The organism is Kitasatospora sp. NPDC057015 (assembly GCF_042673745.1).
In the GTDB taxonomy this organism is placed as follows: domain Bacteria; phylum Actinomycetota; class Actinomycetes; order Streptomycetales; family Streptomycetaceae; genus Kitasatospora.
The window spans coordinates 57,304-112,880 of sequence record NZ_JBHUSG010000009.1; the positions used below are offsets into that span (position 1 = coordinate 57,304).

Annotated in this window: 52 protein-coding genes, 1 tRNA gene and 1 riboswitch (1 of these 54 running past the window's edge); of the genes, 37 read left to right on the forward strand and 16 right to left on the reverse strand. The window is 74.7% G+C overall.

What is annotated here, in order from left to right; all coding sequences use genetic code 11:
* Window positions 1-239: 239 nt before the first annotated feature.
* Window positions 240-1,580 carry a UDP-N-acetylglucosamine 1-carboxyvinyltransferase gene (gene murA, locus ACFTWP_RS11480; RefSeq protein ID WP_380264251.1) on the reverse strand — a complete coding sequence of 447 codons (1,341 nt, stop codon included), beginning with the start codon at window positions 1,578-1,580 and terminating at the stop codon, window positions 240-242.
* 296 nt (window positions 1,581-1,876) lie between these two features.
* Between murA and ACFTWP_RS11485 the strand changes: the two genes are divergently transcribed.
* The 6 genes from ACFTWP_RS11485 (at window position 1,877) to ACFTWP_RS11510 (ending at window position 9,560) form a co-directional block, all read left to right on the forward strand.
* Entirely contained in the window at window positions 1,877-2,446 is a 570-nt protein-coding gene (locus ACFTWP_RS11485) for a YqgE/AlgH family protein (RefSeq protein ID WP_380264252.1), read from the forward strand.
* A gap of 123 nt (window positions 2,447-2,569) precedes the next feature.
* Window positions 2,570-2,857 carry a DUF3039 domain-containing protein gene (locus tag ACFTWP_RS11490; protein ID WP_073923022.1) on the forward strand — a complete coding sequence of 96 codons (288 nt, stop codon included), beginning with the start codon at window positions 2,570-2,572 and terminating at the stop codon, window positions 2,855-2,857.
* Window positions 2,858-2,953: 96 nt separating this feature from the next.
* The gene (locus ACFTWP_RS11495; protein ID WP_380264253.1) at window positions 2,954-4,570 is read left to right on the forward strand and encodes a beta-N-acetylhexosaminidase; all 1,617 of its coding nucleotides are present in this window, start codon (window positions 2,954-2,956) and stop codon (window positions 4,568-4,570) included.
* 378 nt (window positions 4,571-4,948) lie between these two features.
* The gene (locus ACFTWP_RS11500; protein WP_380264411.1) at window positions 4,949-5,815 is read left to right on the forward strand and encodes an FAD binding domain-containing protein; all 867 of its coding nucleotides are present in this window, start codon (window positions 4,949-4,951) and stop codon (window positions 5,813-5,815) included.
* A complete protein-coding gene (locus tag ACFTWP_RS11505; RefSeq protein ID WP_380264254.1) occupies window positions 5,812-7,221 on the forward strand; it encodes a 2Fe-2S iron-sulfur cluster-binding protein in 1,410 nt (469 codons plus the stop codon). The genes ACFTWP_RS11500 and ACFTWP_RS11505 overlap by 4 nt, the downstream gene beginning before the upstream one ends.
* Before the next feature lie 23 nt (window positions 7,222-7,244).
* Window positions 7,245-9,560 carry a xanthine dehydrogenase family protein molybdopterin-binding subunit gene (locus ACFTWP_RS11510; RefSeq protein ID WP_380264412.1) on the forward strand — a complete coding sequence of 772 codons (2,316 nt, stop codon included), beginning with the start codon at window positions 7,245-7,247 and terminating at the stop codon, window positions 9,558-9,560.
* A 231-nt stretch (window positions 9,561-9,791) separates the two neighbouring features.
* Here ACFTWP_RS11510 and ACFTWP_RS11515 read toward each other — a convergent pair.
* Window positions 9,792-9,866: transfer RNA gene (locus tag ACFTWP_RS11515), tRNA-Cys, on the reverse strand.
* Between the two features lie 238 nt (window positions 9,867-10,104).
* Window positions 10,105-10,176: riboswitch (guanidine-III (ykkC-III) riboswitch) on the forward strand.
* Window positions 10,177-10,222: 46 nt separating this feature from the next.
* On the opposite strand from ACFTWP_RS11515, the gene ACFTWP_RS11520 reads away from it, so the two are divergent.
* Window positions 10,223-10,537 (forward strand): DMT family transporter, encoded by a 315-nt coding sequence (locus ACFTWP_RS11520; RefSeq protein WP_380264255.1) that lies wholly within the window; start codon window positions 10,223-10,225, stop codon window positions 10,535-10,537.
* Window positions 10,538-10,637: 100 nt separating this feature from the next.
* On the forward strand, window positions 10,638-12,104 hold the full coding sequence (locus ACFTWP_RS11525; RefSeq protein WP_380264256.1) for an MFS transporter: 1,467 nt from the start codon (window positions 10,638-10,640) through the stop codon (window positions 12,102-12,104).
* Between the two features lie 18 nt (window positions 12,105-12,122).
* Here ACFTWP_RS11525 and ACFTWP_RS11530 read toward each other — a convergent pair whose 3' ends face one another.
* Window positions 12,123-13,430 carry a hypothetical protein gene (locus tag ACFTWP_RS11530; RefSeq protein ID WP_380264413.1) on the reverse strand — a complete coding sequence of 436 codons (1,308 nt, stop codon included), beginning with the start codon at window positions 13,428-13,430 and terminating at the stop codon, window positions 12,123-12,125.
* Window positions 13,431-13,699: 269 nt separating this feature from the next.
* Between ACFTWP_RS11530 and ACFTWP_RS11535 the strand changes: the two genes are divergently transcribed.
* Window positions 13,700-16,303, forward strand: coding sequence for a phosphatidylglycerol lysyltransferase domain-containing protein (locus ACFTWP_RS11535; RefSeq protein WP_380264257.1), 2,604 nt, complete (start codon window positions 13,700-13,702; stop codon window positions 16,301-16,303).
* A 335-nt stretch (window positions 16,304-16,638) separates the two neighbouring features.
* The gene (locus ACFTWP_RS11540; RefSeq protein WP_380264414.1) at window positions 16,639-17,202 is read left to right on the forward strand and encodes a class F sortase; all 564 of its coding nucleotides are present in this window, start codon (window positions 16,639-16,641) and stop codon (window positions 17,200-17,202) included.
* Between the two features lie 65 nt (window positions 17,203-17,267).
* Here ACFTWP_RS11540 and ACFTWP_RS11545 read toward each other — a convergent pair whose 3' ends face one another.
* Window positions 17,268-17,705: an SsgA family sporulation/cell division regulator gene (locus tag ACFTWP_RS11545; protein ID WP_380264258.1), complete on the reverse strand. Its 438-nt coding sequence runs from the start codon at window positions 17,703-17,705 to the stop codon at window positions 17,268-17,270.
* 190 nt (window positions 17,706-17,895) lie between these two features.
* Here ACFTWP_RS11545 and ACFTWP_RS11550 point away from each other — a divergent pair, with 190 nt between their 5' ends.
* The 3 genes from ACFTWP_RS11550 to ACFTWP_RS11560 all read left to right on the forward strand — a co-directional run bounded on the left by ACFTWP_RS11550 (window position 17,896) and on the right by ACFTWP_RS11560 (window position 20,468).
* Complete coding sequence (locus ACFTWP_RS11550) at window positions 17,896-18,093, forward strand: Arc family DNA-binding protein (protein ID WP_380264415.1); 198 nt, start codon at window positions 17,896-17,898, stop codon at window positions 18,091-18,093.
* On the forward strand, window positions 18,090-18,476 hold the full coding sequence (locus ACFTWP_RS11555; RefSeq protein ID WP_380264259.1) for a type II toxin-antitoxin system death-on-curing family toxin: 387 nt from the start codon (window positions 18,090-18,092) through the stop codon (window positions 18,474-18,476). The genes ACFTWP_RS11550 and ACFTWP_RS11555 overlap by 4 nt, the downstream gene beginning before the upstream one ends.
* 162 nt (window positions 18,477-18,638) lie before the next feature.
* A complete protein-coding gene (locus ACFTWP_RS11560) occupies window positions 18,639-20,468 on the forward strand; it encodes a DEAD/DEAH box helicase (protein ID WP_380264260.1) in 1,830 nt (609 codons plus the stop codon).
* Window positions 20,469-20,631: 163 nt separating this feature from the next.
* On the opposite strand, the gene ACFTWP_RS11565 is transcribed toward ACFTWP_RS11560, so the two are convergent.
* On the reverse strand, window positions 20,632-21,072 hold the full coding sequence (locus ACFTWP_RS11565) for an SsgA family sporulation/cell division regulator (RefSeq protein ID WP_380264261.1): 441 nt from the start codon (window positions 21,070-21,072) through the stop codon (window positions 20,632-20,634).
* Window positions 21,073-21,236: 164 nt separating this feature from the next.
* On the opposite strand from ACFTWP_RS11565, the gene ACFTWP_RS11570 reads away from it, so the two are divergent.
* From ACFTWP_RS11570 to ACFTWP_RS11595, 6 genes are all read left to right on the forward strand, one after another.
* Window positions 21,237-22,106 (forward strand): sensor histidine kinase, encoded by an 870-nt coding sequence (locus tag ACFTWP_RS11570; RefSeq protein WP_380264262.1) that lies wholly within the window; start codon window positions 21,237-21,239, stop codon window positions 22,104-22,106.
* A gap of 277 nt (window positions 22,107-22,383) precedes the next feature.
* Window positions 22,384-23,157 carry a LuxR C-terminal-related transcriptional regulator gene (locus ACFTWP_RS11575; protein WP_380264263.1) on the forward strand — a complete coding sequence of 258 codons (774 nt, stop codon included), beginning with the start codon at window positions 22,384-22,386 and terminating at the stop codon, window positions 23,155-23,157.
* Between the two features lie 401 nt (window positions 23,158-23,558).
* Window positions 23,559-23,795, forward strand: coding sequence for a TM2 domain-containing protein (locus tag ACFTWP_RS11580; RefSeq protein WP_380264264.1), 237 nt, complete (start codon window positions 23,559-23,561; stop codon window positions 23,793-23,795).
* Between the two features lie 3 nt (window positions 23,796-23,798).
* A complete protein-coding gene (locus ACFTWP_RS11585; RefSeq protein WP_380264265.1) occupies window positions 23,799-24,263 on the forward strand; it encodes a DUF2752 domain-containing protein in 465 nt (154 codons plus the stop codon).
* Window positions 24,264-24,612: 349 nt separating this feature from the next.
* Entirely contained in the window at window positions 24,613-25,263 is a 651-nt protein-coding gene (locus tag ACFTWP_RS11590; protein WP_073923031.1) for an IclR family transcriptional regulator, read from the forward strand.
* A 65-nt stretch (window positions 25,264-25,328) separates the two neighbouring features.
* Window positions 25,329-26,129, forward strand: coding sequence for a S16 family serine protease (locus tag ACFTWP_RS11595; protein WP_380264267.1), 801 nt, complete (start codon window positions 25,329-25,331; stop codon window positions 26,127-26,129).
* 153 nt (window positions 26,130-26,282) lie between these two features.
* On the opposite strand, the gene ACFTWP_RS11600 is transcribed toward ACFTWP_RS11595, so the two are convergent.
* Both ACFTWP_RS11600 and ACFTWP_RS11605 read right to left on the reverse strand, forming a co-directional pair.
* Window positions 26,283-27,143 (reverse strand): IclR family transcriptional regulator, encoded by an 861-nt coding sequence (locus ACFTWP_RS11600; RefSeq protein WP_380264269.1) that lies wholly within the window; start codon window positions 27,141-27,143, stop codon window positions 26,283-26,285.
* Between the two features lie 119 nt (window positions 27,144-27,262).
* Window positions 27,263-27,829: an Lrp/AsnC family transcriptional regulator gene (locus ACFTWP_RS11605; protein WP_380264271.1), complete on the reverse strand. Its 567-nt coding sequence runs from the start codon at window positions 27,827-27,829 to the stop codon at window positions 27,263-27,265.
* Between the two features lie 197 nt (window positions 27,830-28,026).
* On the opposite strand from ACFTWP_RS11605, the gene ACFTWP_RS11610 reads away from it, so the two are divergent.
* Entirely contained in the window at window positions 28,027-28,746 is a 720-nt protein-coding gene (locus tag ACFTWP_RS11610) for a VOC family protein (RefSeq protein ID WP_380264273.1), read from the forward strand.
* Between the two features lie 7 nt (window positions 28,747-28,753).
* On the opposite strand, the gene ACFTWP_RS11615 is transcribed toward ACFTWP_RS11610, so the two are convergent.
* Window positions 28,754-29,296, reverse strand: coding sequence for a hypothetical protein (locus ACFTWP_RS11615; RefSeq protein WP_380264275.1), 543 nt, complete (start codon window positions 29,294-29,296; stop codon window positions 28,754-28,756).
* 214 nt (window positions 29,297-29,510) lie between these two features.
* Here ACFTWP_RS11615 and ACFTWP_RS11620 point away from each other — a divergent pair, with 214 nt between their 5' ends.
* From ACFTWP_RS11620 to ACFTWP_RS11645, 6 genes are all read left to right on the forward strand, one after another.
* Window positions 29,511-30,230, forward strand: coding sequence for a response regulator transcription factor (locus ACFTWP_RS11620; RefSeq protein ID WP_380264277.1), 720 nt, complete (start codon window positions 29,511-29,513; stop codon window positions 30,228-30,230).
* A gap of 53 nt (window positions 30,231-30,283) precedes the next feature.
* Entirely contained in the window at window positions 30,284-31,765 is a 1,482-nt protein-coding gene (locus ACFTWP_RS11625) for a sensor histidine kinase (RefSeq protein ID WP_380264416.1), read from the forward strand.
* A gap of 454 nt (window positions 31,766-32,219) precedes the next feature.
* A complete protein-coding gene (locus ACFTWP_RS11630) occupies window positions 32,220-33,779 on the forward strand; it encodes a cellulose binding domain-containing protein (RefSeq protein ID WP_380264279.1) in 1,560 nt (519 codons plus the stop codon).
* A 279-nt stretch (window positions 33,780-34,058) separates the two neighbouring features.
* Window positions 34,059-34,913, forward strand: a complete 855-nt coding sequence (locus ACFTWP_RS11635) for a hypothetical protein (RefSeq protein WP_380264281.1) — start codon at window positions 34,059-34,061, stop codon at window positions 34,911-34,913.
* 2 nt (window positions 34,914-34,915) lie between these two features.
* Entirely contained in the window at window positions 34,916-35,467 is a 552-nt protein-coding gene (locus ACFTWP_RS11640) for a WXG100 family type VII secretion target (RefSeq protein WP_380264283.1), read from the forward strand.
* A 183-nt stretch (window positions 35,468-35,650) separates the two neighbouring features.
* Entirely contained in the window at window positions 35,651-37,060 is a 1,410-nt protein-coding gene (locus ACFTWP_RS11645) for a glycosyltransferase 87 family protein (protein WP_380264285.1), read from the forward strand.
* A gap of 83 nt (window positions 37,061-37,143) precedes the next feature.
* Here the strand turns inward: ACFTWP_RS11645 and ACFTWP_RS11650 are convergent, their stop codons facing one another.
* Window positions 37,144-37,587, reverse strand: a complete 444-nt coding sequence (locus ACFTWP_RS11650; protein ID WP_380264287.1) for an SsgA family sporulation/cell division regulator — start codon at window positions 37,585-37,587, stop codon at window positions 37,144-37,146.
* 407 nt (window positions 37,588-37,994) lie between these two features.
* Here ACFTWP_RS11650 and ACFTWP_RS11655 point away from each other — a divergent pair, with 407 nt between their 5' ends.
* Entirely contained in the window at window positions 37,995-40,022 is a 2,028-nt protein-coding gene (locus tag ACFTWP_RS11655) for an RDD family protein (protein ID WP_380264289.1), read from the forward strand.
* 71 nt (window positions 40,023-40,093) lie between these two features.
* Window positions 40,094-40,813 carry an RDD family protein gene (locus ACFTWP_RS11660; protein ID WP_380264291.1) on the forward strand — a complete coding sequence of 240 codons (720 nt, stop codon included), beginning with the start codon at window positions 40,094-40,096 and terminating at the stop codon, window positions 40,811-40,813.
* A gap of 75 nt (window positions 40,814-40,888) precedes the next feature.
* On the opposite strand, the gene ACFTWP_RS11665 is transcribed toward ACFTWP_RS11660, so the two are convergent.
* Window positions 40,889-41,155: a hypothetical protein gene (locus tag ACFTWP_RS11665; RefSeq protein WP_380264293.1), complete on the reverse strand. Its 267-nt coding sequence runs from the start codon at window positions 41,153-41,155 to the stop codon at window positions 40,889-40,891.
* A 381-nt stretch (window positions 41,156-41,536) separates the two neighbouring features.
* On the opposite strand from ACFTWP_RS11665, the gene ACFTWP_RS11670 reads away from it, so the two are divergent.
* The 6 genes from ACFTWP_RS11670 (at window position 41,537) to ACFTWP_RS11695 (ending at window position 46,885) form a co-directional block, all read left to right on the forward strand.
* On the forward strand, window positions 41,537-42,253 hold the full coding sequence (locus tag ACFTWP_RS11670; protein ID WP_380264295.1) for an endonuclease V: 717 nt from the start codon (window positions 41,537-41,539) through the stop codon (window positions 42,251-42,253).
* A 227-nt stretch (window positions 42,254-42,480) separates the two neighbouring features.
* Window positions 42,481-42,966 carry a hypothetical protein gene (locus ACFTWP_RS11675; protein WP_380264296.1) on the forward strand — a complete coding sequence of 162 codons (486 nt, stop codon included), beginning with the start codon at window positions 42,481-42,483 and terminating at the stop codon, window positions 42,964-42,966.
* Between the two features lie 73 nt (window positions 42,967-43,039).
* Window positions 43,040-44,476, forward strand: a complete 1,437-nt coding sequence (locus ACFTWP_RS11680) for a WXG100 family type VII secretion target (protein WP_380264298.1) — start codon at window positions 43,040-43,042, stop codon at window positions 44,474-44,476.
* A gap of 120 nt (window positions 44,477-44,596) precedes the next feature.
* The gene (gene mycP, locus ACFTWP_RS11685) at window positions 44,597-46,051 is read left to right on the forward strand and encodes a type VII secretion-associated serine protease mycosin (RefSeq protein ID WP_380264300.1); all 1,455 of its coding nucleotides are present in this window, start codon (window positions 44,597-44,599) and stop codon (window positions 46,049-46,051) included.
* A 103-nt stretch (window positions 46,052-46,154) separates the two neighbouring features.
* A complete protein-coding gene (locus tag ACFTWP_RS11690) occupies window positions 46,155-46,406 on the forward strand; it encodes a hypothetical protein (RefSeq protein ID WP_380264301.1) in 252 nt (83 codons plus the stop codon).
* 44 nt (window positions 46,407-46,450) lie between these two features.
* Entirely contained in the window at window positions 46,451-46,885 is a 435-nt protein-coding gene (locus tag ACFTWP_RS11695; RefSeq protein WP_380264302.1) for an HIT family protein, read from the forward strand.
* Between the two features lie 48 nt (window positions 46,886-46,933).
* Here the strand turns inward: ACFTWP_RS11695 and ACFTWP_RS11700 are convergent, their stop codons facing one another.
* On the reverse strand, window positions 46,934-47,422 hold the full coding sequence (locus ACFTWP_RS11700) for a GNAT family N-acetyltransferase (protein ID WP_380264303.1): 489 nt from the start codon (window positions 47,420-47,422) through the stop codon (window positions 46,934-46,936).
* 184 nt (window positions 47,423-47,606) lie between these two features.
* On the opposite strand from ACFTWP_RS11700, the gene ACFTWP_RS11705 reads away from it, so the two are divergent.
* Window positions 47,607-48,263 carry a DinB family protein gene (locus ACFTWP_RS11705; RefSeq protein ID WP_380264304.1) on the forward strand — a complete coding sequence of 219 codons (657 nt, stop codon included), beginning with the start codon at window positions 47,607-47,609 and terminating at the stop codon, window positions 48,261-48,263.
* Between the two features lie 80 nt (window positions 48,264-48,343).
* Here ACFTWP_RS11705 and ACFTWP_RS11710 read toward each other — a convergent pair whose 3' ends face one another.
* Together ACFTWP_RS11710 and ACFTWP_RS11715 are read right to left on the reverse strand one after the other, a co-directional pair.
* A complete protein-coding gene (locus ACFTWP_RS11710) occupies window positions 48,344-49,585 on the reverse strand; it encodes a DUF2332 domain-containing protein (protein ID WP_380264305.1) in 1,242 nt (413 codons plus the stop codon).
* Window positions 49,586-49,697: 112 nt separating this feature from the next.
* Window positions 49,698-50,168, reverse strand: a complete 471-nt coding sequence (locus tag ACFTWP_RS11715; protein ID WP_380264306.1) for an RNA polymerase sigma factor — start codon at window positions 50,166-50,168, stop codon at window positions 49,698-49,700.
* A gap of 428 nt (window positions 50,169-50,596) precedes the next feature.
* Between ACFTWP_RS11715 and ACFTWP_RS11720 the strand changes: the two genes are divergently transcribed.
* A complete protein-coding gene (locus ACFTWP_RS11720) occupies window positions 50,597-51,838 on the forward strand; it encodes a cation diffusion facilitator family transporter (RefSeq protein ID WP_380264307.1) in 1,242 nt (413 codons plus the stop codon).
* Between the two features lie 264 nt (window positions 51,839-52,102).
* On the opposite strand, the gene ACFTWP_RS11725 is transcribed toward ACFTWP_RS11720, so the two are convergent.
* Window positions 52,103-52,750: a hypothetical protein gene (locus ACFTWP_RS11725; protein WP_380264308.1), complete on the reverse strand. Its 648-nt coding sequence runs from the start codon at window positions 52,748-52,750 to the stop codon at window positions 52,103-52,105.
* 322 nt (window positions 52,751-53,072) lie between these two features.
* Here ACFTWP_RS11725 and ACFTWP_RS11730 point away from each other — a divergent pair, with 322 nt between their 5' ends.
* Window positions 53,073-54,101 carry a hypothetical protein gene (locus ACFTWP_RS11730; RefSeq protein WP_380264309.1) on the forward strand — a complete coding sequence of 343 codons (1,029 nt, stop codon included), beginning with the start codon at window positions 53,073-53,075 and terminating at the stop codon, window positions 54,099-54,101.
* A gap of 12 nt (window positions 54,102-54,113) precedes the next feature.
* Here ACFTWP_RS11730 and ACFTWP_RS11735 read toward each other — a convergent pair whose 3' ends face one another.
* Together ACFTWP_RS11735 and ACFTWP_RS11740 are read right to left on the reverse strand one after the other, a co-directional pair.
* Window positions 54,114-54,704, reverse strand: coding sequence for an isochorismatase family protein (locus ACFTWP_RS11735; RefSeq protein ID WP_380264310.1), 591 nt, complete (start codon window positions 54,702-54,704; stop codon window positions 54,114-54,116).
* A 259-nt stretch (window positions 54,705-54,963) separates the two neighbouring features.
* Window positions 54,964-55,577: the 3' portion of a nicotinate phosphoribosyltransferase gene (locus tag ACFTWP_RS11740; RefSeq protein WP_380264311.1), read on the reverse strand. It continues 700 nt past the right edge of the window; the window shows 614 of its 1,314 coding nt (coding positions 701-1,314); its start codon lies beyond the right edge, outside the window; its stop codon occupies window positions 54,964-54,966.

Here is a 55,577-nt window from a genome sequence, read left to right on the forward strand (position 1 = left end):
ACTGGGGGCGTGGCCGCGGGGGGGGCGGGGGGGCCCGGGGCGGGCGGGAACCCGGGGGGGGGGGCCCCCTGGGGGGGGGCCCCCCCCCGGCGGCGTTCCGGGGCCCGTGGGGCGCGCGGTCGGGCGCAGTTCGGCGAACGCGTCCGGAACGGGGGCGCAACGGCGCCCGTACGGGCCCGCAACGGCCGGTGGCCGGACTCCCCGAGGGGAGCCCGGCCACCGGCCGTCGTCGTGGGCCGTCAGGCCGTCACCAGCTCCTCGCTGGGCAGCTCGACGTGGGCGCCGAGGTCACGGAGCTTCTCCATGAAGTTCTCGTAGCCGCGGTTGATCAGGTCGATGCCGTGCACGGTCGAGGTACCCTCGGCGGCCAGCGCCGCGATCAGGTACGAGAAGCCGCCGCGCAGGTCGGGGATGACCAGCTCGCCGCCGATCAGCTTGGACGGGCCGGAGACGACCGCCGAGTGCTGGAAGTTGCGCGCGCCGAAGCGGCACGGGGTGGAGCCCAGGCACTCGCGGTAGAGCTGGATGTGCGCGCCCATCTGGTTCAGCGCGCTGGTGAAGCCGAGCCGCGACTCGTAGACCGTCTCGTGCACGATGGACAGGCCGCTGGCCTGGGTCAGCGCGACCACCAGCGGCTGCTGCCAGTCGGTCTGGAAGCCGGGGTGCACGTCCGTCTCCAGGGCGATGGCCTTGAGCTCGCCGCCCGGGTGCCAGAAGCGGATGCCCTCGTCGTCGACCTCGAAGGCGCCGCCGACCTTCCGGAAGGTGTTGAGGAAGGTCATCATCGGGATCTGGTCGGCGCCGCGGACGTAGATGTCGCCCTTGGTGGCCAGCGCCGCGCAGGCCCAGGAGGCGGCCTCCAGGCGGTCCGACAGCGCGCGGTGGTTGTAGCCGCCGAGCTCGTCCACGCCGGTGATCAGGATGGTGCGGTCGGTGCCCAGCGAGATGATCGCGCCCATCTTCTGCAGCACGCAGATCAGGTCGACGATCTCCGGCTCGATGGCCGCGTTGCGCAGTTCGGTGACGCCCTCGGCGAGGACGGCGGTGAGCAGCACCTGCTCGGTCGCGCCGACCGACGGGTACGGCAGCTCGATCTTGGTGCCGCGCAGTCGCTGGGCGGCGACCAGGTAGGTGCCCTGCGGGTGCTTCTCGATGGTGGCGCCGAACTGGCGGAGCACCTCGAAGTGGAAGTCCACCGGCCGGCCGCCGATGTCGCAGCCGCCCAGGCCCGGGATGAACGCGTGGCCGAGGCGGTGCAGCAGCGGGCCGCAGAACAGGATCGGGATCCGCGAGGACCCGGCGTGCGCGTCGATGTCCGCGACGTTGGCGCTCTCCACGTGCGAGGGGTCGAGGATCAGCTCGCCGTCCTCGTCGCCGGTGCGCACGGTCACGCCGTGCAGCTGGAGCAGGCCGCGCACGACCTTGACGTCACGGATGTCCGGGACGTTGCGCAGCCGGCTGGGGCCCTGACCGAGCAGGGCGGCGACCATGGCCTTGGGGACCAGGTTCTTCGCACCCCGGACCCGGATCTCGCCTTCGAGCGGGTTTCCGCCGTGAACCAGCAGGACGTCGTCGGTCATCGTTCTCGCAATCCGGGGTGCCAGAGGTCGGGTCCGGGCTCCGCGGGAGAGCCTGGCGTGGTGGGGTCGTACGGGCGGCTGTGGGGCCCGGGCGAGCGAGTTTCCGCCGCGAAAGGGCGTCCACCATCAGTAGATGGTAGTAGGCGTGTGAATGGTTCCCGTCTGCTCCTGTGGTGATGGTGCTCTCTCCGGGTGGTGCCGCGCCCGCGTACTGGGCCGTACGGGTGTCCGGCGGGCCCGGCGGGGTTTCGTGTTGAGGTGCCCGTGGCGGGGTCTCCTGCGGGATCATGTGAGGCATGACCGCGGCGCAATCGCACACCGGCCGGCTGCTCGTGGCGACTCCCGTGCTCACCGATCCCAATTTCGCCCGGGCCGTCGTCCTCCTCCTCGACCACGACGCCGAGGGGGCGCTGGGCGTCGTCCTGAACCACCCGACGCCGATCGAGGTGGGGGCGGTGCTGGACGGCTGGGGCGCGATGGTGGGGCAGCCCGCCGTGGTCTTCCAGGGCGGCCCGGTGGCGCTGGACGCCGCGCTGGGCCTGGCCGTCGCGCCGGGCGAGCCGGGGCAGGCGGAGCCGCTCGGCTGGCGGCGGGTGCACGGCGCGATCGGCCTGGTCGACCTGGAGGCGCCGCCGGAGGTGCTGGCGGGGGAGCTCGGCGGCCTGCGGATCTTCGCCGGGTACGCGGGGTGGGCCCCGGGCCAGCTGGAGACGGAGATCGCCGAGGGCGCCTGGTACCTGGTCGACTGCGAGCCGGGCGACATCTCCAGTCCCGAGCCGGAGCGGCTGTGGCGCTCGGTGCTGCGGCGCCAGCGCGGGCCGCTCGCGCTGCTGGCGACCTATCCGGAGGACCCGACGCTGAACTGAGCGTGCCGACCGGCCCGGCCCCGCCGCCCGCCCACGCCTGCGGGCGCGCCCGCGCCGCCGCGCACCGGCCCGCGCCTGCGCACACTGGCCCGGTCTCGCGACGCCCCCATAGACTTGGCACTCATGAGCACTCTTGAGCCCGAGCGCGGCCTCGGCACCGGCACCCTGGTCGAGCCCGTCCCGCAGGTGTCCCACGGGGACGGCGACCACGAGCGCTTCGCGCACTACGTCCAGAAGGACAAGATCATGGAGAGCGCGCTCTCCGGGTCTCCCGTGGTGGCGCTGTGCGGCAAGGTCTGGGTGCCGGGGCGTGACCCGAAGAAGTACCCGGTGTGTCCGATGTGCAAGGAGATCTACGACGGCATCGGCCAGCCCGCCGATGGCAAGGGCGGCGGCAAGGACAACGGCTGACCTGCGCAGATCAAAGGCGGATCGATCCTGCGGCCCGGCCGAATCGATCCCACGATTGGTCTATGCCATTTGGGTTCGGCGGGGCAGGATGGCGGCATGGACCTCATCCCTGCCCCGCTGAGTTCCGTCCGCCTCGCGGACCAGGACTTCCCCCTCGACCAGGACACCACGCTCGCCTCCGCGCCCGGCCTGGAGTCGGTCGAGCAGTGGCTGCGCACCGCGCTCACCGGCGCGACCGGGCTGGCGCTGCGCCCGGCGCCGGCCGGCTCCCCGGCCGGCATCGAACTCGACCTCGACGACAGCCTGGACGCCGAGGCGTACCGGATCTCGGTGCGCCCCGGCCGGGCCCGGGTCACGGCCGGCGGCCCCGCCGGGGCGCTCTGGGGCGCGCAGACCCTGCGCCAGCTGCTCGGCCCGGACGCCTACCGGCGCGCCCCGCTGCGCCGCACCGGCTGGGTCCTGCCGGGCGGTGACGTCGAGGACTCGCCGCGGTTCGGCTGGCGCGGCGTCCTGCTGGACGTCTCCCGGCACTTCCTGCCCAAGTCGGACGTGCTGCGGTTCCTGGACCTGATGGCCGTCCACAAGCTCAACGTCCTGCACCTGCACCTGACCGACGACCAGGGCTGGCGGATCGAGATCAAGCGCCACCCGCGCCTCACCGAGGCCGGGTCCTGGCGGGAGCGCTCGATGACCGGCTACCGGGCCGGCGAGCGCCGTGACGACCGCCCGCACGGCGGCTTCTACACCCAGGACGACCTGCGCGAGATCGTCGCCTTCGCGGCGCAGCGCCACATCACCGTCGTCCCCGAGATCGAACTGCCGGGCCACGCCCAGGCCGCCGTCGCCGCCTACCCGGAGCTGGGCAACACCGACGTGGTGGACACCGCGGCCCTCGGCGTCTGGACGGACTGGGGCGTCAGCCCCAACGTCTTCAACGTGTCGGACGGGACCCTGCGCTTCCTGGAGGAGGTGCTGGAGGAGGTCCTGGAGATCTTCCCGTCCGAGTACGTCCACATCGGCGGCGACGAGTGCCCCAAGGAGCAGTGGCGGGCCAGCGCCGCCGCGCAGGCCCGGATCAAGGAGCTCGGGCTGGCCGACGAGGACGAGCTGCAGAGCTGGTTCGTCCGGCACTTCGACGGCTGGCTGGCCGAGCGGGGCCGCCGGCTGGTGGGCTGGGACGAGATCCTGGAGGGCGGGCTGGCGCCCCGCGCCACGGTGTCCTCCTGGCGCGGCTACGGCGGCGGGGTGGCGGCCGCGAAGGCCGGGCACGACGTGGTGATGTGCCCCGAGCAGCACGTCTACCTGGACCACCGGCAGGCGCCCGGCGACGACGAGCCGATCCCGGTCGGCTGGGTGCGCTCGCTGGAGGACGTCTACCGCTTCGAGCCGGTGCCCGCCGAGCTCGACGAGGACGCCGCCCGGCACGTGATCGGCACCCAGGCCAACCTCTGGACCGAGTTCATGGACAGCGCCCGGGACATCGACTACCGGGCCTTCCCCCGGCTGGCGGCCTTCGCCGAGGTGGCGTGGTCCCGGCTGCCGGCCGATCCCGCGGCCCGCGACTACGCCGGCTTCGAGCGGCGGATGACGGCGCACCTGGCCCGGCTGGACGCCCTCGGGGTGGAGTACCGCCCGGCCGCGGGCCCGCACCCGTGGCAGCGCTGGCCCGGGGTGATGGGCCGCCCGATCGAGGGCGCGCCCCCGCAGGTGTGACCCGGGTGGCCGCGGGCGTGACCGGCCCACCCCGGGTGGGCCGGTCCACCGCGGCCGTCACCCGGGGGCACCGCGGGTGTCACCGGGGCGCGGCGGGTGTGACGCCCGGGCAGGGAACTTCCACCCGGTCGTCGTGCGTCAAGAAAAGGTGAACAATCGGCTCCGGTTCGTACCGGACCGGAGCTGATACCGGCTGGTTTCGGCCACAATCGGGCACACCCGTCCACCGGCCCAGAAGTGATCATTGAGCATTGTGTGCCAGAGTTGCCCAACCCTGCCCGATCGCCCGTACCCTACGGGCCAGGCCGTGCTGCCAGACGGGGGCGGGTCGTCGATGAGCAAGTGGAGCACGGTGGGACCCAGGTGAACCGGACGATCATGCTGCCGGCCTCCCTCGACGAGGCCGTCGAGGCGCTTGCCGCCACCCCGGCCGCGGTACCGGTGGCCGGCGCCACCGACCTGATGGAGGCCGTCAACGCCGGACGGCTGCGCCCCGCCGCCCTGATCGGCCTGGGCCGGATCACCGAGCTGCGCGGCTGGCGCTACGAGGACGGCGGCACCGCCGTCCTCGGCGCCGGCCTCACCCACGCGCGGATGGACCGCCCCGACTTCGCCGCCCTCATCCCCGCCCTCGCCGACGCCGCCCGCACCGCCGGCCCCCCGCAGGTGCGCAACGTCGGCACCCTCGGCGGCAACATCGCCACCGCGTCCCCGGCCGGCGACACCCTCCCGGTGCTCGCCGCCCTGGAGGCCACCGCCACCCTCGCCCGGCCCGGCGCCACCCGCGAGGTTCCGATCAGCCACCTGCTGACCGGTCTCGACCCGCTGCGCCCCGGCGAACTGCTCACCTGGGTGCGGGTGCCGCTGCTGCACGCCCCCCAGGTCTTCCTCAAGGCCACCGGCCGCAGCGGCCCGGCCCGGGCCACCGCCTCCGTCGCCGTCGTGCTGGACCCGGCCCGCCGCGCCGTGCGCTGCGCCGTCGGCGCCGTCGCCCCCGTGCCGCTGCGCCCGCTGGAGGCCGAGACCTGGGTCGCGAGCTGCATCGACTGGGAGGGCTCGCGCGAGATCGACCCCGCCGCGACGGCCGCCTTCGGCGAGTACGTGGCCGCCGCCTGCGTCCCCGACGGCTACGCCGCGGAGGGCCCCTGGGAGGCCGTGACCGAGGGGCCGACCGCCGCCGCCGTCCGGCTGCGGCGTACCGTATCGGTGCTGGCCCGCCGGGCACTGGGAAGGGCGCTGAAGTGACCACCGAATCTCTCGACTCCGGCCCGCTCGACCCGGCCCCGCCGGTGAGCGCGGAGATGCGCCCGTGCGCCTCGTACACCCTGCGGGTCAACGGCTTCGAGCGCCCCGTCACCGACGCCTGGATCGGCGAGAGCCTGCTCTACGTGCTGCGCGAGCGGCTCGGCCTGGCCGGCGCCAAGGACGGCTGCGAGCAGGGCGAGTGCGGCGCCTGCTCGGTGCAGGTGGACGGCCAGCTGGTGGCCGGCTGCCTGGTGCCGGCCGCGCTGGCCGCGGACAGCGAGATCAACACCGTCGAGGGCCTGTCGGCCGGCGGCGCCGCCAGCGACGTCCAGCAGGCGCTGGCCGAGTCGGGCGCGGTGCAGTGCGGCTACTGCACCCCCGGCATGGCGATGGCCGTGCACGACCTGCTGCAGCGCAACCACCGCCCCAGCGACGTCGAGGCCCGCCAGGCGCTCTGCGGCAACCTCTGCCGCTGCACCGGCTACCGGGGCGTGCTGACGGCCGTCCAGAGCGTCGCCGAGGCCCGCGCGGTCGAGGCCGAGCAGGCCGAGGAGAGCACGGAGCAGGCCGAGGAGGGCGGCGCCCAGCAGCCCGCCCCGGCCCCGGTGGTCACCGAGCAGTCCGCGGCCGACGTGCCGCTGGCCGGCGAGCTGCCGGTGTACGCGGACTCCGAGGCCTGGGTGGAGCACGACCCGCAGCCGCTCGTCCAGGCGCCGCACCCGGTGCCCGACGGGCAGCCCGGACCGGCCGCCCCGGGCCACCCGAACGGTTCTTACGGCATCGACCACCAGGCCCGGCCCACCGCGGCCGGCACCGGCCTGGGCATGGACCTGGGCGCCGGCCCCGGCCCGGCCTACGGCGCCCCCGGCGAGGGCCGGCCCGGCGCGGCGTACGACAGCAGCGTGTACGACACCGCCGTCATGCCGCCCGTGCCGTCCATCCCCGCCCAGCAGGGGACCACCGGCCAGGGCGCGGGCCAGGGCTACTTCCACCACAACGGCTTCGCCGAGACGCCCTACCCCGGCACCCCGGCGCACGGGACGTACGCGCCCGGCGCGCCCGGCTACCCGGGCGCCGGCTACGAGGGCGCGCCCTACCAGGCACCCGCGGCACCGGACCCCGCCTACCCCGGCCCGGCCTACCGCAGCGGCGAGTACGACACCGCGGACTTCGAGCACGCCCCGTACGACGGGCCGGTCTACGAGAGCACCCCCGCCCACGGCATCGCCTACGACGGCCCCGGCTACGACGGCACCCCCGCCCAGGGCACCCCGTACATCCCCACGCCCCCGCACGGCGTCCCGACCGACGGCGCCCAGGCGGGCCACCCGTACGGCGGCGACCCCGCGCACGGCATCGTCCCCCAGCCTTCGGGGACCTCCATTCCCGAGGACCGCCACGCATGACCTCGCCCAGCGACATCGCGGCAATGCCGCCGGCGGACAGCGCCCGGCCGGACGGCGCGGAGAGCGAGCAGCCCGAGCCGTTCGGCCTCGGCAGCTCACCGCTGCGCACCGACGCGCTCCCCAAGGCGCTCGGCATCTACCCGTACGCCTCCGACCTGTGGGCCGAGGGCCTGCTCTGGGGCGCGGTGCTGCGGGCCCCGCACCCGCACGCGCGGATCGTCTCGATCGACACCTCCGCGGCGCTCGCACTGCCCGGCGTCCGCGCCGTGGTCACCGCGGAGGACCTGCCGGCCGGGCCGGACGGCAGCCGGGACGGCGCCCCGCACGGCCCGGTGGTCGCCGACCGCCCGATCCTGGCCGCCGGCGTGGTCCGCCACCACGGCGAGCCGGTCGCCGCCGTCGCCGCCGAGCACCCCGACACCGCACGGCTGGCCGCCGCCTCGATCGTGGTCGAGTACGAGCTGCTGGAGCCCGTCACCGATCCCGAGCAGTCCTTCACCGCCCCGCCGCTGCACCCCGACGGCAACCTCTTCCGCCACCTGCCGCTGCGCACCGGCGACCCGGAGGCGATCGGCGAGGTCATCGTCGAGGGCCTCTACCAGGTCGGCCGGCAGGACCCGGCCCCGCTCGGCGCCGAGGCCGGCCTCGCCGTGCCCCGGCCGGACGGCGGCGTCGAGCTGCACCTGTCCTCCACCGACCCGCACGGCGACCGCGACCGCACCGCCGCCTGCCTCGGGCTGGAACCCGACCGGGTGCGGCTGGTCGTCACCGGCGTCCCCGGTGCCACCGCCGACCGCGAGGACCTCTCCTTCCAGGTCACCCTCGCCCTGCTCGCCCTGCGCACCGGCCGCCCGGTGAAGATGACCCTCACCCGCGAGGAGTCCTTCCACACCCACACCACCCGCCACCCGGCCCTGCTGCGCTACCGCCACCACGCGGACGCCGAGGGCCGCCTGGTCAAGGTCGAGGCGCAGATCCTGCTGGACGGCGGCGCCTACGCCGACGTCTCCGCCGAGGCGCTGGCCGCCGCCACCGCCTTCTCGGTCGGCCCGTACGTCTGCCCGAACGTCTTCGTGGACGCCTGGGCGGTGCGCACCAACAACCCGCCGGCCGGCCGGATGCGCGGCGAGGGCGCCCTGCAGACCTGCTTCGCGTACGAGTCCCAGCTCGACCAGCTCGCCGTCCGCCTGGGCCTGGACCCGGTGGAGATCCGCCGCCGCAACGCGCTCGCCACCGGCGACTCGATGCCCACCGGCCAGGCCGTCACCTGCCCGGCGCCGGTCACCGCCCTGCTGGACGCCGTCGCGGCCGAGCCGCTGCCCGCCCTGCCGGTGGACGACCCGGACGCCGACTGGCTGCTGCCGGGCGGACCCGGCGGCGCCGGGGACCCGGCCTCGGTGCGGCGCGGCATCGGCTACGCGGTGGGCATGGTGCACATGCTCGGCGCCGAGGGCGAGGACGAGGTGTCCACCGCGACCGTCCGGGTCAGCGGCGACCACGCCACCGTGATCTGCGCGGCGGTCGACTCCGGCCAGGGCTTCTCGACCCTCGCCCGGCAGATCGTGCAGAGCGTGCTCGGCGTCAGCGAGGTCTACATCGCGCCGGTCGACAGCGACCAGTCGATCGCCGGGCCCTCCGCCCGCGGCCGGCACACCTGGGTCTCCGGCGGCGCGGTGGAGCGGGCCGCACTGATGGTCCGCCACCAGCTGCTCCAGCCGATCGCCGCGAACTTCGGCATGTCGGTGGAGCTGCTCTCGATCGCCGACGGCAAGATCACCTCCTACGACGGGGTGCTCGGCATGCCCGTCGGCGAGGCGCTGGAGGGCAAGGAGCTCTGGGCCACCGCCCAGTGCCGTCCGCACCCGACCGAGCCGCTCGACGAGGCCGGGCAGGGCGACGCCTTCGTCTCCATCGCCTTCTGCGCGATGCGGGCCGTGGTCGACGTGGACATCGAGCTCGGCGCCGTCCGGGTGGTGGACGTCACCGTCGCCCAGGACGTCGGCCGGGCGCTCAACCCGCGCCAGATCGAGGACCGGATCGAGGCCGGTGTCGCCCAGGGCGTGGGCCTGGCCCTGCTGGAGGACCTCCGCACCGAGGGCGGAGTGCTGGTCAACCCGTCCCTCACCGGCTACCGGCTGCCGACCGCCCTGGACACCCCCGAGGTACGGATCGCGGCCCTGCTGGAGGAGCGCGACGTGGTCGCCACCTTCGGTGCCAAGGCCGTCAGCGCCGCCCCCGCGGTGGTGGCTCCCGCCGCCGTCGCCGCCGCCGTCCGGGCCGCCACCGGCCTCCCGGTCGGCCGGCTGCCGATCCGCGCCGAGGACGCCGTCAGCGCCTGACCCCGCGAGCGCCGGGGCCGGGCCGCCGGGTCCGGGTCGAGCGCGGGCCGGGTCGCTGCCGGCGCGGGCCGGTGCCGCCGCCCCGGTGTTCGCGGGATCGGCCCGGTGTTCACCCGTCCGGGGGAGCGGGCGTCGGAGCACCCGCGCAGTGCGGTGAATTACCCGGCCGGAATTCGGAAATTGCACGACGAATTGCCGGTCGGCGTGTTTCTGCCGACCGGCAATTCGGTGTGGAGGCCATGACGGGAATCGAACCCGTGTAAACCGCTTTGCAGGCGGTTCCCTAAACCACTCGGGCACACGGCCGTGGGGGTGACGAGGGCTCAGCCCGTCGTCGGGGGAGGAAAGCTGCGCTCAGGCGCAGGGACAGGGGCGACAACACCGGGGAGCGGCACAGGTGCGGGGCGCTGCGAGGGCCACCGGCTTCCTGTTCATGTCCAACTCCCGTCGTCGCGCTGTCTGGTGAATTCATCTTATGCGGACCGGGGTGGGGTGCGTCAATATCTATTGTAAATTCCGTGTGGCGGCTTCGGCGGCGGTGCGTGCTACGGTCGAAGACAGGCGAGCGATCGCCCCGGACGAGCGCGTCGTACCCGGCACGACAAGACGGCGCAGGACAGCGGCAACCCGGCCGCTGGTCACTGCGAAGGATCGGTTCCGTCATGGCCTGGCTCGTGCTCCTCGTCTCCGGCGTCCTGGAGACCGTCTGGGCGGTCGCCCTCACGAACTCCAAGGGCTTCTCCCGCCTCGTCCCCACCGTGGTCTTCGCCGTCGCCCTGGTGCTCAGCATGGGCGGCCTGGCGTACGCGATGCGCTCCATCCCGATCGGCACCGGTTACGCGGTCTGGGTCGGCATCGGCGCGATCGGCACCGCCCTGTACGGGATGACGGCCCTCGGCGACGCCGCCACGGCGGCCCGGATCGGCTGCCTGCTGCTGATCGTCTCCGGTGTGGTGGGCCTCAAGGTGCTGCACTGACGGCCGCCCGCGGGCACCGCGGGACCTAGGTCCCGCGGCGTATGCGATCAAGGACGTTGGTCAGGGGTCACAGCCCTCGTCGCGCCTTACGATGGCGGGTATGACCACAGCCTCCCCCACCTCGGTCGACCCTGCCCCCGACCGGCTTCCCCCCGGTACGAACGACTCCGACGGAGTCATGGGCGGCCGCTACCGGGCCCTCACCCTCGGCATCGTCTCGGTGGTGCTGCTGCTGGCCTTCGAGGCCACCGCGGTCAACACCGCGATGCCGGTGGCCGCCCGCGAGCTCGACGGGCTCGGGCTGTACGCCTTCGCCTTCTCCGGGTACTTCACCACCACGCTGTTCGCCCTGGTCGTCTCCGGCCAGTGGTGCGACCGGAGCGGGCCGATGCGGCCGCTGTTCACCGGGATAGCCGTGTTCGCGGCCGGCCTGGTGGTGGCGGGCGCGGCACCCGGCATGTGGCCGTTCGTGGCGGGCCGCGCGGTGCAGGGCCTGGGCGGCGGGCTGGTGATCGTCGCGCTGTACGTGGTGGTCGGCCGGGCGTACCCGGAGCGGCTGCGCCCGGCCGTGTTCGCCGCCTTCTCCTCCGCCTGGGTGCTGCCCTCGATCGTCGGGCCGGTGGTCTCCGGCGCGGTGACCGAGCACCTCGGCTGGCGGTGGGTCTTCCTGGCGGTCCCGGTGCTGGTGCTGCTGCCGCTGGCGGTGATGGGCCCGGCGCTGCGCCGCTCCGAGAAGGAGCAGTCGGCGGCCACCGGGGGCTCCTTCGACCGCCGCCGGGCCGGCCTGGCCGCGATGGCCGCGCTCGGCGCCGGCCTGCTGCAGTACGCGGGGCAGCGGTTCGACCTGCCGGCGCTGCTCCCGGCCGTGGCCGGGGCGGCGCTGCTGCTGCCCGCGGTGCTGCGACTGCTGCCGGCCGGCACCCTGCGGGCGGCCCGGGGGCTGCCGACCGTGATCCTGCTGCGCGGTGTCGCGGCCGGGGCGTTCTTCGCCGCGGAGGCGTTCATCCCGCTGATGATGGTCACCCAGCGGGGGCTGTCGCCGACGATGGCCGGGCTGACCCTGACCAGCGGCGGCCTGTCCTGGGCGCTGGGCTCCTGGCTGCAGGGCCGGCCGGGGGCGGAGCGCTACCGCGAGGCGATGATCCGGGCCGGTTTCGTGCTGACGGCGGTGGCGATCGCGGGCGCGGCGCTGGTGCTCGTCCCGGCGGTGCCGGTCTGGGTGACGGCGGTGGCCTGGGCGGTCGGCGGGATCGGGATGGGTCTCGCGGTGGCGAGCATCAGCGTGCTGATGATGAAGCTCTCCACCCCCGAGGAGGCCGGGGCCAACTCGGCCTCGCTGCAGATGAGCGACGCGCTGGGCAACGTCCTGCTGGTGGGCCTGGCGGGGGTGCTGTTCTCGGCGCTGGGCGGCGGCTCGCCGGTCGCCGCCCACGAGGCCGCCGAAGGCACCGGCTCGGCCGGCGCCTTCGCGGTGATCTTCCTGACCATGACCGGGGTGGCCCTGCTGGGCGCCCTGGTCTCCGGCCGGACCCGCCCCCGGGCCCAGGCCGTGTCCGACCCGGCCTGAGGCCGGTCGGCCGAGCGCTCAGCCCACGGTCGCGGGCTCGGCGGCCGGCGGTGCGGGCTGCGCCGGCGGTGCGGCCGGGGTGCCGAGGAAGGCCTCCCAGCCGCCGGCCGGGGTCTGGCCGGGGTTCAGCCCCTGGAGCTTGCGCAGGACGGCCGGGTCCTGCGCCTCCAGCCAGTTGACGAGCTGGCGGAACGACACCAGCCGGACCTCGGGGCGGGCGGCGATGGTGGTCAGCACCTCCTCGACGGCGTTCATGTAGATGCCGCCGTTCCACTGCTCGAAGTGGTTGCCGATGTAGAGCGGTGCCCGGTTGGTCGTGTACGCGCGCTCGAACCCGGCCAGGTAGGCGTCCCGGGCCTGGGCCTGCCAGGCGGGGTACATGCCCGAGTCGCCCTTGGTGTTGTTGCCGGACTGGTTGTACATGATGTTGTAGTCCATCGACAGCACCTGGAAGCTGTGCCCGGGGAAGGGCACGGACTGCAGCGGGAAGTCCCACAGCGCGCCGCCCTGGAACTTCTGCGGCCAGACCTGGAGCCCGCCGGGGCCGCTGCTGTCGTACTTCCAGCCGCGCTTGGCGGCGGTCGGCAGCAGCCCGCGCTGGCCCTCCAGGCACGGGGTGCGACCGCCGATCAGCTCCTTGCGGTAGTCGAAGGGCAGTGCGGGGAGGTCGGTGAAGCCGGTGTTGGTCTTCCAGTTCATGACGAAGGCCATCGCCTGCTCGATCTCGCTGTCCCACTCCTCGGGGGACCACCTGCCGCCGCCGTTGGCGCCGCAGAAGTGCCCGTTGAAGTGGGTGCCGATCTCGTGGCCCTCCAGCCAGGACGCCCCGATCTGCTCGATCGTGTCGTGGATGTGCTGGTCGGTCAGGTAGCCGATGTCGGAGGCGCCGACGTTGTGCTGCGGCGGGTGGTAGAGGTTCTTCTTGCCTTCGGGCAGCAGGTAGATGCCGCTGAGGAAGAAGGTCATCGAGGCCTTGTGGTCCTGGGCGAGCTTGCGGAACCTGGTGAACAGCCGGTTGTCCAGCTCGCCGGCGCCGTCCCAGGAGAACACCACGAACTGCGGCGGGCGCTCACCCGGCTTCAGCTGCTCGGCCTTCGGCTGGTTCGGCTGCGGGCCGGTGTCCGAGGTGGAGCCGTCGCCGATGGCGGTGGCCGGCGGCTTGGGGACGGCCGTGGGGCTCTCGGTGCGCGCCGCCGGATCCACCGGGACCGGCGCCGGGGCCGCCGCCTGCCCGCCGTCGGAGCCGCTGCCGGAGCAGCCGGCCGCGAGGGTGGCGGCAGTGGCGGCACCCGCGGCCAGCAGGGTCCGACGGGAGAGCGCGTCCATGGTCACTCCGTTCATGAGGCGGTCCGGACGTCCAGTCCGACAAATGGGGTGATAGGCCTTCGGGGCCGATGTGGGCACAGCATGGCATGCCGTCCGGTCGCCACGGCGCACGTGTCGCGCGATCCCCCGGCGGGGGATCGGGTGATCGCCCGATCGGAGCAGCAGGCGGGCGAGCCGGACCGGGAAAAGCGATGAAACGGCGTCATATGGGATAAATCGCCGCGCCCTCCCGCTGAGCGGCAGTCGGCTCGACGAGGGGGGACGCACGCATGTGGCAGGCGGTGCTCGACGCGTACCGGGAGCGGATCATCGACAGCGGCCGCCAGCCGCTCTTCCTGCTGCTGGTCGGCCTGATCGGCTCCTTCCTGTTCATCCGCTTCAGCGTGCGGATGATCCGCCGCGGCACCAGCTGGTGGCCCGGCAACGTCACCCCCGGCGGGCTGCACATCCATCACGTCGTCTTCGGCCAGGCCCTGATGGTGATCGCCGGCATCGGCTCGTTCACCGTCCGGGGCTGCGGCGAGGCGCCCTGGGACATCCTCGGCCTGGCCTTCGGCATCGGCTGCGGACTGGTGCTGGACGAGTTCGCGCTGGTCCTGCACCTGGAGGACGTGTACTGGAAGGAGCAGGGCCGCAAGTCCGTGGACGCGGTGATCATGGCGGCCGCCTTCATCGGCCTGCTGCTGGTCGGCGAGCTGCCGCTGGGCGGTTTCCAGCGGCACCTGACGGTCGGGCAGCTGATCGTCGCCGCGGTGCTGCTGGCGCTGGTCGTCGTCAGCCTGCTCAAGGGCAAGCTGTGGACCGGCCTGATCGGCCTGATGGTCCCGCTGCTGCCGCTGGTCGGCGCGATCCGGCTGGCCCGGCCGCAGAGCCCGTGGGCGCGCTGGCGCTACCGGAGCCGGCCCAAGCGGCTCGCCCGGGCCGAACGCCGGGACGCCCGGATCCACCAGCGGATCGTCCGGTTCAAGACCTCCGCCTACAACGTGCTGGCCGGGGCCCCCGACCGGGCCCCCGGGAGCGAGGTCCCGCCGGCCGCCGCGGCCGCGCCCGTACCCGTACCCGCACCCGTACCGGCGCCCGGGCCGCTGCCCGAACCGCCGTCCGCGCCCGCGCCCGAGCCCGAGCCGGGCCCGGCTCCCGAACCCCTGCGGCCGCTGCCGCGCTGGCGCGCCCGCTGCGCCCTGGCGGCCGAGTGGTACCTGCGGGCGGCCGCGGTGCTCAACCTGATCGCCGCCCCCGTCGCGCCGTTCCGCGACCGCGTCCAGCGGGTCAACTCCGGCGAGTACTTCACTCCGGTCCTGATGACGGCCGGCTTCACCGCCGCGCTCTTCGCCGGGCTGCTCGCCGTCATGCTGCGCCGCCGCAAACGGGCCGCCTGGATCGTCGCCACCACCGTGGTCGGCCTGTACACGGCGATCTTCCTGCTGGCGATGGTGCTGCTGCCCGAGGACCGCGCCCACCCGTTCAACTGGATCTCGGTCGTCCTGAGCCTCGGCCTGCTGGTCGCGCTGGTGCTGGGCCGGCCGGCCTACCGGGTCCGCGGCCAGCACGGCAACGTGGCGCTCGGTCTCTGGGTGCTGATCGGCGGCTCGGTCGTGGTCACCGCGCTGGGCGCCGTCCTGGTGCGGCTCGCCTCGCCCGGGCAGACGCCGCCGAGCTGGGGCGCGAGCTTCCTGTACGCGTCGCTGCGGCTGTTCACCGTCTCCGGCATCGTTCTGGACACCGGCATCGACCTGGCCGGCTGGGTCGACCTCACCCTCAACATCCTCGGCGCGGCGCTCTTCCTGCTCGTCCTGCGGGTGTTCTTCCGTTCCCCGCGCGGCCGGGTCCGGATGGGGGACGAGGACGAGCACCGGCTGCGCGCCCTGCTGGAGCGGCACGGCGAGCGCGACTCGCTCGGCTACTTCGGGCTGCGCCGGGACAAGTCCGTCTGCTGGTCGCCCTCGGGCAAGGCGGCGGTGCTCTACCGGGTGGTCTTCGGGGTGGCGCTGGCCTCCGGTGACCCGCTCGGGGACCCGGAGGCCTGGCCGCAGGCGATCGAGGAGTGGCGGGCGCAGGCCCGTGCGAACGCCTGGGTGCCGGCCGTCACGGGGGCGGGTGAGCAGGCCGGCACCGTCTACCGGCGGGCCGGACTGAAGGCGCTGGAGTTCGGTGACGAGGCGGTGGTCGAGGTGGCCGGCTTCAGCCTGGAGGGCCGCCCGATGCGCCCGCTGCGACAGGCGTACAACCGGGTCCGCAAGGCCGGCTACCGGGTGGTGGTGCGCCGGCACCGGGAGATCCCCGAGGCGGAGCTGGACGGTCTGGTGCGGCTGGCCGACGCCTGGCGGCACGGCCGCACCGAGCGCGGCTTCTCGATGGCGCTGGGGCGGCTCGGGGACCCGTCCGACGGCGACTGCCTGATGCTGGAGTGCCGGGACGAGAACGACCGCGTCTGCGCGCTGCTCAGCTTCGTGCCCTGGGGCGCGCACGGGCTCTCGCTCGACCTGATGCGCCGCGACCGGGAGTCCGACAACGGGCTGGTGGAGTACCTGGTCACCGAGCTGCTGCTGCGGGCGGGGCGCGGTGAGCTGCCGGTCGACCGGGTCTCGCTGAACTTCGCGATGTTCCGCTCGGTGTTCGAGCAGGGCGGGCGGCTCGGCGCGGGGCCGGTGCTGCGGCTCTGGCGCTGGGTGCTGCTGCTCTTCTCGCGGTGGTGGCAGCTGGAGTCGCTGTACCGGGCGAACGCCAAGTACCAGCCGAGCTGGTACCCGCGGTTCCTGCTGTACGAGCGCTCCACCGAGCTGTTCGCGATCGTGGCCGCCAACGCGGCCGCCGAGGGCTTCCTCACCCGGCCCCGGCTGACCCGGCCGAGGATGCCCTGGCAGCGCGACTGACCGGCCCGGCCCCGTTCGGCGCAGCCCGGGGGAGGGTTCGTCCTGCCCCGGTCGCACCCGCTCTGACCTGCGGTGACCTACGCCCTGCGGGTGCCGGGCCGCGCCCCGGTCGGCGTGCTCCGGGCGGTGCCGGGCGGCCGCTCCCGGTTCACTGGCCGCAGCGCGGCACTACCGGAGCGGCCGGGAGCGGTCGGCCGGGAGTGCGGTCGTGGAGCGCTCGGTGGAGCGGTCGGCGGAGCGGGAGCGAGAGGGGCAGCGGGGTGGGCGGGCAGAACGGCAGGAGCCCCTGGCCGGGGACCCTCGCGGTGGGCGCGGCGCTGGTGCTCGGCGCCTGGATGCTGCACGACGGCGGCCGGGTGCTGCCGCCCTCCCCGGGCGCCGGGCAGCGGCTGGCCGGCTTCGGGCCGGTCTCGATCGTGCCGCCGCTGGACGCCTCCGCGCCGACCCGGATCCGAATCCCCAGGGTCGGGCTGGACGCCCCCGTCACCGGGCTCGGCCTGGACGGCGCCGGACACCTCCAGGCCCCGCCGGAGGAGGACCGCAACCTGGCCGGCTGGTACCGGGGGGCGGTCACCCCCGGCCAGCGCGGCACCGCGATCCTCGCCGGTCACGTCGACACCCGGCGCGGCCCCGCGGTCTTCTACAGCCTCGGGGCGCTGCACCAGGGCGACCGGATCGAGATCGCCAGGGCGGACGGCAGCACCGCGGGCTTCCAGATCTACGCCGTCGAGGTCTACGACAAGCGGGAGTTCCCCGACGACCGGGTGTACGGCCAGGCGGGCGACGCGCAGCTGCGGCTGATCACCTGCGGCGGGGGCTTCAGCGAGCGGGACGGCTACCAGGGCAACGTGGTGGCGTACGCGTTCCTGGTGGAGACCGCCGGCGGCAAGCGGGCGTGACGGACCCCCGTCCAACGGGGCGCCGTGCCGGGATGCGGTCGCGGGCCGGGCCGTGGCCCGGCCGGTCAGCGCAGCAGCTCGGCCAGGGCGCGGTCCGGGTCCAGGTGGTGGTGCTCCTCGCCCTCGGGGACCAGCAGCAGGCTGCGGTCGAGGAAGTCGCGCAGCTCGGCGGTGTCGAACCGGAGCAGGGCGACGCCCTCGGCGGCCCGCAGCTCGACCGCGGTCAGCGGGCCGGCAGCAGGCCGGACGTGGACGTCACCGAGGCCCGTCGGCTGGTCGAGGCCGGCGGCGAGCAACTGCCGGGCGAACACCCACTCCACCTCCTGCACGGCGGGTCCGGTGTCCGGGGCGCCGGCGTCCAGCGAGTACTCGGCGGGGAAGAGCATCCGGACCGCCAGCGGGTCGTCGGCGCGGTAGCGCAGGGTGACGCGGAGCAGCGCCGAGCGCCGGGTGGAGAGGACGAGGCGGGCCTGGACGACCTGCTGGACGGCGAGGGTGGACACGGGGGATGCCTCCGAGGGTGCGGGTGAGGCCCGGGTGACGGGTGGGGCGGTGGCCTCACCTCCGGTGAGAGTCCCCGGGGCGCTCGGGATTTCCTCGTTCCACCCGACGGGCCCCGTGAACCCGGTCACACCGTCGAGCCGAAAAGTGGTACCGCCGTGGCCCCACATTTCGTACCGTTCTGGTATGGCGATGAATCTGCGACTGACCGAGGAACAGCAGGAGGCCCTGCGCGAGCGGGCCGAGACGGAGGGGCGCAGCATGCACGCGGTGGTCGTGCGGGCGATCGAGCGCTACCTGGACGAGGGCACCGACCGCGAGGCCGTCCGCAGGCTCGGCGCCAAGTACGCGGCCCGCCACTCCGACCTGCTGCGGAGGCTGGGGGAGTGAAGTACCTGACCGTCCTGGAGATCCTGGAGCTCGCCGAGTACGCCTGCCAGGGCCAGGAGGTCGGCGTCCGGGACCTCGGACTGCTCTCCTCCGCCGCGCACCGCCCCGCGTCCCAGATGTTCGGGGTGGAGGCGTACCCCGGGCTGTTCGAGAAGGCGGCCGCGCTGCTGCACTCGCTGGCGATCAACCACCCCTTCGTCGACGGCAACAAACGCACCGCCTGGATGAGCACGGTGGTCTTCCTCGACCTCAACGGGGCCGAGATGGCCGGCATCGACCAGGACGACGCGTACCTGCTGGTGGTGGGTGTCGCGGCCGGTGAGATCGGCGACGTGGACGCCGTCGCGGAGCGCCTGCGCGCCCTGTACGAGGGGCGGTCCTGACCCCTGCCGGCCCTCCGTGTCGGGCGCCGCTCCGGCGCCCGGCCCGGTAGGCTAGGCGGGTTGTCCGACCGCCGCCCGACCGTGGGCCGGGGCCGCAAGAGGGCCCCTGACCTGCGACGATCCCCCTCGGAGACCGTGAGTACTGCCGCCGCTTCCGCTGCCATGTCGCCCCTGTTCTCCGACGCGGCCGAGCCGCACGCACCGGTGCGCCCGGCTGCCGCGCAGGGCCCGTCGCACCACCTCTCGCCGGCCTTCCCCGGGCGTGCGCCCTGGGGTACGGCGGGCAAGCTGCGGGCCTGGCAGCAGGGCGCCCTCGACCGGTACGTCGAGAAGCAGCCCCGGGACTTCCTGGCCGTCGCGACCCCCGGCGCAGGCAAGACCACCTTCGCGCTCACGCTCGCCTCGTACCTGCTGCACAACCACCTGGTGCAGCAGATCACGGTCATCGCCCCGACCGAGCACCTGAAGAAGCAGTGGGCCGAGGCGGCCGCCCGGATAGGCATCCGGCTGGATCCGGCGTACTCCTCGGGGCCGCTCTCGAAGGACTACCACGGCATCGTGGTCACCTACGCGGGCGTCGGCGTCAACCCGATGCTGCACCGCAACCGCACCGAGGCCCGCAAGACCCTCGTGATCATGGACGAGATCCACCACGCCGGCGACTCCAAGTCCTGGGGCGAGGCCTGCTTCGAGGCCTTCGAGCCGGCCGCCCGGCGGCTCGCGCTCACCGGTACGCCGTTCCGCTCGGACACCAACCCGATCCCCTTCGTCCAGTACGAGGCGGGGAGTGACGGCATCCGCAAGTCCGTCGCCGACTACACCTACGGCTACGGGCACGCCCTCGCCGACCACGTCGTGCGCCCGGTGATCTTCCTCTCGTACAGCGGCAACATGCGCTGGCGCACCAAGTCCGGCGACGAGCTGGAGGCCCGGCTCGGCGAGCCGATGACCAAGGATCTGATCGCCCAGGCCTGGCGCACCGCGCTGGCCCCCCAGGGCGAGTGGATCCCGAACGTGCTGCGGGCCGCCGACAAGCGGCTCACCGAAGTCCGCAAGGCCATCCCGGACGCGGGCGGCCTGGTCATCGCCACCGACCAGAACGCCGCCCGCGCCTACGCCAAGATGATCCGCGAGATCACCGGGGAGGGCGCCACCGTCGTGCTCTCCGACGAGGCCGAGGCCTCCCAGCGGATCTCCGACTTCTCGGCGGGCGACTCCCGCTGGATGGTGGCCGTCCGGATGGTGTCCGAGGGCGTCGACGTGCCCCGGCTCGCCGTCGGGGTGTACGCCACCTCGATCTCCACCCCGCTGTTCTTCGCGCAGGCCGTCGGCCGGTTCGTCCGGGCCCGCAAGCGGGGCGAGACCGCCTCGGTGTTCCTGCCGTCCGTCCCGACGCTGCTCGGCTTCGCCAACGAGATGGAACTCCAGCGCGACCACGTGCTCGACCGCCCGAAGAAGGAGGGCGACGGCCTCTTCGAGGAGGAGGACCGGCTGCTCGCGGAGGCCGAGCGGGCCAACGACGGCCCGGACGGCGCCGGCGGCGACGAGTTCTCCTACGAGGCGATCGGGTCGGACGCGGTCTTCGACCGGGTGCTCTACAACGCCATGGAATTCGGCATGCAGGCGCACCCGGGCAGCGAGGAGGAGGACGACTACCTCGGCATCCCCGGCCTGCTCGAACCCGACCAGGTGCAGATGCTGCTGCAGAAGCGCCAGCACCGGCAGATCCAGCGCAGCAAGGCCAAGCCGGCCGACCAGGCCGACCTGCTGGAACTGCCGGCCGATCAGCGGCCGGTGGTGACCCATCAGGAGCTGCGCGACCTGCGCAAGGAGCTCAACGGGCTGGTCGCGGCCTGGCACCACCGGACGAACCAGCCGCACGGCACCATCCACAACGAGCTGCGCCGCCAGTGCGGCGGGCCGCTCACCGCGCAGGCGACGGCCAACCAGCTCAAGGCCCGGATCGCCATGGTCAAGCAGTGGGCGGCCTGACCGCCCGGCGGCACGGGTCGTCCGACCGGACCTGAGGCCGGACCGGCCGGCGGACCTGCGTGCGGGCGGCCGAGCCGCCCGGCGTGCGGGCAGCCTGACGGAGCGTGCGCACGCCCGCACGCCCGCATCCCCACTGCGCCCGCCCGGCTGTCCGGTGCGGAGCTCAGCCCTCGGTGGACTGCAGCAGCAGGGCGAGTTCGCGATCCAGGGCGGCGGTGCAGGGCTCCTCGCCGAACGGGACCAGGCGGTCGGTGCGCAGCAGCACCGCGTGCAGGGCCGCGGCCGGGGCGAGCAGCTCGGCGGTGCCGCCGGGCGAGCGCAGCAGGATCCGGACCAGGTCGGGATCGTGCTCGTGCGGGCTCACCTGCACGTCCCCCTGGCCGGCGGGTGCGTCCAGACCGTCGAGCAGCAGGTCCCGGGAGAGGGCCCAGGTGACGGGGGCGCCGTCCGCCATGTCGAAGGTGAGGCGCAGCACCATCGGGTCGCGCGGGCGGAAGGCGAGGCCCACCCGGAGCCGCACGTCCGGGCCGGGCGCGCAGGACAGGTCCATCGGTATGTGGGCGTCGATCCGATCACCCGCGTCGGGCGGGCCGAGAAAACGCATACTGTCCCCTGTCGATCATGTGCCACTCTGCACGATCAGAGTCCAACCTTCCCGGAATGGATACATCCGCCGGAGGGAGGGGACTGATTTAAGCCTTTATGGTAGTAAGAATCAGGCCGTTGGGCGGTGGACGTAAAGACTTGGTCAATGCTAAAGGGGCGTCGGTGCGCAGAGTCGGTCCTCCCCGGGCGCTGCTGCCCGTCCTCGCGGCGGGGGCCGCCGTGGCGTGGTCCTGGCACCGGGTCAGGTCCACCCGGGCCGCCGCCGAGGCCTACCGCGAGCAGGGCAGGCTGGAGGAGCGCGGGCAGGTGGCCCGCGACGTCCACGACACCGTCGCCCAGGGCCTGACGGCGATCACCATGCTGGTGCGCGCCGCCGAACTCGCCCTGGCCCGCGCCGACGACGGTGCGTCGGTGCGGGAGCGGCTGGCCGCCATCCGGGCCGTCGCCGCGCTGAGCCTCGGTCAGTCCCAGGACCTCGTCCACGGCGTGGCCTACTCCGAACTGGCGGCCGGCGGTCTGGAGCCGGCCGCCCGGACCCTGGTCGCGCTCACCACCCGCACCCTGGAGGCCGGCGCCGACCTGCAGGCCGAGGCCGAGACCGAGGCGGACGGCCGGTGGCCGGCCGGCGCGGGCCGGTGGCGGCGCCCGGAACTGGCCCTGCGCACCACGGGCGAGCCGCGCCGGCTGGAGCTGGCGGTGGAGAGCGCGATGCTGCGGATGATCCAGGAGTCCACCTCCAACGCCGTCCGGCACGCCGGCGCCGCGGACGTCGTCGTCGAGCTGGCCTTCCTGGCCGACCGGGTGCGGGTCACCGTCACCGACGACGGCGCGGGGCTGCCCGGCGCGCTCGGGCCGGACGGCGCGAACGGCGCGGGCGTGGGGCTCGGACTCGCCGCCCTGTCCGGGCGGGTGCGGGGGCTCGGCGGGCGGCTGCTGGTCGAGTCCGGGCCGGGGGCGGGTACCGCGATCACCGCCGAGTTCACGGACCGGGACGGCGCCGTGGGGCCCGGCGGGCGCCGGCGGCGGGCCTGACCCCGGCCGGCCCCGATGGCCGCCCCGGGTGCGCCGCCGTCCGCCCGGACCCGCCCGCCGGCGGCGGCCCGGCGGGACCGGCGACGCGATGATCTACCCTTCAGCCGGGCCGGATCCGGGCCGCGGTCCGCCCGTCCGCCCGCTCCTGACCGACCCTCGGGGACGCCGGGGGCCGGCCCGACGAAGGCGGTTCGACCAGGTGACGGGAGTGGCATGAGCAGGTGGGTACGGGGCTCGGGGAGGGCCGGCGGCGCGCGTCCGCGACGGTGGTCGGACCATGCCTGAGCTCGGCGCCGCATCCGTCCGGGCGCCGGTCGCGGCGGTGTCCTGTACGGCCGCCGGCTGCTCCGCGCCGGCTCCCGGGCCCGCCCCTCGGGCCACCCCCGCCGCAGGCCCCGGGCCGGCGGCGCCGATCGCGGTGATGGTGGTCGACGACCACCCGGCGATCCGGCTCGGGGTGCGCGCGATGCTGGCCGGCCAGCCCGACCTGCGGGTGGTCGCCGAGGCCGGGACGCACGAGGCGGCGCTGCGGACGCTGGCCGAGCTGGCGCCGGAGGAGCGCCCCGACGTCGTCCTGCTGGACCTGCACCTCGGGGTGGGGGTCTTCCAGGGCGTGGACCTGATCCGCGGTCTGGTCGCACTGGAGCCGCCGCCCGCCGTCCTGGTGCTCAGTGCGTACGCCACCGAGCAGGACGTGTTCGCCGCGATCGACGCCGGCGCGAGCGGCTACCTGGGCAAGGAGACCGCCGCGGACGGGCTGCTGCCCGGCATCCGGGCCGCGGCCAGGGGTGAGTCGGTGCTCGCGCCGGCGGTCGTGAGCGGTCTGCTGCGGCGGATGCGCGGTGGCGCCCCGGTGCTCTCCCGCAGGGAGGAGGAGGTGCTGCACCTGCTGGCCGACGGCCTGTCCAACCGCCAGATCTCCGCCCGGCTGTTCATCAGCGAGGCGACGGCGAAGAGTCATCTGACCAACATCTACGCCAAGCTCGGCGTGGAGAGCCGGGGTGCGGCGGTGGCGGCGGCCAGGCGCGAGGGGCTGCTGCGGGTCCGTTGAGCGCGCGGCGGGAGTCTCGCCGAGGGGGAGTGACGGGCCCGGCCGGCCCGCGGGTTGACGGACCGTCGGTCGCCGACGGTGACGGGCGGCGGGCGGCTTCGCGGCGGAGACCTGCGCCGAGGGTCACGGACCTGCTGACGGAGCGTAGCCGGATGGTCATGTGCGATTAATGGATCCGCGAAGAATTCGTGGAGACAGCCGGTGTGATCATCCGCTAGTGTTCCGCGTGCTACGCCGCCACGGGGGGACCGCCACGGCTTCGGGCCGTCACGGGCGGCCCGCCGGGGGCCTGTCGAGACCGGCGTCGCACCCCCTTCATCTCGAACGCTCCGTCCGAGCGTTCTGCCGGTCGTCGGAGACCTCCGTCGGCCGGCCATGTCGTCACAAGGAGCAGAACGAACGTGTCGTACCCCGAGAACACCGCCCAGCAGTCCGACAAGTCGAAGGTCGTCGCCGGCGTCCTGCAGATCTTCCTCGGTGGCTTCGGCGCCGGTCGCTTCTACACCGGCCACACCGGGATCGCCATCGCCCAGCTCCTGACCTGCGGCGGCCTCGGCTTCTGGGCCCTGATCGACGGCATCCTCTTCCTCACCAGCAACGACCGCACCGACGCCCAGGGCCGTCTCCTGAAGAGCTGAGCCATGAGCTCCTCGCGCCCCGCGCGCGAGCCGCGTGCCCCCCGCCCCGGTGACCGTACCCGGGGCGGGGGCTTCGCCGTTCCCGCGGCCGGGCGGCTGCGCACGGCGGCCGGGCCGCTCGGGCTGGCGGCCCTCGGCGCGGCCGGGGCCGGCTACCTCTGGTCGCGCGATCCCCACCTGCCGGGGCAGGCGCTGCCGTTCTGCCCGTGGCGCAGGCTGACCGGCCTGCAGTGCCCCGGCTGCGGGGGCACCCGGATGGCCTACGACCTGCTGCACGGCGATCTCGCGGCGGCCTGGCACGACAACGCCCTGCTGCTGCTCGCGCTCCCGCTGGTGGCCCTGCTGTACGGCACCTGGCTGCGGCACGGCCTGGCCGGGCGGAGCTGGCGGCCGGCGCTCGGGCCGCGGGGCACGGCGGCGGTGCTCGGCGTCGCCGCACTCTGGACGATCACGCGCAATCTGCTCTGATCCGGCATTCCGGTTGGGCCGAGTGTCCGAAGTCCGGACTGTGATCGAACTGATGCCCTCCGAAGCCCTGGTGTTATGGGTGCCTTTGTCCGCTGTTGTCGGGATTGATCAAAACGATCATGACCGAATTTTGGACAAGCACTTCCCCAGTGAGCATCTCCTTCACTACCTTTCCCACACGCTCACTCGCCAGGCAATCCCCGCGAGGCGGGCACCCCCGCAGGGCCGTGCGCCCGTCAACGACGACGGCAACGGCGTGCCCTGGCGCGGCCCACCCAACCTGCGCGCGACACCCCCACCCGGTCCGGCCACGCCGAACCGGTGACCGCCGCGGAAAGGAATGCGCGTCGTGACTGCCGAGACCTCCCAAACCCTGGACCGAGGAGTACGGGTCCTCAAACTGCTCGCCGACTCCGAGCGCGGGCTGACCGTCACCGAACTGGCGGCCCGCCTCGCGGTCAACCGCACCGTCGTCTACCGGCTGCTGGCCACCCTGGAGCAGCACGGACTCGTCCGGCGCGACATCGGCGGCCGGGCCCGCGTCGGCCTCGGCGTGCTGCGCCTGGCCCACCGGGTCCACCCGCTGCTGCGCGAGGCCGCCCTGCCCGCCCTGCGCAGCCTCGCCGAGGACCTCGGCGCCACCGCCCACCTGACCCTGGTGGACGGCAACGAGGCGCTCGCCGTCGCCGTGGTCGAGCCCAGCTGGACGGACTTCCACGTCGCGTACCGGACCGGGCTGCGCCACCCGCTGAGCGAGAGTGCGGCCGGCCGGGCCATCCTGGAGGCCCGGGGCTTCCCCGGTCAGCGCAGGCCCGAGGACGGCTTCGTGATCACCCGCGCCGAGGAGCAGTCCGGCGCGTCCGGGGCGGCCGCCGCGCTGGTCGGGCTGAGCGGGATCGAGGGGAGCGTCGGCGTGGTGATGCTCAACGGGCTCGTCCCCGAGCGGGTCGGCCCCCGGGTGGTCGAGGCCGCGACCGAGGTCGCCGACGCGCTGCGCTGACGGACCGGCGCGGCCCGGGCCCGCGCCCGGGCCCGCGGGGCGCCCCGGTGTGTTTGGATGCCTCTGTGCCCGAGCCGAAGCTGCCCCCCGCCCTGACCGCCCCCCGGACGCGCGCGCTGACGCTGTGCGGCGTGCTCGTCGCCGCGCTGTTCGGCGTGGCGGCCTTCGTGCCGCTGCCGTACACGCTGACCTTCCCCGGCGTCACGGCGGACACCCTGGGCGACTACGAGGGGCGGCCGGTGATCACCATCACCGGCGCGCCCGTCCGCCCGACCGACGGCCAGCTGCGGATGGTCACCATCTCGGCCACCAACCAGGACGAGCGGACCGACCTCTGGCGGGCGCTGCAGGCGTGGGCGGACCCGGACGAGGCGGTCCGGCCGACCGACTCGGTCTACCCCAAGTCGGATCCGGTGAAGTCCGAGCAGGTCAACGCCCAGCAGATGACCGAGTCGCAGGACAGCGCGACCGTCGCGGCCCTCGACTACCTGCACCTCTCGCCGGCCCAGGTGAAGGTCAGCATCGACCTCGGTGACATCGGCGGCCCCAGCGCCGGGCAGATGCTGGCCCTCGGGATCATCGACAAGCTCGGCGGCGACGGCGGCAGCCTCACCGGCGGCCGGATCATCGCCGGCACCGGCACCATCGACGACCAGGGAAACGTGGGCGCGGTCGGCGGCGTGCCGCTGAAGACCCAGGCCGCGGCGCGGGACGGTGCCACGGTCTTCCTGGTGCCCAAGGGCGAGTGCGCGGACGCCAGGGTGAACACCCCCGAGGGGCTCCGACTGGTACCGGTGTCCACGCTCGCCGAGTCGGTCTCGGCGCTCAAGGCGCTGCGGGACGGCGGCGAGGTCCCCGGCTGCTGACCCCCGGGGTCGTTCCCGCCCGGTGCGGCGGCCGGCCCGGTGGCGGGAGCGGCGGGCCTGCGGTAGGGGCCGGGCGCATCCCCGTTCGCCCGGCCGGCGGGCCGCTCCGCACTCCGGTCGCCCGGGGGCGCGGGAGCGGTGGAGGTCAGGGCGTCAGAGCCCGAAGGCCACCGAGGCGAAGTCCTCGCTGAGCCTGGTGCGCAGTTGGGCGGCGATGGCTGCTAAACGGTGCGCCTGGGCCATCGGCAGGGACACGGACACGGCGGCGATCCCCTTGCCCGCGACGATCGGCACGGCGGCCCCGGCGGTGCCGATCGCGTACTCCTGGTACTGCGTGATGGGCGTCGCCCGCTGCGGCCCCTGGCGGGGCAGCATCGGCAGGTGCTCGGGCTCGCGCAGGGTGTACGGGGTGAGCGGGACCATCGGGTAGCGCGCCAGGTGGGACCGGCGCTCCTCGGCGGACATCAGGGCGAGCAGCGTCTTGCCCGCGGAGTGGGCGTGGGCGGCCGTGCGGAAGTTGCGGTGGTCGATCAGCGGGGCGCCGGGTGCGGGCACCGAGGCGACCAGGTCCACCTCGCCCTGGCGGTACCAGGAGAAGTAGACGGCGGCGGACAGCTCGTCCGACAGCATGGTGAGCAGCCTGTCGAGCCGGTCCCGGCCGGCGGTCGGGCTCTCCGTCCGGCTGAGTCCGGCGACCGCCGGGCCGGTCCGGTAGTGGCCGTCGAGGCGTTCCAGGTAGCGATCGTGCACCAGGGTCCGCAGCAGGTGGTAGGCCGTGCCGAGGGCGAGCCCGGTGTCCCGTGCCAACTGCTTGGCGGTGGCGCCGTTCGGGTACCGCGCTGCGGCCTCCAGCAGGCGCAGCGCCCGCTGGGCGGAGGCGATCAGCGTCGGTGCGGCGTCGGTGTCGGTCGCGGGTGTCGTGGTGGCACTCATCGGGCGGCCCCACGAGCGGCCCGCGGGACGGCGGGAGGGGATGCCGCGGCTGTTCCGGGAGATGACGATGCGTTCATGCAAGGGATCTTTCCTGCACGAGCCATTGGCATATGCCTGGTTTACGGCCGGTCGCGGGCCGGGGTCGTCCGCCCGTCCGTCCGCCGTCAGGCCCGTTCGGCCTCAGGCCTCCTGAGGCCGGCTCACTCCGTCGCGGCCTGGTCCACCAGGGGCAGGATCCGGTAGGGCACGGGGTTCTCCAGGGCGATGGCGGTGGAGGACCGGACGATCCCGTCGAAGCCCACCACGCGGTCGATCACCCGCTGGAGGTCGGCGTTGGAGCGGGCCACGATCCGCACCATCATGTCGCCGTGGCCGGTGATGGTGTGCAGCTCCAACACCTCGGGGACGGCCGACAGGTGCGCCCGCACGTCGGCGCCCTGGCCCTGCGAGATCTCCAGGGTGGCGAAGGCCGTCACGGGGTAGCCGAGCGCCGCCGGGTCGACCTCCGGGCCGAACCCGCCGATCACCCCCTTCGCCTGCAGCCGGTCCAGCCGCGCCTGCACGGTGCCGCGGGCGACCTGGAGCCGGCGCGAGCACTCCAGGACGCCGATCCGCGGCTCCTCGGCCAGCAGCCTGATCAACTTCCCGTCCAGGGCGTCGATCGCGTCGTTGGCGGTGCCGGCCGGGCGGGCGAGGGGACCGGCCGTGCCCGGCGCGTCGGCCGCTCCGTCGGGGCCGGGGGAACGGGGGGAGGTGGCGGGGGACATCACGGCTCCGTCCGGATGGGCATTCTGTACAGCTGCACCGCCAATTCTCCGGCCCGGCCGCGCACCTTGACCAGGAGGAATCGGAACAGTTGCGCATCGGTGTGCGGGACGCCACCCTCCAGCAACACCCCGCGGGGCCGGCCCCCACCGCCCGACGGGGCGCGTACTGGTCCGCACGCCCACCGGGAGGGCTCGTCATGACCGAAACCGCCGCCGAACACGCCGTCGTCCACACCTTTCCGCACCGCACCCGAAGCGACCGGTACGGGGGCGAGGGAGTCGGGTACGACCCGGCCCGGGACGGCGATCCGGGCGCCGGGTCCCGCCCCCGCCCCGGACACGACGCCGACACCGGCCGCCGGTCCGCCGGACGGGCGGCGGCCGACCCGGCGGCGGAGGAGCCCGGCGGGCCGCTGCCGGCCGGCCGGACCGACGCGGTGGTCTTCGTGGTCCGGGACGCCGAGCGGGCCGCCCTGCGCTACCTGAAGCTGCTCGGCCTGCGCTGTACCGCCTACGCCGGGCCGGACACCGGCGAGCCCGAGACCGTCTCCTACGTGCTGCAGGGCCCCGGCAGCAGATTCGTCCTCACCTCGGTGGTGCAGGTGATCGGCGAGCGCGGAGCCGCGCTGGCCGCCCACCTCGCCGCGCACGGCGAGGGCGTGGTCGACCTCGCCGTCGCCGTCCCCGACGTCCACTACGCGTACGACTTCGCGGTCGACCGGGGCGCCTGCTCGTACGCCGAGCCGTACGAGGTCCACGACCGCCACGGGACGGTCGTGCTCGCCGTCATCGGCGCCCCGGGCGGCATCCGGCACACCCTCGTCGACCGCTCCCGCTACACCGGGCCCTACCTGCCCGGCTACGTCGCCCCCGCGGCCCGACGAGACGTCAGGAGCACGTCCGCAAGCACCGACTGACGAAGCATCAGCGAACGACGGTCTGCACGTCCGGCTCGTGCCCGTTCCAGGTCACGAAGACCGAGTTCGCCTGGCCGTCCTTGGAGAAGTCGATCCGCATCCACTGGTCGCCGTGCCACACCTGCATCTGCCAGCCGGCGTCGGGCGTCGCGGAGACCAACTCGGCGCTGGTCGGCCGCAGATCCAGCGCGACCCGGCCGCCCGGCACCAGGAAGCTGCGCACCGAACTGGTCGGTGTCGCCGCCTTGCGGGTCGGGGCCGCGGCGGGGGCCGGGGGCGGCGAGGATGTGGCCGGGGCGGCGGCCCGCTGGGTCGCCGTGCCGAGCGCCGCCGTCGGAGTGGACTCCACCTTGGCCGTCGAGGGCGACGGCGAGGAGGAGTCCGACTCCACGGCGGCGACCTCCTTGGCCGCCGGGGACGGCAGCGGCAGCGCCGACGGCTGCTCGAAGGCCGCGCCGGTCAGCACCGCGTGCACGCCGAGCCAGGACAGCGCCACCGCCGCGCCGGTGGCCGCCGCCCAGGCGCCGAGTTGAACCAGTCCGTTCCGCATTGCCCGCTCATCCTGCCGTACCCAGAGGAGCACCAGCTCAGCACCCCTCGCTATCGGAAGGGAACTTGCACAAACCACCCGGACCCGATCGGGATCCACCTGGTATCCGTCCGAGACCCACCGTGCTCCGCACCCGAACCCCGCCCCGGACCCCACTCCCAACTCCACCCCGAGGTACAGACCACCTGACCTCGATGGCGTACCGTGCTGGCCCATGGCAACAGTGCTCGTGGTCGAGGACGACCCCTTCGTACGCTCCGCCCTCATCCGGCACCTGTCCGACTCGGGGCACGCCGTCCGCAGCGTGGGCACCGCGCTCGAAGCCCTGCGCGAGGTCGCCCAGGTCGGTTGCGACCTGGTGATCCTCGACCTGGGTCTGCCCGATCTCGACGGCAGCGAAGCGCTCAAGATGATCCGCGGACTGACCAACGTCCCGGTGATCATCTCCACCGCCCGGGACGACGAGGCCGAGATCGTCCGACTGCTCAACGACGGCGCCGACGACTACCTGGTGAAGCCCTTCTCGGGGGAGCATCTCTCCGCCCGGATGGCCGCCGTACTGCGCCGGCTCGGCAGCAGTACCGCCCCCGCCGCCCAGGTCCTGCGGGTCGGCGGCCTCGCCATCGACCTCCAGCGCCGCGAGGCCGTCCTGGACGGCCGCACGCTCGACCTGACCCGGCGCGAGTTCGACCTGCTGGCCTTCCTGGCGGCCCGCCCCGGGGTGGTCGTCCCCCGCAAGGAGATCCTCGCCGAGGTCTGGCGGCAGACCTACGGCGGCGACCAGACCATCGACGTCCACCTCTCCTGGCTGCGCCGCAAACTGGGGGAGACCGCCTCCAACCCGCGCTACCTGCACACCGTGCGCGGGGTCGGAGTCCGGCTGGAGGAGGCAGGCCAGGCGCCGGGGCCGGCCGGTGCGGAGCACCGGAGGTGAGGCGGGCACCGGGTGGGCGGGGGGCGCCGGCCGAGCGGCGCACCGGACAGTCCCTGCGCTGGGCGCTGATCAAGGCCGCCGTCGCCGGCACCACCATGGTCGCGCTGGCCTTCCTGATCCCGCTCGGCCTGATGGTCCAACAGACCGCCCGGGACCGCGGCTTCACCGCCGCCGAACGCCAGGCCGCCGCCCTCGGCCCGGCCCTGGCGATCACCACCGACCAGGACGCCATCGCCCGGGCCGTCGCCAGCACCGACGCCGGCGCCCAGGGCCGGATGGTCGTCCACCTGCCCGCGGTCGGCGCCGGCGTCACCGTCGACGCCACCGGCGGACCCGTGCCGACCCCCGGCAGCTCCCGCCCGCCGGCCTACTGGGGCGCCTCCACCGGCACGGTCGCGATGGGCCCGAGCATCGGCTCGGCCCGCGCGCTGGACGCGGACGTCGCCACCGCCGCCAGCCAGGGCCGCGCCTACACCGTCCACGTCCCCGGTGGGTACGCCCTGCTGCAGCCCGTCGCCGTCGACACCGCCCGGGTCGCCGTGGTCGAGGTCTACGTCGACGACGGCGACCTCACCCGGGGCGTCTCCACCGCCTGGCTGGTGCTCTCCGCCGTCGCCCTCGCCCTGGTCGCCATCTCCGTCCTGGTGGCCGACCGGATGGGCGCCCGGATCGTCGCCTCCGCCCGCTCGCTCGCCGCCGCCGCCCGCTCGCTGGGCGGTGGGAACCTCGCCGTGCGCGTCCCGGTGGCCGGCAAGCAGGCCGACGGCAGCCCGGAGGAACTGCGCGAGGCGGCCCACGCGTTCAACACCATGGCCGACCGCGTCGTCCACCTGCTCGCCGCCGAACGGGAGCTGGCCGCGGACCTGTCGCACCGGCTGCGCACCCCGCTGACCGTGCTCCGGCTGAACGCCGCCTCCCTCGGCGAGGGCGACGCGGCCGACGCCACCCGGCACGCCGTCTCCCAGCTGGAGCGCGAGGTCGACCAGATCATCCGCTCCGCCCGCCGCGCACCCGAGGACGCCCCGGCCGTCACGGTCGGCTGCGACGCGGCCGAGGTGATCCGCGAACGGGTCGGCTTCTGGTCCGCCCTCGCCGAGGACGAGGGCCGCCGCTGGCAGTTGGCCGGGGCCGAGCAGCCCGCCCCCGTGCCCGTCCAGCGCGGCGACCTGGCGGCCACCGTCGACGCGCTGCTCGGCAACGTCTTCCGCCACACCGTCGTCGGCACCGCCTTCTGCGTCGACGTCCTCGCCACCGACAGCTCGGTGATCGTCCTGGTCGGCGACGCCGGACCGGGCTTCGCCGACCCCGACGCCGCCCTCGAACGCGGCCAGGGCCACGGCGGCGACGGCTCCACCGGGCTCGGCCTGGACATCGTCCGCAAGCTCGCCGAGGCCACCGGCGGCGACCTCGCCCTCGGCCGCTCCGCCGTCCTCGGCGGCGCCGAGATCCGGCTGCGGCTGCAGACCCGGCCCGACGGCAGCAGCCCCGCCCGGGCCAGTCGCCGCCGTAGTCGCGGCGCGTTGTTCCAGAAGTGACGCAAGGTCAGGATGCTTGCCCGGCGAGGCTTTCGGCCGCGGTGGCGGGGTGGACCGCGGTCCTCCGCCTCCCGGTCGGCCCGGAGCCGCGCGGTGCGGTCCAGGCCGGCCCGGAGCGGCCCGACCGGCCTGCGTGACCGGTTCGCCCGCTCGATCCGCAGAGCCCGATCCGCGGGGCCCGATCCCGCAGGGCTCGATCCGCAGGGCCGCCGATCCGTGCGAGTCGCCCGATCCGGGCGAGCTGATCGGATGTCCGGATGCCTGGACGAAGGCTGCGGGCGGAGTTTTCTTAACTGCGCCGTAAGGGAGCTGTTCGCCAGTCTGAGCAGGCCGGAACGCCCCCTGCGGCACCGATAGCGTCGGCCTCGCCCGGGCCGGACGGCACAGTCGTACGCCTCCCCCACCCGACCCGGGGCCCTCTTCCCTCGGTCACCCTCGCGGAGGTACGCCCACCATGACGACCCAGCCCACCAGCCGTACGGGCCACCACCGACGCAGCCGCAAGGGCATCGTCGTCGGAGCCTCGGTGGTCGCCGCCGCCGTCGTCGCCGGCGCGGTGGTCGCCCTCGCCTCCTCCGCCAGCGCCGCCTCGGTGGGCGCCGCCTACAGCCGCACCAGCACCTGGGACGCCGGCTACACCGGCCAGTACGTGGTCACCAACCCCGCCACCAGCGCGATCGACGACTGGACCCTCAGCTTCGACCTGCCCGAGGGCGCGACCATCAGCTCGCTCTGGAACGCCGGCTTCACCGCCGCGGGCCGGCACATCACCGTCAAGCCGGAGTCCTGGAACAAGCACCTCGACCCCGGGAAGAGCCTCTCGGTCGGCTTCGTCGTCCAGGGCTCCGGCGCGGCCCAGGCGGAGCCCGCCAACTGCCTGATCAACAACGTCTCCTGCAAGGCCGGCGACGGCACCGTGCCCACCCCCTCGGGGCGGCCCACCGGCACCCCCGTCCCGTCTCCCTCCGCCACGGCCACCGCCGCGCCCACCAGTGCCGCGCCCAGCCCGACGGCCACCGCCACCCCCACCAAGACGCCCACCGGCGCACCCACCACCGCGACGCCCTCGCCCACCCAGACCGCCGCCCCGGTCACCGGCGCGGGCTTCGCCCCGTACGTCGACACCTCGCTCTACCCGCCGTACGACCTGGTCGCCACCGCGAAGGCCACCGGCGTGAAGAACTTCAACCTCGCCTTCGTCGTCTCGGGCGGCGGCTGCACCCCCAAGTGGGGCGGCGTCAGCGACCTCGCGACCGACGCGGTGGCCGCGCAGATCGGCGCGCTGCGCGCGGCCGGCGGCGACGTCCGGGCCTCCTTCGGCGGCGCCAACGGCACCGAACTGGCCCTGGCCTGCGGCACGGTGGCCGATCTGACCGCCGCCTACCAGAAGACCGTCGACGCGTTCGGCCTCACCAAGGTCGACTTCGACGTCGAGGGCGGCGCGATCGCCAACGGCGCCGCCAACACCCGCCGGGCGCAGGCGATCGCGCAGCTGCAGAAGACCGCCGCCGCCAAGGGCCGCACCCTGGACGTCTCCTACACCCTCCCGGCGCTGCCCACCGGCCTCACCCAGGAGGGCGTCGACCTGGTCGCCGACGCCAAGAAGAACGGTGTCGCCATCGGCGCGGTCAACATCATGGCGATGGACTTCGGCGACGGCGTCGCCCCCAACCCGCAGGGCCAGATGGGCAAGTACGCCATCGCCGCGGCCACCGCGACCCAGGCCCAGGTCAAGAGCGTGCTCGGGCTGAGCGACAGTGCCGCCTGGGCCAAGGTGGCCGTCACCCCGATGATCGGCGTCAACGACGTCTCCACCGAGGTCTTCACCGTCGCCGACGCCAAGCAGCTGGCCGACTTCGCCAAGACCAAGCACCTGGCCTGGCTGGCCATGTGGTCCGGCACCCGGGACAAGGCCTGCGACGGCGGCGCCAAGCAGTACGCGGACGCCTCCTGCAGCAGCATCGTCCAGCAGCCGCTGGACTTCACCCGGGCCCTCGGCGCCTACACCGGCTGACGCCCCACCCACCCCCACCCGTCCGGCCGCGACTCCCGCCAGGAGCCGCGGCCGGTCCGGTTTCCGCGGGCCGGGCGGCTCGGACGACCCTGGCGCGCCGGGGGAATGACGTGCGGTCAGCACGCCGGCGACGGCCCGCCCGGCGAGGGCGGTCGCTCCCGGCCGTCCACGTCCGGGTGTTCGAGCGGTGGGCTATTTTGGGGGCAGAGCGCGCGGCGTCCGGCCCGCGCGACGGGGGACGGCCCGCCACGGCGGGCGGTGAACGGGGGTGTACGGACGATGCCGATCGACGCGAGCGGCGGCGGTTCCGGGTTCGAGGTGAAACCGGAGGTCCTGGAGAGCGCGGGGCAGAACGGACGGCGCACGGCGGCCCGGATCCCGGACGAGGCGAAGGGGGTCCTGGCTCCGGCCGACGCGGCCCAGGGCGCCCTGAAGGGCTGGCAGAGTGGCACGGCGCTGAACCGCTGCACCGACAGCTGGAAGGCGGCCCTGGACTCCACCGCCGCGGACATGGACCGCTGCGGGGACAACCTGGTCAGGACGGCGGCCAACTACCGCGCGGCCGACCAGGCGAACGCCGGCACCGTGGCCGCCTCCGGCGACACCACCGGTGTCCTGGCCACCATGGCCGCCACCGACCTGGACGGCGCGCACACCCTGCCGTACCCGGCGCCGCCCCGCAGCGGGAGCGGCCCGGACGCGGTGATCCTGCCCTACCCGGACCGGCCAGGCGCGGAGGGCCCCCCGTTCGGCGGGCCCTTCACCCCGGGGGGTCGGGACCCGATCGAGCCCGGTACCGGGCACCCGGTCGCGCCCGGTGGCCGGGACCCGATCGCACCCGGTCGGCCCGGGATCGTCCAGCCGACCTGGACCGGCCCCGCACCCGCGGTCGTCCACCCGATCGCGCCGGGCGGGCCCCGGCCGGCCGCGGTCACGCCGATCGACTGGATCACGGCGCCGCAGCCGGCGGACGTCATGCCGGTCTTCGTGCCGGGCCCGGTCACCGTCGGGCCCGCGCCGGCCGAGCCTGACCAGCCCTTCGAGATCCACTACTTCGACCCGCCGACCGAGGAGGACAAGGAGCGGCTGCGCCGCGTCATCCTCGGCGAGGGTCCCGCACCGGAGGGGCTGTGACCATGGACTTCCGATCACTGCGCGAGGCCGACCCGCGCGCCCTGGAGAGCGCCGCACAGGCGTACGCCAAGCTGCACGACTCGCTCCAGGAGGACCAGCGCGAGTGGCGCGGCGGCACCGCCGACCCGGTCGCCCACTCCGGCTGGCAGGGGCCCGCCGCCTCCGCCGCCAACGGGTCCGTCGGGCGGACCTCCCGGAAGCTCGACGACACCACGACGGGCCTCGCCCCGATGAGCCGGCTGCTGAACCAGGGCGCCGCCGACATCCGGGCCGCCCAGAACGACCTCCGGCAGACCCTGGACGAGGCGACCGCCGCCGGCCTGGTGGTCGGCGAGGACGGAAGCGTCTCCTGGGAGGCGACGCAGACCGCCTACACCGACGAGGCCACCGCGGCCCGGACGGACGCCGAGCACAAGAAGCAGGCCGAGCAGACCAGCGCCCGGATCAACCACATCCTGGAGCGGGCGGCCGACACCGACCGGGCCCTCACCGGGCAGCTCGACGCCGCCGGCGCGACCGCCCGCGGCCTGGCCGCGCAGGCCCGCCCGGCCTGAGGCCCGCCCGGCCTCCCGGCCCGGCCGACCCCCGGCGCCGGCGCCCGCGGCGGATCACCGCCCCGGGTGCCGGTCCCGTCGCCGGCCCGGCGCTCCGCCCGGGCCACGGCCCGGGCCGGCCCCTCACCCATCGGGTAGGGTCGATCGTTGGTCGAACGGCGGACGGAGCTGACAGTGACAGCGGTGCAAGACGAGCACAGGGCGGCGCAGGCCGTGCCGGGCCCGCATCCCGCCGCCACCTCCGCCCGGGCGGCGGCCGCGCTGGCGGCCCCGGTCCGCGCGGTGCGCGAGGCACCGCGGCGGCCCATGCTGATCGCCGGCGCCGTGGCCTTCGTCTCACTCCTCACGTACGCCGTCGTCCGGCACTTCGTCGGGACGTCGATGGTCGACATGATCGTCTACCGGGCGGAGGGCTCCGCCGTGGTGAACGGCGGCGACCTCTACGGGTTCCGGGTGACGGAGTGGAGCCTGCCCGCCACCTACCCGCCGTTCGCCGCGATGCTCTTCGTCCCCACCACCTGGTTCGGGATCGGCTTCCTGCGGGTGGCGATCACGGTCGGGAACGTCGTCCTGCTGGGCCTGCTCGCCCACCTGTCCTTCAAACTCGTCGGGTGGCCGCGCCGGGAGCTGCGCCCGGTCGGCGTGGTGCTGATCGCGGGGTGCGGCGTCTGGCTGGAGCCGGTCTTCACCACCCTGCGGTACGGGCAGGTCAACCTGGCGCTGGCCTGCCTGATCCTGTGGGACCTCACCCGCTCCGACGCCCGGCTCGCCAAGGGCGTCGGCATCGGCATCGCGGCCGGCGTCAAGCTGACCCCCGGCCTGTTCGCCGTCTACCTGCTGGTCACCGGGCGGGTCCGCGCGGCCTTCGTGGCCGGCTTCGCCTTCCTCGGGACCTTCCTGCTCGGAGCACTGTTCCTGCCCGACGCGACCTGGGGCTACTGGACCAAGTACCTCTTCGACTCCACCCGGGTCGGCAAGACCGAGATCGTCGACAACCAGTCGGTACGCGGCGCCGTCGCCCGCCTGCTGCACACCCCCGAACCCGGTCTGCCCGCCACCCTGGCCGCCGCGCTGGTCGCCGTCGCCGGGATCGCGATCGCGGCCTGGGCGTTCCGCAGCGCCCGGGTGCTCCCGCGGGCCGAGGCGTGGGGCGTCTGCTGCGCGGCGGTGACGGCCGTCCTGGTCTCGCCGATCAGCTGGACCCACCACTGGGTCTGGTGCGTCCCGGTGCTCGTCCTGCTCGCGGCGGAGGCGGCGCACGAGGCGTCCCGTCCGGCGGCCGTCCGACGGCTGCGCTGGCGGCCGATCCTGGTGGCGACGCTGATCGCCTTCTGCTCCTTCGGGATGTGGCTGGTCCCGCACAAGGGCGACCTCGACCAGCACCTCAGCCCGCTCAGCCAGCTGCCGGCGGCCGTCTATCCGCTGGTCGGACTCTGCTTCCTGCTGGTCGCCGCGCTGCGGATCCGCTCACGCCGCCGTGCCGCGGGCCTGCCGCTGCTCGGCCTGCCCGCCCGCTCCGCCGCGGACCCGGCGGCCGCATCCGTCCCCGCGGCACCCGCACCGGAGCGTCAGCAGGCCCCCGCGGCCGGCTGACGCCTCGCGGCGGCGCCGCCGCCCGGCCGTGCGGCGGGTTCGTCCGGCCGTGCGGAAGCACCGCGCGGCCCGGCCCGGCCCGCTCACGCCAGCAGCTCGGCGAGCGAGCCGTCCATGTCCAGCGCCGCCAGCTCGCTGCCCGGCGGCACCAGCCGGTGCGCCCGCTCCAGCCAGGCCGCGACCACCGGCAGCGGCGCCTCCAGGAGCGCGTCACCGGCGGGCGAGCTCAGCGCCATGCACAGCACGCTGCGCCGCCCCGAGGGCACACCCGCGACGGTGGAGTGGGCGACCGCCGGCCAGATCCGCACGTCCCCCTGCCCGCAGGGTCGGAACGTGCCCTCCACCAGCAGCTCGCGGGCGAACACCCAGGTGACGGGCGTCCCGGTGTCCAGGTGGAAGGTGATGTGCACCGCGAACGGGTCGTGGCTGCCGTACGACAGCCGGGCCGGGACGGGGACGCTGTGCTCGGGGGAAAGAACCAGGTTCAGTTCGAGTTCGTGCTCGACCACGCTCGTCGAGTGCTCCATCGTCGCGTTCCTCTCTGCTCTGCCTTCGGTCCGGGCACGGTCGGTGCCGGGCCCTTCCACCGTTGAGAGCGCGCACCGCCCGCGGTCTTACACAGGTTTCGTGGAATCACGGCGAAACCCGCTCAGGGGTTCCGGTACCGGCCGCAAATGCGGGGTGAGCGGGCGGTGGCAGGCGCGTGCCCGAAGGCGCGCGCCGGGCGCGCGGGGCAGTCCGGGGGCTGCCGGACATACCGCTCCGAGCGCCGGGCTGTCCGGTGAATGCGCAAGTTCCGTCCTGAACGGTGTCGAGGTACTACCCTTTGTGACTGCCCGGCGACTGTCCGCCCATGAGTGCAGGCGAGCAGCCGCCGTTCGGCGCGGCCGCCCGACGGCCCGGCGCATCGGCCCTGCCAGGAAAGAAGACCCTCATGACGGACCTGCCCTCCGCCGGCGGCGCGGACACGACCGTCGGCCCCGTGCCGGGCTACTACGCCGACCCGTCCATCCCCGGCTACGTCCGCTACTGGGGCGGCACCGCCTGGGTGCCCGGCACCAGCAGACCCACGCCGGCCGAGGGCGAGGTGCTGGAACCGCCGCGGTTCCTGGGCCGCCCGGGCCGGCCGGTCGGCGCCCGGTACGTGCCGCCGCCGTCCACCGGCGCGGGCGTGGGGGCGGGCGCGGGCCCGGGCACGGTCGCGGGCCTCGGGGGGCGGTCGGACGGGGGCGCGGTGGCCGCCGCCGGGCCGGGCGGCGGCGGGCCGGTGGGCGGCGGGTCGGGCGGCGGCGTGGTGCTCGGGCCGGGTGACACCGGGCCGGTGTACTTCGACCAGACGAGCGGTGGCGCGTCCTTCGTGATGGCACCGCAGGCCGAGCTGGAGTTGCGCCGGCGGACGGACGTCGAGGCGCGGGCGGCGCAGGCGCAGTTCCAGGGCCAGGGGCAACAGCAGGGGCAGGGAGGGTACGAGCTCCAGGGCCACGGGCGGGGGCGCGAGCAGCTGCCGGCCCAGGTCCAGGCCGAGCCGCAACCCTCGGGCCGGTCCCCGTACCAGCCGCCGGTGCAGGCGCGCCCGCCGGCGCAGGCGCAGTGGGGTGGCTACCCGTTCACCTCCACGCTCCCGGCGCAGGAGGCCGAGCGCACGCCGAAGATCGCCGGAGCCGTGCTCCGGGCGGCCGAGTCGCCGGTCCGCGACGGCCGGACGCCGGCCGTTGTCGAGCCCGGCCACGGCCCGGAGAGCGCCGCCGCCCCGGTGCCGTACGCCGAACCCGTGCCGCAGGCCGATCCGCTGACCGCCCCGACGCCCTCGACGCCCGTGCCGCAGCAGCAGGCCGCTGAGGTTGATCGGGAGGGTCCGCAGTCGCCGGGCCCCGCCTCGGGTTGGCAGGCCGACCCGCGTGCGCAGCGCGGCCTGCTGGAGACCGGCGGTTCGCCGCGCTGGGTGTCCTGGGGCGTGCTGCCCGGCGCCGCCGAGGGCGGGCCCGCGCCGGAGCCCGAGGCCGGGTCCGGGACGGCGCCGCAGGCGCAGCAGGTGCCCGAGTCCTCCGGTGCGCCCGGGGTTCCAGCGGCGCTGGCGGAGGTGGAGGCGGTGGCGGAGCCGACGGCCGATCCGGCGCCTCGCGCCACCGGTACCATCGCAGCGGCGCGGGCCGCCGCGGGGCCCGGTCCGGCTCGGGACGTCCGGGCCGGCGCCGCCTCGGGTACCACCGCCGCGGCCGGGGCGTCCGCGGGCGCCGTCGCCGGACGCGCCGCCGCCACCCACGGTCGTACACCCGCCGCCGCCAGCTCGGCCCGTACGGCCGAAGCCGGTGCCCGGCCCGCCGCGGCATCGACCGGTCCGGCGCGGCGGTCGCCCGCGGGGCGCAAGCCCGTGGCCCGCCCGGCCGCGGGTCTCGGCCGACGGCTGGTGGCCCGGGTGGTGGACACGACGGTGATGGCGATCATCGCGGTCGCGGCCGGCCTGCCGCTGGCCTCCTCGGCCACCGCGCACGTCCACGAGAGGCTCGAACGCGCCAGGATGGCAAGCGATCTGGCCGGCCGCCAGATCCAGATCTGGCTGGTCGACGGCGTGGTGATGGGCAAGGCCGGTGTCCTGCTGGCCGTCCTGCTGCTCGCCGGCCTCCTCTACGAGGTGCTCCCCACCGCCCGGACGGGGCAGACCTTCGGCAAGCGCCTGGTGGGCATCCGGGTGGTGGACGCGGGCTCGGCGGGCCGCCCGTCCGCACCGGCGCCGGGGCGCTCCCGAGCGCGGGCCGCGACGACCGGTCAGGGCGCCGCCGCCTCCCGCGCGCAGCAGCCGGGCGTTCTGAGGACGCCCACGCTGCGCCGCTCGTTCCTCCGATGGGTGGTCAGGGAGCTCGCCTGGCTGCTGCTGATCGGCTTCTGCTGGCCGCTGTTCGACCGCCGGGAGCGCCGGGGGTGGCAGGACCGGGCCGCCCGCACCCGGGTGATCAGGGCGTGAGCACCGGCACCGTCGGATAAAACGGCGCAAATGTCCCAACTTTGTACTATGTGTGATGTTCTACTCGGGGAATGAGCACCTACGACCCCTCAGGGCCCGAGCCGGAGGAGGGCGGCAAGCCCTCGTTCGACAAGCAACCCCCGCAGACGGGCGGCACGCCGGCAGGTGCGCCGTCCGACCCGTACGGCACCCCGTCGCCCCCGGCCGGCGACCCGTACGGCACCCCGCCGCCCGCCGGCGGACCGTACGACCGGCCCGGCGCCTACGGCGGCAGTTACGGCGGCGCGCCCGGCCAGCCGCCGCCCGGGCAGGGGTACGGCCAGGGGCCCGGCGCCCAGGGCTCGCCCGGTGCGGGGCCGGTGCCGGGCATGCCGCCGCTCGGCAGCTGGCCCAACCGCATCCTCGCGACCGTGATCGACTACCTGCTGGTCCAGGTCGTCGCGATCCTCCTGGTGCTGCCCTTCGCCAGTCTCGGCAACCGCGACGGCTCGACCGGCGCCTTCTGGCTGGCCTGCGTCCTGTACTTCGTCTACGGCGGGCTCATGCTCAGCCGGGACGGACAGACCCTCGGCAAGAAGGCCATGAAGGTCCGCGTCGCCATGCTGGTGGACGGCAACACCCCCACCGCTTCGGCCGCCTGGAGCCGCTCCGCCGTCTTCATCGTGCCCGCCGTGGTCTGCTGCGCGATGCTCTGGTGGGTGATCGACGGCCTGTTCGGCGTCTTCGACAAGCCGTACCGCCAGTGCCTCCACGACAAGGCCGCCAAGACCGTGGTGGTCTCCACGGCCTGATCCGGGCCGCCGGCGAACGGACGACGGGGAGGCCGCCCGACCGGGGGCCTCCCCGCACTGCTGCCCGGGCCGGTTTCAGCCCTGCTGTGCGTACTCCCGGGCGGGGGCCGCCCGGACGCCGGAGCCGGCCGGCGCCGCCGTGGCGGCGGGCAGCGGGCCCGGCCGCCGTCGCCCGACGGACAGGGACAGCGCGGTGGCGAGGGTGCCGAGGGCCAGTGCCACGGCCACCAGCACGGCGATCTCCAGGACGCCGGTGGCCCCCGAGACGGCGAGCAGGGCCACGGTGGCGACGACGACGGTCAGGGTGCCGGTGCAGATCTGGGCGAGTGTGGGGCGCGGCATGGCGGTCGGTCCTTCGCGCGTCGGGGGCGGCGGAGTGGTGCGGCGAGCGGGAGGCGGGCCGTGCGGGTGGGACGTCGTACCGGAGAATGCTTACCCGGCTTGGGAGTTCGGTAAGTTCACCCTAACCCGGCATACGCGGGGCACGGGGGGCGCACAGGCTCACCGCCCGGTCGTGCGCCCCTCGGAAACCCGTTGGCGGACCTCGGTACGGTGATCACGGCATCCCGCCTGATGCCGCGGACCTCGACGGTCCGACGGTCCGTCCGGTCGTCGGCGCGTCTCGCCGGCTGCCCGGGCGGCGGACGGGTGCCGCCGACCCTGCCGCCGATCCGCCGTGCCGGTCCGTCCGGCAGCCCGTACCCGACCTCCGGGGAGAACACCGTGCCCGTGCCCGCCGACTGGCCGACCACCGAGACCCAGGCGCTCGCCGAACAGCGGCGCCTGCGCGCCCTGGTGGAGCCGCACGGTCCCGGGCCGGCCGACGGCGCCCTGGTGGCCGGCGTCGACGTCGCCTACGACGACGAGCGGGACCTCGTGGTCGCCGCGGCCGTCCTGCTGGACCACACCACCCTGGAGGTGGTGGAGGAGGCCACCGCGTCCGGCCGGATCCCCTTCCCCTACGTCCCCGGTCTGCTGGCCTTCCGCGAACTCCCCGCCGTCCTCGACGCCCTGGCCACCCTCGCGCACACCCCCGACCTCGTGGTCTGCGACGGCTACGGCCTCGCCCACCCCCGGCGCCTGGGCCTCGCCAGCCACCTCGGCGTGCTCACCGGCCTGCGCACCTACGGCGTCGCCAAGACGCCGTTCACCTTCACCTTCACCGCACCCGAGCCCGAACGCGGCTCCTGGGCGCCGCTGTTGGACGCCCCTGCCGACGGCGAGCAGGGCGAGCGGGGCACGGAGGTGGTGGGGCGGGCCGTCCGCACCCGTACCGGCGTCAAGCCGGTCTTCGTCTCGGTCGGCCACCGCATCGGCCTCGACGAGGCCACCGCGAGCACCCTCCACCTCGCGCGCGACTTCCGGCAGCCCGAAACCACCCGCCGCGCCGACTCCCTCTGCCGCCGCGCCCTGACGGAACTGCAGCGCGACTCCGTCTGATCCTGCGCCCGTCTGAGCCTGCGCCCGGCCGATCCTGCGCCGACCCGGATCCGCAGGTCAGGGACAGCGCCTCCAACCCGTGGTGGAGGGGCCGTTCTGCCCGTCGGTGCCATGTGTTAGACATAAGGGTTAGGGCTTTGACACCGCCGCGCAGAAGGTCCGCCGGCCGGACCGGAGTCTGACGGGACACACAGGATGCACGGGAAGTACGGGGGAGGTACGAGGGCGTGAGCACGGGGACAGGTTCGAGCGGCGGCTCAGGAAGCGGGTACCGCGTTGAGGTCGACAACCTGAAGGCTTTCGCCGCGCAGGTGCGCCGACTGCTCGCCGAGTTCGAGGCGTACGCGGACGGCACCAAGACGCACGGACAGAGCGCCATCGGCAGGAACGCGTTCGGGACCTTCGCGGAGGCGAAGGACCTGCACGCGCAGTACGAACTCATGCGGGACGGCCTGCGGGACGTCATGAACCAGCTCCAGGACGCGGTGAACGACGCCCACCGCAAGGCCGAACTCACCGCGGTCAACTACGAGGAGCAGGAGCACTCGACCTCGCAGAAGCTGAAGCTCAGCTCGGACGGCTGGTCGGTGGCCAACCCGTCCGCCACCAGCACCGCGGCGGTCATCCCGACCATCGCCCCGCCCGCCGGCGCCGCGCAGCCGCGACACGCGGCGAACGGGCGCTCCAACCAGCCGGCCCAGTCCGGATGGTGAGGGGGAGCGCCGTCGTGATGACGCAGACCCAGCCGCACGCCGGTCGTGACAGCGGGACGGGAGACGCCCGAACATGAGCTACACCGACTTCAACAACTACAGCCACGGCACGCTCCGGAGCATGGTGCAGGCCATGAACTCCGGTGAGGTGATGGCCGCCAGCGACCCCTGGCGCAGGGCGGCGGAAACCCTCAAGGCGATCCACACCTCCCTCCAGTCGACGTCCGGCGAGGCCGCCGTCGACTGGGAGGGCACGTCCAGCGACGCCTTCTACTCGAAGATGACGAAGCTCGCGAACAGCATCAACAACACGGCGTCCTACGCCCAGGACGCCGCCGAGACGCTCAAGCACATGGCTCAGGCCATCGACCAGGCCAAGAAGACCATGCCGGAGGAGCCGGGCCTCTGGGACCAGTTCTCGGACGGGTTCGGTGACACCGTCTCGGCGACCTTCGGCGGTGACGACGAGGACACCAAGACGACCATCACGGACGAGAAGAAGAGCCAGGCCGTCGCGGTGATGCAGACCCTGGCGATGAAGTACCGGGCGGCCACGCCGGTGCTCAAGCCGCCGACCGGCGGGATCGACGACTCCCACGAGATCGCAGCGCCCGGCGATCCCACCGGTGCGGCCATCGGCGGGCTGATCGCGGGTGCCGGTCTGGGCACGGTGGGCTCCGGAAGCGGCAGCGGTGCCGGGGGCAGCGTGAGTCGTTCCTCCCAGCCCCGAAGCGGCAGCGGGAGCGTCGCAGCCACACCGAAGGCCCCCAGGGTGACCTCGCCGCCCGCGCCGGTGGATCCGGCGATCAAGGGCGGCTCCCCGCAGCCCGCGCCCAAGGCGCCGACCCCCGCCAACGTCGGTCCCGGCACGGGCATCGACGGTGCCGTGCTGGCGAAGCCGCCCACCGCGACCGGAAGCGGACCCGCCAACCCCGGGACCCCGGGTGGTGGCGGCGGATCCGGCCCGGTGGGTTCGGGAGGATTCCACGGCGGAACCGGTCAGGGCGGACCCGCCGGCTTCGGCACCGCCCGCGGACCGCAGGGTAGCGGCGCCGGGAACCTGGCCGGCGGCCAGAACAAGGCCGGAGTGGCCGGCCGGGAGCTCGGCCGAGGCGGTCCGGGCGGCGGTGCCGCGCGCGGTGGCAGCGCCTTCGGCGCGGGCGGAATGCACGAGGGCGGCGTCGGCGGCGGAGGCCGCGGCGCCGCGGCCCGGGGCGGTGCCGGCGCGGCCCGCCGAGCCGGCGGTGTCGCCGGGGAGAGCACCGCGGTGGGATCCGGCACCGGCCGCAAGGCCTTCACCGAGGGCGGGTCCGGACTCGGAGCCCGTTCGCGGGTGCAGGGCGAGCACGGCGCGGGAACGCAGGGCAAGGGCGGCCAGGGCATGCCGCTGAGCGACGCCCAGCGCCGGAAGAAGGACCGGGACAAGGGCAGCAGGCGGCCGGACTACCTCGTCGAGGACGAGGAGACATGGGTGTCGGGCCAGCCCAGCAATCCGAACGTGGTGGAATGATCCCCCGTCCGCCCGAGGACGGTCCGAACTGACCGGTCGCCCCGCAGACGACGATCTGCGGGGCGACCGCATCACTGAGTGGGGTGACCAGGCTTGTCGACCAGCCGACCGGGACGCGGCATGGCCGTGCTCGCTGCGGGGGCCCTGCTCTGGGGGATGAGCGCCGGCCCGGCGAGTGCGGACAGCATTCGCGACGGCCAGTGGGCCCTGGCCAAGTACGAGGCGGAGACCAAGGTCTGGCCCGTCAGCCAGGGTGACGGCGTGGTGGTGGCCGTGATCGACAGCGGTGTCGCCGCCGACCATCAGGACCTGACGGGCCAAGTCCTGCCGGGGGTCGACTTCACCGGGGCTCAGGGTGAGGGCCGCGTCGACACCAACGGTCACGGCACCGGCATGGCGAGCCTGATCGCGGGGCACGGCCACGGGGACCGGGCCGGAGTGATGGGACTGGCGCCGAAGGCCAAGATCCTCCCGATCCGGATCAAGCTGGCCGAGACCGGTGACTTCTTCACCGGCGACGACAGCTTCCCCAAGGCGGTGCGGTACGCCGTCGATCACGGCGCCAAGGTGATCAACATGTCGATCAGCGGCGGCGTCCGAACGAGTACCCCGGACCGCGAGGCACTGAGCTACGCCATCAGCAAGGACGTGGTGCTGGTCGGCGGTACGGGAAATCTCGGCAACCACGCCACCCCCGTCACCTACCCGGCGGCCTTTCCCGGTGTGATCGCGGTGGGTGCCGTGGACCGTGACGGCCGGGTCTGGGAGAAGTCCAACTACGGGCCCGAGACAACGGTGGTGGCCCCCGGCGTCGAGATCTATTCGGCCGGCGGCAAGACCAACACCACCTACCGCACCGCGGACGGCACCTCCGACTCCACCGCCTACGTCTCCGCCATCGCCGCCCTGGTCCGCTCGAAGTACCCGGAGCTCTCGGCCGGGCAGGTGATCAGCCGGATCATCAAGAGCGCGGTCGCCCCGCCGGACGGAACCGCGGTGCCCGACGCCCACTACGGCTACGGGATCGCCTCGCCTTCGAAGGCGCTGGCCGCCAACTCCGAGGTCGACAACGGTCCCAAGGCGAATCCGCTGCTCTCCCGTCCCGAGTCGCAGGGCACCGTGGAATCACCCGCACCCGGTCAGTCCGGGGACGGGGTGGACCCGGGCGGCGCCGCGGGCGGTGGCGGGCTGGCCGAGACGGGCGACTCGGGTGTCCCGGTCCTGGTCTACGTCCTGGCCGGCGTGCTCGTCCTCGTGGTGCTGGTCCTCGTCGCGTTCCTGGTGCTGCGCAGTCGCCGGAACGGCGGTGGGCCGCCCCCGCCGCCTTCGGGGGGCAGTGGCGCGGGCTTCCCGCCGCCCGTCCCGCCGCAGTACGGCCAGGCTCCGCAGTACGGGCAGGCTCCGCCGTACGGCCAGGCTCCGCCGTACGGGCAGGCTCCGCCGTACGGGCAGGTCCAGCCGAACGGTGCTCCGCCGTACGGGAGTTCTCAGCAGCAGCCCTACGGCGGCCCGCAGGGCCCGTCCGCCCCGCCCGCGCCGCCGGCCGGTCCGCCGTCGGGTCACCCGTACCGCTGAGGCGCCCGCGGACGGACGCGCCCACCGACAGGCGAATGGCCGGAGCAGGCCAGGGCCCTTCCGGTAGTGATGGTTCCCCATCGACTACCGGAAGGGCCCTGTCATGTTCGGACCGCGGTCTCGTGTTCCCGCCCCCGTCTCCGTCCTCGCCTCCCCACTCGTCCTGGCTCTCGTCCTCGCCGTCTCCGCGGTGCTGTTCCTGCTGGCCGGTCCGGCCGGCGCGGAGGAGTCGCAGGGACCGAAGAACGCGCAGGAGGCGGCGATCTGCGCCAGCCTGCTCAGCTGGGTGCTGCCGAGCAGCCCCGCGCCGACCTCGATCGACGCGATCTGCACGGTGAAGGGCAACGGCGGCTGAGGTGTTCCTCCACCCGGCCGGGGCATGCGAACTAGGCTGGGGGAATGGACTGTTACAGCTGTGACCGGGAGGCCGTGTTCGCCGGCCTCCCGCCGCGCGAGCGGATCGCCGCGGACGAGCACTGGCGGGTGGCGCACGCCTTCGGCAGCGCCCTGCCGGGGTGGCTGGTCCTGCTGCCCCGGCGGCACGTGACCGCTGTCGGGGGCCTGACCGACGCGGAGGCGGCCGGGCTCGGGAGCTGGCAGGTCCGGGTGTCCCGTGCGCTGGAGGCCGTGACGGGGTGCGCCAAGACGTACGTCGCGCAGTTCGCGGAGGCCGAGGGCTTCGCGCACGTCCACTTCCACATCGTGCCGCGGGCGGGCGATCACCCGCCGGAGCTGCGCGGGCCGAAGGTGTTCGGTCTGCTCGGGGCGGATGCGCCGGTCCCGGCGCAGCAGATGGACGAGCTCGCCCTGAGGCTCGGGCCCCTGCTCCGCTGAGCGCCGCCAGGTCGCCGGGCCGCCAGACCCCCGGCCCGGCGTGGGGGATCAGAGCGTGCGGTACATGACGTGCAGGCCGACGTACCCCTTGTCGGGGTGCTGGAAGGCCTCGGGGACGGTGGTCAGCACCTCGAAGCCGAGGGACCTCCAGAGCGCCACCGCGCGGTGGTTGGTCTCCACCACGGCGTTGAACTGCATCGCGCGGTAGCCGTCGGCCCGGGCCTGATCCAGCACGTGCGCGCACAGCGCCCGGGCGACGCCCCGGCCGGTGTGCCGGGGATCGACCATGAAGCCCGCGTTGGCGACGTGCGAGCCGCCGCCCATCTGGTTGCGGTGGGTCTCGGCGGTGCCGAGGACGCCGCCGTCCTCGTCGACCGCGACGAAGGTCCGGCCGGGGGCCTGCTTCATCCACATCGCGCGGGCGTCCGCCTCGCTGATGTCCCGGTCCCAGGTGAAGGTGTCACCGGCGGCGACGATCGAGTGCAGGAAGGGCCAGATCTGCGGCCAGTCGTCGGGGGTGGCTTCGCGAATGAGCATGCCGTCCAGCATGGAGGCCCATCGGGCGGCCGGCCAGCGGTTTTCCGGGCCGCCGGGTGGGCGCGGAACGGTGACCCGCCCCGGGAGCGGCACCGCGGGACGGCCGGCGGGCTGGCGGCATCTCGGCGGACCGTGGCGGAATGGCCGCTGGTGAGGGGCCGGGAGGGCCCGCCACCATGGAGCCATGACCACAGCCGATGACACCGCCGCCACCGCCCCGCGTGCGACCGCCGGGACGATTCCTCCCGCCACCGCAGGGGCCGCCCGCACCGACGCGGTGGCCCCCGCCGAGGACGCCGTCACGCCCGACGGCAAGGACTGGACCTGGGTCCTGGAGCGGCCCTGCCCCGACTGCGGGCTGGACACCCCGTCGGTGGTCCGCGAGGAGGTGGCCGGCCTGGTGCGGGCCAACGCCGCGTCCTGGCTGGCCGTCCTGGACGCGGCGGAGGACGCGCTGCGCCGCCGGCCCCGGCCGGAGGTCTGGTCGGCGCTGGAGTACGCCTGCCACGTGCGGGACGTCTTCCGGCTGTTCCACGTGCGGCTGAACCTGATGCTCGACCAGGACGGCCCGCTCTTCCCCAACTGGGACCAGGACGAGACCGCGCTCGCCGAGCGGTACGGCGAGCAGGACCCGAAGACGGTGGCCGCCGACCTGGTCGAGGCGGCCGAGATCTTGGCGGGGGCCTTCGACCGGGTCTCCGGCGAGCAGTGGCAGCGGACGGGGGACCGCAGTGACGGCGCACGGTTCACGGTCGAGAGCTTCTCGCGCTACCTGATCCACGACCCGGTGCACCACCTCCACGACGTGACGGGCGAGCCGGCTGCGCAGCGTCCGGCGTAGGACGTCACGGGCGGGCCGCCCAGGACGGCCGGCGTCGGTCGACACCGGCTCCGATCACGTCGGCCGGCCGGGTGGGCCACTCATGCGGACCCCTGCTCGAACGGCCGCGCGGGCAGTCCGTGCGGCGGGGCCTCGGCCAGCACCTCCGGTTCGGCGGCGCCCGCTCGGACGGTGAGGACGAAGCGGTGTTCGGAGCCGCCGTCCGAGCGGGCACTGACACCGGTTCCGCCACCTGTTCCGCCCTCGCCACCTTTTCCGCCACCGCCACCGGGACCGGAGCCGGCGAGGACGCCGCCGCGGAGCGGCTCGAAGGCGAGGTAGGCGAACGGGGCCTCGACGCTGCTCGTCTCCGCGAGCCGCGTCAACTCGCCCTCCACGGTCTCCCATTCGTCCTTCGGGACGTACTGGCGCATGATCGAGTGCCAGACCACGGTGAGGGCGCCCGGTCGGACGGTGACCTCCCGCAGGAAGGCCGCCGCGCCGATCGGCCGGACCTCGGGAGGCTGCTCCGCGGCCAGGGTCAGGGCGCCGGCCAGGCGGGCGGTGCGCTCGGGCTGGTCCGGCCAGACGTAGGCGCGCAGGGCGAGGGCGCCGTCGGGCGAGGCCGGGTCGATCGGGAGCAGGTCGCAGCCCTGGCGTTCGGCGAAGGCGAGCGCGGGGGCGGCCGCGGCGGCCCGGCGGAGCCAGTCGGGCGGGGGAGCCCGCCAGGCGTCCCGCAGGACGACGGGGGAGTCCTCGGGGCCGTAGCCGAAGGAGCCCGCGGTGTACCGGAAGCGGTCGGCGAGCAGGTTGAGACCGGCGCTGGCGCCCAGCTCGAACAGTCGGACGGGGAGTCCGGGCGGGAGGACCCGGAGCAGGCCGGTGACCAGGAGGGCGGCCCGGCCCACCTCGTTGGTCTGCGGGGGCCTGGTCAGCCAGTCCCGCACCCAGGGCAGGTTGTCCCGGACGGTGGCCCGGAAGGCCGGCCAGCCGGCATCCGGACGTAGTGGGTCGAAGCGGCCGCCCGCGCTCGGGTAGTGCGCCGCGAGCCCCGGCGCGCGACCGGTCAGAACCAGCGCGTGGACGCCGCCGAGCAACCGCAGGGCGACGGCCTCCGCGCCGGACGCGTCCTCGTACCCGGCCAGGGCCTCGGCGCAGGGTCCGCCGGTGACGAGGTCCTCGGCGACCCGGTGGAGCAGAGCGCCGTACAGCGGTGAGCCGAGCCGGTCGCAGGCGGTGGCCTGCCGTTCGACGAGGTCGGCCGCGTGGGCGACGGACGGCGGCCGGGCGGGCCGCCGCGCGGGCTCGCGGCCGACCGGCCCGGTGGGTGGCTGGTCGGACATCGGACACACCTCCGGCTCGGTGGCCGCGGCGGGAGCGTCGGCCGGGATGATCCTTCCCCGCTCCACGCCGGACCTCCCGCTGCCACGCGGTGACGCCGATCACCAGCCGCGGTCACCAGCCGGCGGGCTCCTGGAGCAGGGCACGGCGCAGCCGGCCCGCCACGTTGGCGGTGTCCGAGCCGACCACGTCGGCGATCTCCGGTGCGGCGAGCCCGACCACGTAGTGCAGGATCGCCAGGTCCTCGTCCGCGGGGCCGGAGGTGGGGGGCCGCGGCGCGCCGGACGGCTCGGCCGGCAGCCGGGCCGCGACGGTGTTCCGCAGGATGTGCCAGGCCTCGGCCGCCGGGTTCCGGCTGACCAGCAGCTCCCGCCAGTGCACCGCGACCTCGCAGAAGGCCTCCTGGACGCTGTCCGCGGCCTCCTCGGCGTCGGGCAGCCATACCCGGGCATAGCTCAGGTACCGCGGGCGGTGCAGCTCGCAGAAGGCCGCGTACTCCACGGGCACGGCCGGTTGCAGGGGCACGGCACGCGGGGTGCCCTGCTCCTCCGGCGGCCCGGCAGGGCGGGTGTGACGAGTGGTCATCTCTGCCTCTCGGCAAGGGAGATGTGCGGCTGAGGGGATCTTCGGTGCTCACTCTACGGGAATCGACAGGCGCTCAGGGTAACCAATCGGATTGGATGCCCGGAACGGGACCGGGAGAAGCTCCGCGACCGCGAGCCCGGCCGGATCCGTTCGCGCCCGGGTCCGGCGTCGGGCGTCTCGGGCGGTGGTGCGGACAGCGGTTCGGGCGGCGGTTCCGCGGGACGCTCGGAGGGCGGCTGCTCGGAAGGCGCGGACCGGCGTCCGGCGGGACCCGGCGGAAGCGGTCGGGACGGCGGACGGGCGGCGGGCTCCTCGGGGCGAACCGCTGCGCAGGCGCCCGGACGGCGTACTTGCGAGCGCGTCGCACCTGGTCAGAGAGCGTAGGACGGCAGTGGCTGCAAGGGAGTTGATGTGCCACCGTAAGCCATATGGAGGTCCACGCGCACCCTCGCCAACCGAATCCGCACCAGAATCCGACCCCTCCCGCGCACGGTGAGCACGAGAGCGGTGAGCACGGGAGCGGCGGCCACGCCCCGGCGCACGGCCACCAGGCCCACGCCCTCGGACCCGGCACCCCCTCCGACCACCACAGCCATGCCGACCACCACGATCACCACAACCATGCCGACCACCAGGGTCACGGTCGCGGTCACGATCACCAGGACCACGGTCACGGTCACGGCCACCCCGGTCGGCAGCACCACGGCGGTCACACCCACCCGCACGCCCCCGGCCGGCTGCGGCACCGGCTGGGCCACCTGCTGCGCCCGCACTCGCACGAGGCGGCCGACAAGGTCGACGCCGCCCTGGAGGCCTCCGCCGACGGCCTGCGCACGCTCTGGGTGTCGCTGCTGGTCCTCGGTCTGACGGCGCTGGTGCAGGGAGCCATCGTGCTGCTCTCCGGCTCGGTGGCGCTGCTCGGGGACACCGTGCACAACGTGGCCGACGCGCTCACCGCGGTGCCCCTGGGCATCGCCTTCCTGCTCGGCCGGCGTGCGGCGAACCGCCGCTACACGTACGGCTACGGGCGGGCGGAGGACCTCGCGGGGGTGGTGATCGTGCTGACCGTGGCGGCCTCCGCCGTCTTCGCCGCCGCCACGGCCTTCGAGCGGCTGCTGCACCCGCAGCCGGTGACCCACCTCTGGGCGGTCGCCGGCGCCGGGCTGGCCGGCTGCCTGGGCAACGAGTGGGTGGCCCGCTACCGGATCCGCACCGGGCGCCGGATCGGATCGGCGGCCCTGGTCGCGGACGGCGTGCACGCCCGTACCGACGGCCTGACCTCGCTCGCGGTGGTGGTGGGCGCGGCGGCGGCCGGACTCGGGATGCCCTGGGCGGATCCGCTGGTCGGACTGCTGATCACGGTGGCGATTCTGGCCGTCCTGCGCGGTTCGGTACGGGAGATCGGCCGCCGGCTGATGGACGCGGTCGACCCCGCCCTGGTCGACTCCGCCGAGCGCGCCCTGCGCACGGTGGACGGCGTGCGCGGCGTGGGCGCGCTGCGGATGCGCTGGATCGGGCACGCCCTGCGCGCCGAGGCGGAGGTGGTGGTGGACGGGACGCTCACCGTGGTCGCGGCCCACCGGGTCGCGGAGGCGGCGGAGCAGGCGCTGGTCCGAGCCGTCCCCCGGCTGCTCGGCGCCACGGTGCACATCGACCACGCGCCGCTCTGAACCCACGCGCCGCTCTGAACCCACGCGCCGCTCTGAGGCCATGGTTCGTTCTGAACCCACGGGCCGCTCCGAGGTCGCGGGTCGTTCTGAACCCACGCGCCGCTCCGAGGCCACGGCCCGCCTGCGGCGCAGGAGTCACCCTCCCGGCTGAGGGCCACACCCCGACCCGGCCGCCGGGCGGCGGCCGGGGCCGGAGCACGTCTGCGCGCGAGGCCGGATCACGTCCGCCCCGGGGCCCGGATCACGCCGTCGGGCGCCGCCCACTCAGCACGTGTGCCCGGCCTCCCTCGCGACGACGCGCACCGCAGGTCCGGAGCGCTCGCCGGCCGCGCCGCGTACGACCGCCGGTCCGGCGGTGCCGGTCTGCCCCGCGCGTCCCGGCTGCCTCGCCCGGTCGGGGCGGGACAGGCAGTCGGCGGCGGTGGTGCGTTCGACCTGGGCGGGGAAGGCCTCGACCGCGCGGCGCCTGGCCCGTTCGGCGGCGGCGGCCGCCGCCGCGCCCGCTGCCGCGGCGGCACTCTTGGCGTTCTCGGCACCTTCGGCACCCGGTCTGCTCCCGGTGTCCGGGCCGCCGTCGGCGCGTCTGCCGCGGGCGGTCCGGGCAGCGCTCTCCTCGACGCTCTGCCGGGCGGCGAGGTAGGCCTGGACGACCGCCATGCCGTACACCGGCTGGATCAGTTGGTGGCCCTTGAAGAACGGGCGGGCGGGGGTGAAACCGGCCGCGATCACCAGATCGCGGATCTCGGTTATCTCCTCCTCGGTCCGGGCGGTGAAGCGGACCTCCCAGCCCTTCTTGTACGTATGACCCTGCTCGCCGCCGCGGCGCGTGAGGTCGGGCTGGCGGACGTATCCGGGGAGACGGCCGAGGCGCAGCATGGCCGCGCGAAGGCCGGAGGTCTCGTCACGTGACATGGAGTAAGGGTAGGCAATCTTGCGGACGGGAGTGACTCCCGTGAGGGGCTTCGGCGTATGGTCCTGGTCACCCACGGTCAGACGCCCTGGTCGGTGGTCCGGACCGGCCGGTCGGGCGGGTCGGGCCGCTCGCCGGAGGCGTGCACCGGGCGGCCGGGCGGGTACGCCGGGCTGCCCTGGGCGACAACCTTGTGGTCGCCTATTACTCCGAACGAGTGATGGTATGGGGACTTTAGCGCAGGCCGGTCCCGGTTTCGCGACGGTTGGGTAACAGTGCGTCAGGCAACCGATGACCGGCCGGGCTGTTGGGGATGGTGTCGGCATGAGCTACCAGATTCCTTCGCCGCCGCCGTCTCTGGAAGAACTGGCGAGGCGTCAGCAGAATGTCATCACCGCCGGCCAGCTGCGCCGCCGGGGTGTGCCGTCGCGGGTGATCAGCGAGCAGTGCCGCCGGGGCGGCCCCTGGCAGCGGCTGCTGCCCAGGGTCTACCTCCTCCAGGACGGCGAGCCGACCCCGGAGCAGCGGATCTGGGCCGCCCTGCTCTACGCCGCGCGCACCGGTCGCGAGGACGGGAACCGGGAGGGCGCGGTGATCACCGGAGCGGCCGCCCTCGCACTCTACGGGTTCGCGGCCGTCCCGCGCCTGCCGGCCCTCACCGGTGTGGAGGTGCTGGTGCCGCGCCAGCGCCGGCTGAAGGACGCCGGAGAGGTCAGGATCAGGCGTACCGCAAGGGAGTTGGAGGCGATCTCGGTGCACGGCCTGGCCTGCGCGCCGGTCGCCCGGGCGGTCGCGGACGCGCTGCGCGAGTGGACCGACGCGGGTGAGCCGCAGGGGGTGCCGGGCGGCGGCCGGCTGGTGCGCGCGGTGCTGCGCGAGGCGGTGGCCCTGCCCGAAGCCCGTTGCACCATCCCCGAGTTGCTCTCCGAGTTGATCGAGGCCGATCTGGTCGGTGAGGTCAGGGTCCGGGCCGCCCTGGACGAACTGCTCACCGAGGCAAGGGAGTCGGCTGTCGAGCTGATCGGCCGGCTGGCCGAGGACTGGCTGCTGCCCGCCCCGCTGGCGGGCCCCGAACTGCGGATGCGCGGCGGCACGTACATCGCCGTACCCGACCTGTACTGGCCGAAGGCCGGTGTCGCGGTGGAGATCGACGCGGAGCTGCGCTGCGTCAGCGCGGGGGAGTCGGCCTGGGCGCGCGGCGGGCGGCACCGGCTCGAGTACGTGGGGGTACGGGTGGTGCAGCTCTCCGCGCACCGGCTGGCCGCCGAGCCCGACGCGGTCGGCGCCGAGCTGCGGCAGGCCCTGGCCCTCGGCGGGACGGACCTGGTGGAACTGCTGGCCACCGAGCGCTGACCGGGGTGCGGGCTACCCGCCCACGACCGGGGTGCCGACCAGGGTGACCCCGGCGGCCCGCAGTTCGTCCAGCGCGGCGGCGGTGGTGTCCGGTGCGACGCCCGCCGTGAGGTCCAGCAGGACGCGGGTGGCGAACCCGGCGCGCGCCGCGTCCAGCGCGGTCGCCCGGACGCAGTGGTCGGTGGCGATGCCGACCACGTCCACCTCGGTGACCTGGCGCTCCCGCAGCCACTCGGCCGCACCCAGGTTGTTCTCGTCGAGCCCCTCGAACCCGCTGTAGGCCGCCGAGTAGGCGCCCTTGTCGAAGACCGCCTCGATCGCACCGGAGGTGACGGAGGGGGCGAAGTTGGGGTGGAAGCCCACGCCCTCGGTGCCCGCGACGCAGTGCACGGGCCAGCTGTCGACGAAGTCCGGCTCGGCGGAGAAGTGCGCGCCGGGGTCGATGTGGTGGTCCCGGGTGGCCACGATGTGCTGGTACGCCGGGGTCGACTCGGCGATCAGGTCGGTGATCGCGGCGGCCACCTCGGCGCCTCCGGCGACGGCCAGGCTGCCGCCCTCGCAGAAGTCGTTCTGCACGTCGACGACGATCAGTGCCCGGTGCATGGGTCGCATCCTCGGTTGTGAAGGTGGTGGGGCAGGGGGGTGGTGGAGCTGGGTGCTGGCAACTCTAGGGAGTGACGTGCGCGGACGGAAGTGCCACGGGGCGCGTGCGCCCCGGCTCGCTCCGCCCGCTTCGGGCCGCGGCCCGAAGCGGGGGCCGGTCCGATGCCCGGCCCGCCGCTCCGGCCGGTTCCGGCCTGTGTCGGCCGGGTCCGGCCCTCGCAGCGGTGGCCGGGCGCGGTCGGGCGGGCCGGTCCGAACGTCAGGCGGTCCGCTCGGTCGCCAGCACGGGCTCGCCCTTGGAGAGCTGGGTGGCGGACAGCGGCAGTGCGGCCCGGGCCCGTACGTGCCGCTCGCGGGCGGCGGTCAGCGGTTCGCGGCCGACGGTCTCGCCGCCCCGGACCAGCGGCACCTGCAGCAGGTGGCCGGCCAGCTCCTCGGGGACGGGTCCGGTGCCGACCACCTCGGCCTCGGCGACGCCGTCCGCGTCGGGCCGACGGGCCGCCCACTTGCGCCCGCCCACGCTGCTCTTGGCGCCGGCCGAACGCTTGGCGACCGGGACCAGCGGCCCGCCGGGCGTGCTCTCCCTGGCGACCAGCTTGTAGACCATCGCGCAGGTCGGGTGGCCGCTGCCGGTGACCAGGCTGGTGCCCACGCCGTACCCGTCGACGGGGGCGGCGGCGAGCGCGGCGATGGCGTACTCGTCCAGGTCGGAGGTGACGATGATGCGGGTCTTGCGGGCGCCGAGTTCGTCCAGCTGGCGGCGGACCCGGTGGGCGAGCAGCGTCAGGTCGCCCGAGTCGATCCGGACGGCCCCGAGCTCCGGGCCGGCGACCTCGACGGCCGTCCGGACGGCCTCGTTCAGGTCGTAGGTGT

Coding starts and splice junctions, on each gene's coding strand:
- murA (WP_380264251.1), bottom strand. CDS start 1,580: ATGACCGACGACGTCCTGCTGGTTCACGGCGGAAACCCGCTCGAAGGC.
- ACFTWP_RS11485 (WP_380264252.1), top strand. CDS start 1,877: ATGACCGCGGCGCAATCGCACACCGGCCGGCTGCTCGTGGCGACTCCC.
- ACFTWP_RS11490 (WP_073923022.1), top strand. CDS start 2,570: ATGAGCACTCTTGAGCCCGAGCGCGGCCTCGGCACCGGCACCCTGGTC.
- ACFTWP_RS11495 (WP_380264253.1), top strand. CDS start 2,954: ATGGACCTCATCCCTGCCCCGCTGAGTTCCGTCCGCCTCGCGGACCAG.
- ACFTWP_RS11500 (WP_380264411.1), top strand. CDS start 4,949: ATGCTGCCGGCCTCCCTCGACGAGGCCGTCGAGGCGCTTGCCGCCACC.
- ACFTWP_RS11510 (WP_380264412.1), top strand. CDS start 7,245: ATGCCGCCGGCGGACAGCGCCCGGCCGGACGGCGCGGAGAGCGAGCAG.
- ACFTWP_RS11520 (WP_380264255.1), top strand. CDS start 10,223: ATGGCCTGGCTCGTGCTCCTCGTCTCCGGCGTCCTGGAGACCGTCTGG.
- ACFTWP_RS11525 (WP_380264256.1), top strand. CDS start 10,638: ATGACCACAGCCTCCCCCACCTCGGTCGACCCTGCCCCCGACCGGCTT.
- ACFTWP_RS11530 (WP_380264413.1), bottom strand. CDS start 13,430: ATGGACGCGCTCTCCCGTCGGACCCTGCTGGCCGCGGGTGCCGCCACT.
- ACFTWP_RS11535 (WP_380264257.1), top strand. CDS start 13,700: ATGTGGCAGGCGGTGCTCGACGCGTACCGGGAGCGGATCATCGACAGC.
- ACFTWP_RS11540 (WP_380264414.1), top strand. CDS start 16,639: ATGCTGCACGACGGCGGCCGGGTGCTGCCGCCCTCCCCGGGCGCCGGG.
- ACFTWP_RS11550 (WP_380264415.1), top strand. CDS start 17,896: ATGAATCTGCGACTGACCGAGGAACAGCAGGAGGCCCTGCGCGAGCGG.
- ACFTWP_RS11560 (WP_380264260.1), top strand. CDS start 18,639: ATGTCGCCCCTGTTCTCCGACGCGGCCGAGCCGCACGCACCGGTGCGC.
- ACFTWP_RS11565 (WP_380264261.1), bottom strand. CDS start 21,072: ATGCGTTTTCTCGGCCCGCCCGACGCGGGTGATCGGATCGACGCCCAC.
- ACFTWP_RS11575 (WP_380264263.1), top strand. CDS start 22,384: ATGCCTGAGCTCGGCGCCGCATCCGTCCGGGCGCCGGTCGCGGCGGTG.
- ACFTWP_RS11585 (WP_380264265.1), top strand. CDS start 23,799: ATGAGCTCCTCGCGCCCCGCGCGCGAGCCGCGTGCCCCCCGCCCCGGT.
- ACFTWP_RS11605 (WP_380264271.1), bottom strand. CDS start 27,829: ATGTCCCCCGCCACCTCCCCCCGTTCCCCCGGCCCCGACGGAGCGGCC.
- ACFTWP_RS11610 (WP_380264273.1), top strand. CDS start 28,027: ATGACCGAAACCGCCGCCGAACACGCCGTCGTCCACACCTTTCCGCAC.
- ACFTWP_RS11615 (WP_380264275.1), bottom strand. CDS start 29,296: ATGCGGAACGGACTGGTTCAACTCGGCGCCTGGGCGGCGGCCACCGGC.
- ACFTWP_RS11620 (WP_380264277.1), top strand. CDS start 29,511: ATGGCAACAGTGCTCGTGGTCGAGGACGACCCCTTCGTACGCTCCGCC.
- ACFTWP_RS11630 (WP_380264279.1), top strand. CDS start 32,220: ATGACGACCCAGCCCACCAGCCGTACGGGCCACCACCGACGCAGCCGC.
- ACFTWP_RS11635 (WP_380264281.1), top strand. CDS start 34,059: ATGCCGATCGACGCGAGCGGCGGCGGTTCCGGGTTCGAGGTGAAACCG.
- ACFTWP_RS11640 (WP_380264283.1), top strand. CDS start 34,916: ATGGACTTCCGATCACTGCGCGAGGCCGACCCGCGCGCCCTGGAGAGC.
- ACFTWP_RS11650 (WP_380264287.1), bottom strand. CDS start 37,587: ATGGAGCACTCGACGAGCGTGGTCGAGCACGAACTCGAACTGAACCTG.
- ACFTWP_RS11655 (WP_380264289.1), top strand. CDS start 37,995: ATGACGGACCTGCCCTCCGCCGGCGGCGCGGACACGACCGTCGGCCCC.
- ACFTWP_RS11660 (WP_380264291.1), top strand. CDS start 40,094: ATGAGCACCTACGACCCCTCAGGGCCCGAGCCGGAGGAGGGCGGCAAG.
- ACFTWP_RS11665 (WP_380264293.1), bottom strand. CDS start 41,155: ATGCCGCGCCCCACACTCGCCCAGATCTGCACCGGCACCCTGACCGTC.
- ACFTWP_RS11680 (WP_380264298.1), top strand. CDS start 43,040: ATGAGCTACACCGACTTCAACAACTACAGCCACGGCACGCTCCGGAGC.
- mycP (WP_380264300.1), top strand. CDS start 44,597: ATGGCCGTGCTCGCTGCGGGGGCCCTGCTCTGGGGGATGAGCGCCGGC.
- ACFTWP_RS11690 (WP_380264301.1), top strand. CDS start 46,155: ATGTTCGGACCGCGGTCTCGTGTTCCCGCCCCCGTCTCCGTCCTCGCC.
- ACFTWP_RS11695 (WP_380264302.1), top strand. CDS start 46,451: ATGGACTGTTACAGCTGTGACCGGGAGGCCGTGTTCGCCGGCCTCCCG.
- ACFTWP_RS11700 (WP_380264303.1), bottom strand. CDS start 47,422: ATGCTCATTCGCGAAGCCACCCCCGACGACTGGCCGCAGATCTGGCCC.
- ACFTWP_RS11705 (WP_380264304.1), top strand. CDS start 47,607: ATGACCACAGCCGATGACACCGCCGCCACCGCCCCGCGTGCGACCGCC.
- ACFTWP_RS11710 (WP_380264305.1), bottom strand. CDS start 49,585: ATGTCCGACCAGCCACCCACCGGGCCGGTCGGCCGCGAGCCCGCGCGG.
- ACFTWP_RS11715 (WP_380264306.1), bottom strand. CDS start 50,168: ATGACCACTCGTCACACCCGCCCTGCCGGGCCGCCGGAGGAGCAGGGC.
- ACFTWP_RS11720 (WP_380264307.1), top strand. CDS start 50,597: ATGGAGGTCCACGCGCACCCTCGCCAACCGAATCCGCACCAGAATCCG.
- ACFTWP_RS11725 (WP_380264308.1), bottom strand. CDS start 52,750: ATGTCACGTGACGAGACCTCCGGCCTTCGCGCGGCCATGCTGCGCCTC.
- ACFTWP_RS11730 (WP_380264309.1), top strand. CDS start 53,073: ATGAGCTACCAGATTCCTTCGCCGCCGCCGTCTCTGGAAGAACTGGCG.
- ACFTWP_RS11735 (WP_380264310.1), bottom strand. CDS start 54,704: ATGCACCGGGCACTGATCGTCGTCGACGTGCAGAACGACTTCTGCGAG.